Genomic DNA, 56,005 nt, shown 5'->3' with positions numbered 1-56,005 from the left:
CCCGCTTTGCTCTCTTCCCTTATCCCAGCACCAGATTTCTGAGCCAGCGGCGCTGGCGAATGCGACGCTGCACCAGCAACACCTTGCTGAGCTCTTCCAGCAACACCACCGCCACCACCCAGGAGAGGGGCCAGCCGAGCAGGTTGACCGCCCCCCAGGCGAGTGGCAGGCCGATGCACCACATGCCGACGATGTCGATGAAGATGCTGTAGTTCACATCCCCGCCCGAGCGCAGCACCCCTATGATGCCCACCATGTTGAACACCTTGAGCAGCATGCCCAGACACATGATGGCGAGCACCTGGCCGGCCTCCGTCATCAGCTCACCCGGCAGGTTGCCGACCCACTGCAGCAGGTGGGTCTGCAGCAGCCAGACCGCAATCCCCACCAGCAGGGCACCGATGGGGGCGAGCAGCAGAAAGAGCTGGGAGTGCTGCCAGGCAACCTCGTACTCTTCCGCCCCGAGCCGGTGGCCGAGCAGGGTGGAACAGGCCACCGCCAGTCCGAAGAAGAGGGAAATGAGGATGCTCTCCAGCGTGCCGAGGGTGGTCATGATGGCCAGCGAGTCGGTGCCAAGGTGGGCGTAAAGAAAACCGTAGAGCAGCATGCCGAAGGCCCAGAGCCCGTCGTGGAACAAGAGCGGCAGGGCGATCAGGGTGAAGCGCACCACCTCCTTGCGCTTGAAGGCGGCCAGCCAGTCATCTTTTCGCGGGATCAGGCGCGCCTCGTAGCGTCTCACGTAGAGCAGCAGCAGGGTCGTTTGCAGCAGCCGTGAAAGGGTGGTGCCCCAGGCCGAGCCGGCCACCCCCATCGCCTCGAAGCCGAAATGGCCGAAGATGAGGGCGTAGTTGAGGATGACGTTGGCAACGATGGCGATGATGCCGATGCGGGTGGGGGCGGCGGCATTGCCGACCGAACGCAGCGCCGACTCCAGCGGTACCACCACGGCGGTGCAGAGGATGGTGGCGCCGGTGATCATCAGAAACTGATCGGCCAGCTCGCGCAGCGCGGGCTCCTGGCTGGCAAAGCCGAGCACACTGCCCGGTGAGAGCACGTAGACGAGGGCAAACGGCAGGCTCACCAGCAGGGCCCCCACCAGCGCCAGCGCCAGCGAGCGGCGCACCCCGGCCATCTCGCCACGACCGTAATACTGTGCCGCCAACACCGAGACCCCGCCCGAGAGTCCCGCTATCACCAGCAGATTGAAGAAGAAGACCCGGTTACCCAAGCCGACCGCCGCCACAGCCGTGGTGCCAAGCTGGCTCACCATCATGATGTCGATGAGGCCGAGCAGGGAGAACATCATGGATTGCAGCGAGACCGGCAGGGCCAGCCGCCACAATCGGGTCATGAACTCACGATCGGTGGTTTGTTTTAAAATCGCTTGCCAATAATTCATTTATGTTAACCGGGTAGATAAAAAGCAAGGTTCGTCATGGGTATGATAAGGGCAGTGGCGAGCGACTTCACTGTGAGCCTCTCTCGGCTTTCTTGTGTAAAACTATCCTGTTGAGGTGTTATGCCGTTTGTCAGCGAGTGTCTGGAAATTGCCCCGGCCTGTGAGGAGCGGATGCTGGGGCGTGAAGGCTTGCCGCTGCTCGGCGAGGCGGGCATCTTCCTGACCGGGCTCTCGAGCATTCGCGATCACTACCTGATCCGTCGCAACCGGCCGGAGTTTCACATCCTGATGGTGAGCCACGACGAGGGGGGCGCTTTGCTCACCGATGGTGGCGAGCAGCCCATCCCGGCCGGTTCGCTCATCTTCTTGCCGGCGGCAGTGCCCGGTGGTCTCAAGCTGGTGGGGGCGCAGTGGCGCACCAGCTGGATCCTGCTGGATGATGTGCCGCGCTGGCAGCACCTGCACCGGCTCGGCCACCGCATCTGGCAGGGGGAGGAAGGGGAGCAGCTCTATCACCTGCTCAGCCTGATGCAGGGGGAAGGCACTCGTTCACCGCTGCAGCCCCAGTTGCTCAGCCTGCTGCTGGCGCTCCTGGAGCGCACCCTGCAGGGGGAGGTGCGCGGCACGCCTGAGCTCAGGCTGCAGGCGCTGTTTCGGCGGGTGGAGGCGCGCCTCGACGAGCCCTGGAGCGTGGCGTTGCTGGCCGATCAGATGGCCTGCTCGGTGCCCCATCTGCATCGGCTCTGCCAGCAGGCGTTCGGCATGGGGCCCATGGCGAAGGTGACCGAACTCAGGATGAACAAGGCGCGCCAGCTGCTGCTCTACACCAACTGGCCCCTCGGCGAGCTGGCTGGCCGGGTCGGTTACAGCGACGGCGCCAACTTTGCCAACCGCTTTCGCCAGCTCACTGGTCTGACCCCCGGCGCCTTTCGTCGCCTGGGTCGCAAACCTTTTGCAACGGATGTGCAAACTCTTTGAAATTAATGGCGCAAGCCCATAGGATCGGCGGACTCCTTCGTCCAGGTCATCGTTTAGGTACCCGATCCATGTTTGAAGATAATAATCAGAAACGTCCCCTCTACATCCCCTATGCCGGTCCGGCCCTGCTGGAGACCCCGCTGCTCAACAAGGGCAGCGCCTTCACCAGCGAAGAGCGCAGCAACTTCAACCTCGAAGGTTTGCTGCCCCAGAATATCGAGACCATCGAAGAGCAGGCCGAGCGGGCCTACCGTCAGTTCATGGCGTTCGGCAACGACATGGACAAGCACATCTACCTGCGCAACATCCAGGACACCAACGAGACGCTGTTCTACCGGCTGCTGACCAACCACCTGACCGAGATGCTGCCGGTCATCTACACCCCGACCGTCGGCAAGGCGTGCGAGGAGTTCTCCAACATCTATCGCCGCGCCCGCGGCCTCTTCATCTCCTATCCGGACAAGGACAGGATCGATGACATGCTGCAAAACGCCACCAAGCAGAACGTCAAGGTGATCGTGGTCACCGACGGTGAGCGGATCCTGGGTCTCGGCGATCAGGGCATCGGCGGCATGGGCATTCCCATCGGCAAGCTGTCGCTCTACACCGCCTGTGGTGGCATCTCGCCTGCCTACTGCCTGCCGGTGGTGCTGGACGTGGGTACCAACAACCAGCAGCTGCTGAATGACCCCTTCTACATGGGCTGGCGCAATCCGCGCATCTCGGGCGAAGAGTATGCCGAGTTCGTCGACGCCTTCATCCAGGCGGTCAAGCGCCGCTGGCCCGACATCCTGCTGCAGTTCGAGGACTTCGCCCAGAACAACGCCATGCCGCTGCTCAACCGCTACAAGAACGAGCTCTGCTGCTTCAACGACGACATTCAGGGTACCGCCGCCGTGACGCTGGGCAGCCTCATCGCCGCCTGCAAGGCCTCCGGCGCCAAGCTCTCCGAGAAGCGGGTCGCCTTCCTCGGCGCGGGCAGCGCCGGTTGCGGTATCGCCGAGCAGATCGTGGCGCAGATGAAAGCCGAGGGGCTGACCGATGCCCAGGCCCGCAGCCGGGTCTTCATGGTGGACCGGTTTGGCCTCATCACCGACAAGATCCCCAACCAGCTCGACTTCCAGCGCCGCCTCTCCCAGCCGGTGGAGCGCATCGCCGATTGGCCGGTGGGGGACAACATCTCCCTGCTGGAGGTGATGGAACACGGTCGCCCGGACATCCTGATCGGGGTCTCCGGCCAGCCGGGGCTGTTCACCGAAGAGGTGGTCAAGACCATGCACAAGCACTGTGCCCGCCCCATCATCTTCCCGCTCTCCAACCCCACCTCCCGGGTCGAGGCGACACCGGCAGACCTCATCCGCTGGACCGACGGCCAGGCGCTGGTGGCCACCGGCAGCCCGTTTGCACCGGTGGAGTACAAGGGCAAGCGCTACGTCATCGCCCAGTGCAACAACTCCTTCATCTTCCCGGGGATCGGCCTTGGCGTGATCGCCGCCGGCGCCACCCGGGTGACCGACGCCATGCTGATGTCGGCCAGCCGTGCGCTGGCGGAGTGCTCACCGCTGGTGAAGGGGGAGGAGGGCTCCTTGCTGCCGGATCTGGCGGACATTCATCAGGTTTCCCGCTACATCGCCAAGATGGTGGCCAAGACTGCCATGCTGCAGGGCAAGGCGGTGCAGACCCCGGACGAGGTGATCGATCAATCCATCGAGGCCAACTTCTGGCGCCCCGAGTATCGTCGCTATCGCCGTACCTCCTTCTGATTTCGGCGGGAAGGCACAAAGCAAAAGGGATGCCTCGGCATCCCTTTTTTGTGCATCGCGTTGTGGGTGGGCTTGCTCACCACCTGTTGTTATCTGCACCTCTTCACACGTCTGGCGCTGTGCTCTCTTCGTAGCTGGAATTACTGCTCGGCCGGGGCAGCGGCTGCCTCGGGGGCACCCTGAGTGCCGGTGACCCTGACTTCTACCCGGCGATCCGGTGCCAGGCAGTCGATGAGGGCGGCCCTGGCCTTGATGGCATCACACTGGCTGCCGGTAACCGGGTTGCTCTCGCCATTGCCCTGGATGCTCACCTTGTCGGCGGGCAGCCCCTTGCCGATCAGGAAGTTGGCGACCGTGCTGGCGCGGGCCTCCGACAGCGCCTGGTTGTTGGCATCCGACCCGATGCGGTCGGTGTAGCCCATCACCACGGCGTTGCCATCCTTGGGCTTGACGTCGGCTATCTGCTGATAGAGCGACTCCAGCGCCTGCATCCCCTCCGGTTTCAGCTCCGCCTTGCCGAACGCAAACAGCACGTCCGAACTCAGGTTGAAGGTCTGATCCACCGGTTCGGGAGCGGGTGGTGGCGGGGGAACGACCATGGGGGCTGGGGCCGGCTCGACTGGTTTGCTGCGGTTGGGGTGGATCACCAGCTCCAGGGTGGCGGTGCTGATGTCGCTGACCCAGCGCTGGGTGCCGCTGCCCACCTTGTCATTGTCGGGATCGTCGCCGACCCGGACCATGTAGCGGTAGCGGGCCTGGATGTCGACCCAGTCGTGCAGCTTGGCGGTGAGGCCGAGGCCGGCCAGCGGCGCCAGGTTGTTGTCGCCGCCGTTGATGGACTTGACGTGGTAGACATAACCGCCGCCCTCGGCGAAAACCGAGAAGATATTCCCCAGTGGCAACCGACCAATCACCGACAGGGTGGCGCCCTGGCTGCTGAAGTCGTTGCCCTGTACGTCCCAGTCTCCGGTGGACAGGTAGCCGAGCTCAGCCCCCAGATTCTCGGTGAAGTTGTAGCCGCCGAACAGGGAGAGCGCGGTGGCGTCCTTGCTCGCATCCTTGCCAAAGTCACCCAGATCGTGAGCGATGGCCCAGCCACCTCCCACCCCGGCGTACCAGTCGTTGTCCGGCGCCGCCTGTGCGCCCGTGGCTGCCAGTGCCAATGCAATCCAAACAGGTTTTACTCTTATGTTCATCGCGTATCCTCGTCGATGTCTGGTGTAGTAGGGCGCAAGCCCTGTTGTGTACAACCACCACTATTTATAGGCGATGCAGGGTTTTTAACCACTTAGGTGGTATCGAGGATGGCAATGAGCGGGATCTGCGGGTCAGCCGAGGTACTCAGGGTGAGCGCCAGGCAATAAAAAAGGAGGCCAGATGGCCTCCTTTTCGGTCACCAAGGTGACTTACTGGGTGACTTGCTGTACGCCGGTGACGCGCACTTCTACGCGACGATCCGGGGCCAGGCAGGCGATCAGCTGGGCCTTGGCCTTGATGCCGTTGCACTGGGTGCCGGTGACCGGGTTGGCTTCGCCACGACCTTCGATGGCTACCTTGCCGGCAGGCAGACCCTTGCCGACCAGGAAGTCGGCCACGGTGCGAGCACGGGCTTCAGACAGCTTCAGGTTGTAGGCGTCGGAGCCGATGCGGTCGGTGTAACCAACGACCACGGCGCTGCCATCTTTCGGCTGTACGTCGACGATCTGTTGATACAGGGTGTTCAGGGCGGCAACGCCTTCCGGTTTCAGGGTGGATTTGCCGAAGGCAAACAGCACGTCTGAGCTCAGGGCGAAGTTCTTGTCGACCACGACTGGCTCAGGAACCGGCTCGGGAGCCGGTGCCGCTACCGGTGCCACGTAAGTGGAGCGGTTCGGGTGCATCACCAGTTCCAGGGTGGCCACGCTCATGTTGGTTTCCCAGGTCTTCTGCTCGTCACCCAGGTTCCACATGTAGCGGTAACGGGCTTGCAGATCGATCAGGTCAGAGAGCTTGGCGGTGACGCCCAGACCGGCCAGCGGCGCGGTGCCGTTGTCGCTGCTGCCGTTGCCGTTGACGTGGTTGAAGTAGGCGCCGCCTTCTGCAAACACGGAGAAGATGTCGCCGAGCGGCAGACGAGCCAGACCGGACAGGGTTGCGCCCTGGGTCTTGAAGTCAACGCCATCGACGCCACCCTTGCCGGCGTAGAGATAACCCAGCTCGGCGCCGAAGTTATCGTTGAAGTTGTAGCCGCCAAACAGGGAGAGCGCGGTGGCATCCTTGTCGGCATCTTTGCCAAAGTCGTTCAGGTCGTGGCCATAAGCCCAACCAGCACCGATACCTGTGTACCAGTCGTTGGCAGCCTGAGCGGTGGAAGTCCCCATGGCCGCGATGGCCAGAGCAATCAGGGCGGGTGCCATTTTCATTTTCATCGTTTTATCCTCGTTGAGTTTGCCGTGCTAGGGCGTACTGCGCACTCTTCAGTTATACCGGTCACAAGTGACAATTCAGCTGCGACCGCCATGGTGAACCACGGTTGGCCTGAATGAAAAAAGAGATGGTTCCTGGATACTCACGAAGCCTTGGCTCCATGGACAACTAACCGGGCCGGAAGCACTTTTAATAGTTCATCCAATGCCTTACAAGCGGGGTTACTGTATTCTTTTGACTCGCGTTGATCAAGTTTCTGTACAGATATCCAGCGCTGGCGCGGCTCTGCACGGGGTGCTAGAAAACTGGCGGAGGGAAACGATTTGACAGAAAGTGACGCGCGTTGCTGTGTTTTTGGTCAGCTGGCGGCGATGAGACAAACAAAAGGGGATGCCGTGGCATCCCCTTTTCGCATCATCTGAACGGAGTCAGATTACTTCTGAACTTCTTGTACGCCGGATACGCGAACTTCAACGCGACGGTCCGGAGCCAGGCAGGAGATCAGCTGAGCTTTGGCTTTCACGCCGTTGCACTTGGTGCCGGTAACCGGGTTGGCTTCGCCACGACCTTCAACAGCAACCTTGCTGGCGGCCATGCCTTTGCTGACCAGGAAGTTGGCAACAGTGCGAGCGCGGGCTTCGGACAGCTTCTGGTTGTAAGCGTCGGAACCGATGCGGTCGGTGTAACCAACGACAACAGCGTTGCCATCTTTCGGCTGGAATTCAACGATTTGCTGGTACAGACCGTTCAGGGCAGCAACGCCTTCCGGCTTCAGGCTGTCTTTGCCAAAGGCAAACAGCACGTCGGAGTTCAGGGCGAAGTTCTTCTCGACAACCTGCGGAGCCGGAGCCGGAGCTTCTTCAACAACCGGGGCCGGAGCCGGGGCTACGTAGGAAGTGCGGAACGGGTGGTATACGGCTTCCAGGGTCGCAACGCTCTGGTTGGACTTGTAGCGTACGTCGTCCGGGGCATCGCCTGCGTGCAGGTCAGCCACGTCCCACATGTAGCGGTAACGAGCTTGCAGATCCAGCGCGTCGTTAACCTTGTAGGTCACGCCCAGGCCGGCCAGCGGGGATACTTTGGTGTCGCTGGTGCCCAGACCGTCGGTGTGAGCCCAGTAGGCGCCGCCTTCAGCGAAGGCAGAGAAGTCGCCGCCCAGCGGCAGACGAGCGATACCGGACAGGGTGGCACCCTGGTTCTCGTAACGCAGACCGTCGGTGTTGCCGCGGCCAGCGTACTGGTAGCCGAACTCGGTACCGAAGTTTTCGGTGAAGTTGTAACCGACGAAGGCGTTGGCAGCAGCAGCGTCTTCAGTACCAGCGTAACCGCCACCACCGATCTTGTTCAGACCGTTGAAGTGGGCAGCACCGGCACCGGCACCGAAGTAGATGTCGTCAGCGGCGTGAGCTGCAGTTGCACCCATGGCAGCCATGGCGATGGCGATCAGGGAAGGAGCCATTTTCATCATAAAAAAATCCTCGTTGAGATGGCACGTTGTTCACGTGCTTCGCACTTTTTAATTTATGTAAGCTGCAGGCTCTGCCGAACAACAGCGTTGAGTCTGGCAGGGATCCCGGATCCATCCGGGAGGCACACATTCCTGGTGCACAAGCGAGCGGGTGGCAGCGTAAGCAATGCCTTCAACCCTTCACGAACAGCCGATGTCATTCCGATGACGTGGCGCACTCTATGCCGATTTCAAAACATGATCAAGCTCACACATAATCCATATGGCAAATTGTGTCGTGTGGATAACTGGCTGTTTATCCAAATTAATTAGTGATCCAAATAGGCTCGGTGCAGTCTCTTCTCGAGTTTCATATAGGCCTGAACCCAGTCAGATTGCGCCATGGCGGGAAATTCCCTCGCCTGGAACACGGCCAGGTAATCGGCCTCGGTTGCTTCGCACAGTAAGGGTGTAAAACTGCACAAAAAATGACGGGCCAGGTAGGGATCGAGTGGCCAGATGTTGAGGATGGCCCGTGCCACAGGCTGTACCGCAGCTGAACAGCAGAAATGCAGGTGACCTGCTTCGAGCCAGTCGGCCATCTCGGCCAGCCCGTTGGCGGGGACCAGGCCGCCATCGCCCGGCTCTTTGGCCAGCGCCAGATGCTGGCCATTACCAAGCAGCAGGGTTCCATCTTCCTGCATGATGCCGTCGTGACTGCGCAATGGCAGCCCGGTTGCGGGCCGCTCAAGAAACAGGCTGCTCTTGTCATCGAGCGCAGCCAAAACTGCTGCCGCCTGATCGTGCAGCGCGGCGGGCAACCAGAAAGCCTCGGCACGAGTCTGCTGGCCTTGCTGCAGTTGACGAGCGAGTTCTGCGGGGGTGGTGACAGGGTGTAAACAGGAGATTATGCCGGGAAGCGCCATGAGTTCTTACTCTTAAGGGATAGCCGGCGAATTATACGAGTTATTCCTGTGGCAACAATAAAGGTTTCTTTTCGAGACTGTTTACCTGAGGCGGTTGAGCGATTACCATCCCCGATGTTTGCAAGGGTTGTCGTCGAAAGACGCTGATTAAAGATAGAGGCTCGACCATAACGAGTCCGTTCAAAACTGATACACTTGACTACGAGTCGTCGCGAAAAATAAAGGTGGAGTCAATCCGCCGTACGGAGTATGGAACACATGAATTCAAATATCGTAACTGTTGGCAAGAAGATCCGTCAGATCCGTGAAGCGGTCGGCCTGAGCCGTCCCAAGTTTGCAGATCTGCTGGGCGTTCCCCCGACCACCCTGAAGAACTACGAACTGGGTTATCGTGAAGTTGGTGGCGCCTTCCTGGTGGCACTGGCTCATCACCCGGAACTGCACAAGTTCACCCTCTGGCTGCTGGCTGACAAAAAAGTCGCCGAAATCGGTCAGATCGGCCCGGACGATATTGCCAAGGCTTGATTTGATTGAGCTTTGACAAAAATGCCGCCATCGAGGCGGCATTTTTTTATCCATCAAATAACCCACGAAATTAATTAAATTTGGCTAATTGTGCTCTCACCAAGGCTTTTCACGAAAATACCTTGGCAAGCCGGATTAATCCTCAGAAAATTCTGACCGCTAAAATTAGCGGTATCCCTCGCATGATGCGCACAGTGAGACAAGCATGAGTCAAATCACCCCCAAGGCCAGAGATGGCTTTACCAGCAAATTCGGCGTCCTTGCCGCCACCCTGGGCTCAGCCGTCGGGCTGGGAAATATCTGGAAGTTTCCCTACCTGACGGGCGAAAACGGCGGCGCCGGTTTCCTGCTGGTCTATGTCATCGCGACGCTGCTGGTCGGTCTGCCGGTGATGATCTCCGAGATCATGCTGGGGCGCAAAGGCAAGTCCGATGCCGTCACCACCCTCAGCAAGCTGGCCCCCAAGGGGCAGCCCTGGTGGTTGATTGCGGCCATGGGTGTATTGGCTGCCTTCCTTATCATGTCTTTCTATTCCGAAGTGGCAGCCTGGGTCTTTGCCTACATCTTCAAGGCCGTTGACGGCTCCATCCTGTCGACCGATCCCAAGGTGACCGGGGCGGCCTTCGGGGCGCTGATAAGCGACCCGTTGCAGAGCCTGCTCTGGCAGTGGCTGGTGCTGGCCCTGATGGGCGGCATCCTGCTGATGGGGGTTTCCAAGGGGATCGAGGCGGTCACCAAGAAGCTGATGCCGGTGCTCTTCATCCTGCTGCTCATTATCGGCATCCGCAGTCTGACTTTGCCGGGGGCGAGCCAGGGGCTGCATTTTCTGTTCTCACCGGATTTTTCCAAGATAACGGCCGGGGTGGTGCTGACCGCCATGGGGCTGGCCTTCTTCAAGCTCTCCATCGGCATGGGTTGCATGATGACCTATGGCAGCTACTTTCGGGATGATCAGAACATCCCGCTGACCACCTTCCGGGTGATGTGCGCCGACCTGTTCGTCTCCATGCTGGCCGGCATCGCCATCTTCCCGGCGGTATTCGCCTTCGGTTTTGAACCCACCGCCGGTCCCTCTTTGCTGTTCATCACCATTCCGGCGGTCTTTGCCAGCATTCCGTTCGGCCACCTGTTCATGGTGCTGTTCTTCGTGCTTTCCGCCATCGCCGCCACCGGCGCCATGCTCTCGATTCTGGAAGTGCCGGTCTCGGTGGTGTCAGAGCGATTTCGCATGAGCCGCCCCAAGGCGACCCTGCTGAACTTGCTGGTGCTGGGGGCGGTGGGGTCGACCTGCGCGCTCTCCAACAGCTCGCTGGCGGACGTTCATATCGCCGGCAAGACTTTCTTCGACTTGTTCGATTTCGTCTCCTCCAACGTATTGATGCCCCTTGGCGGCATCTTCCTCTGCCTGTTCGTGGGCTGGGTGTGGGGCTTCGAGCGGATGAAGGAGGCGCTGACCAACGGCGGCGAGCTGGAGCTGACGATCCTCAAGCCGCTGTTCTTCATCATCCGTTACGTGTCGCCGCTGCTGATCCTGATCGTGATGCTCAAAGGGTTGGGGCTGTTCTAGCCAGCAGTGCTGGGGTCACAGTTCCCACAGCAAAAGAGCGCCGCAAGGCGCTCTTTTTGTTGGTAATGACGATCCGGTGAACCGTACTAGAGCACACCGAGGCGGCCGAGCTCATCCTTGAGCTGGTCGAGGTTGCGCTCGACGCAGGCCTCGCCCTCGTTGATGGCGTCGCTGGCGCGGTGGAAATCCATGATGGAGAAGCTGCCAAGGCGCGGGCAGAGCTGGATCTCGGGCGGGTCGCCGGCCATCCGGGCGCGGGTGATACGCTCCTGCATGATGTTGATGGAGCCGGTCATCACGCTCCACATGCCCGGCGTGTTGGGGCTGTCGCCCCGGTTGAACCACTGGCTGAAGCGGTTGCCGCCGCTCGGTTCATCCGGCTCGTCGGTCCAGGGCTGGTGCATGTCGGCGTTGAGGTTGACGGCGATCACCACCTCGGCCCCCATGGCGCGGGCCAGCGAGATGGGCACCGGATTGACCACGGCGCCGTCCACCAGCCAGCGATCCTCGACCCGGGTCGGGGTCAGGATGCCGGGCATGCCGCAGGAGGCGCGCACGCACTGGCGCAGCGGCCCCTGCTGCAGCCAGATCTCGCGGCCGGTGTCGAGCTCGGTGGCGACGCAGGCAAAGGGCAGCGGCAGCGTTTCGATGGCGGGATCACCGAGGTGGTTGGCGGCGATGCCGAACACCTTCTCGCCACGAAACAGGCCGCCGGAGAGGGCCGGGTCGAGCAGGCTGACCACCTGCAAGCGGCTGAAGCCGCGTACCCAGCTCTCCAATTTATCCAGTTCACCGGCGGCATAGGCGGCGCCGACAAAGCTGCCGATGGAGCATCCCGCCACCAGATCTGGTTTGACGCCGAGCCGCTCCAGCGCCCGTATGATGCCGATGTGCGCCCATCCACGGGCCGCGCCGCTGCCAAGAGCCAGTCCCACACGGGGTTTTCGTGCCACTTTGTCTCTCCAGGAGTGAGTGAGAAAGCCAGCTTACCCGCAGTTGCCGGCGCCGTCATCCTGCCAGCGTTCGCTGCGATTGCGACCGTTGGCCTTGGCCTGGTAAAGCGCCACGTCGGCCCGCCGAATGGCCTCCTGCAGCTGGGTATCGGTGGTGCTGTGGTGGTAACCCAGACTGACGGTCACCGCCAGGGCCGGTGCCAGCTCCTGCCAGGGGTGGCGGGCGATGCGCAGACGCAGCTGTTCGGCCAGCTGGTCGAGTGGTTCGCCCCCTTTGGCCGCCAGCAGCAGAAACTCCTCGCCGCCCCAGCGGATCAGGGCGTCTTCCCGGCGCAGATGCTGCTGGCACAGGCGCACCAGCTGGATCAGCACCTGATCGCCCACCTCGTGACCAAAGCGGTCGTTGACCTGCTTGAAGTGATCGCAGTCGAACATGATCACCCCGAGGCTGCCCCCGCGCTGCTGATGGCGGCGCTCGAACTCGTCGAAGTAGTGGCGGTTGAAGGCGCCGGTCAGGGCATCGTGGCGAGAGAGATAGTCCAGCTGTCGGTTCAGGCGGCGGGACTTGAGATTGGCAAGCACGGCCCAGGCCATGAAGAACAGGGCGATCAGGGTCGGGGCGGACTGGCAGAGCAGGGCCCACAGCAGGGAGGACAGGGGGATGCGGTGGAGCAGGGTGAGCTCGGTGTCAGGAATGGCGTACTGGAACTGAAATGCCCCCTGCTGCCAGCGGTAGCCATCCCGAGCCGTTGACGGCTTTGGGACGAAGTCGACCTCCTGATTGCTGCTGGCGAGGATCTGCTGATGCTGGTTGACCAGAAACAGGGTACCGATACCTGGAGTGGATTCGCGCAGCAGCTGCTCCAGCCGGGAGAGCAGCACGTCGATGCTGATGACGCCCACCAGCACCTGATCCTTTACGATGGGCTGGGACAGGGTGATCATCTGCCCCGCGCCGGCAAAGTCCTCGTAGGGGCGCGAGACGGTGGCGTGCAGGCTCTTCTCCTTCTGTTTCAGGGCATCCTGCCAGTAGGACTTGAGATAGATGTTGCGCCGAAAGTGAAACTGGCTGGCGGGAACCCAGGGGTAGAGATAGACGAAGTCATCGACCCCGGTGAAGTAGAGCCAGCCGACCTTGTCTCCCAGCAGCTTGCTGGCGGTGGAGAGCAGGGGGGAGAGGCTCAGCGCCAGGTGCAGCCTGGCGGCACGTGGGCTGCCGGGGGCCGGCAGCGGCCCCAGCCCGGTCAGGTTGCCGCTCAGGCCTTTGGGCAGGTTGGCGGGCACCCGATCCAGCGCAAAACCCTGGTCACCATTCTCCCGCAGGGCGCCGTAGAGCTGCTGGGTGAGGGCGGCTTGCGGGTTGCTGCGCAGCCGCTCTTCTGCCTGACCGCGCATCGCCTCGAGAAAGGTTTCCATCTGCTGAAACTGGGATTTCAGACGGGAGGCGGTGCTGAGGGTGTCGCTCTGATAATGGTCGGTGACCTGGGTCAGGGTCAGCTTGAGAGTGATGGCCAGCAGCAGGGCGACGAAGGCGCAGAGCAGCCATTGCAGGCGATAGGTAACAAAATGAGATCTGGGTGCAGGCATAGGTGCTGGGCGGGATCCGGACAGGTTCGGTGCATCAGTGTAGGGCAGAATCCTTGCGAACGTCTCCGCCTGCAACGATTTTGGTGATATTCCGCCGCTCCTGTTACGTTTTGTCACATTTATACATAGTCACGGCATAGTCAGGGGGTAACATGGTGACCATCATTGATGAAGTGCCCTCTTTTCTCTTAATTTCATGGATTGCTTGATGAAAATGCGTATATGGCTGGTGCTTGCCTGCCTCTCTCTGCTGATTTCCGCCGGCTGGTATTACCGCCACTCCGCCCCTGCCGGCAAACCCCAGCCACGTCAGGTCAACATCAGGGCGCAGACGGTCAGCCAGAGCTTGGCCGAGCCCTCCATCAAGCTGGTGAGCAAGCTGGCCGCCAACCGCTCCGTGGTGATAAGCCCGGAGGTAACCGGCCGCATCGTCAAGATTGCGGTGCGCTCCGGCCAGCAGGTCAAGCAGGGGGACGTGCTGATCGCCCTCGACGCCGGCAAGCAGCAGGCGGAGCTGGCCGAGCAGAGTGCCAGCGTGCGCGACGAGAGCCGCAAGCTGCGGGACATGCGCCGGCTGGTGGCGCGCGGCGCCATCACCACCTCCGAGCTGGAAGGGCAGGAGGCCACGGTCGCCCAGGCCCAGGCCCGCGCCGATGCCGCCAAGTACGAGCTCTCCTTGCGCACCCTGCTGGCGCCGTTCGACGGTTCGGTCAGCCTCATCGACCTGAGCGAAGGGGCCCTGGTCAACAGCGGCGATACCCTGCTCCACCTGGACGAGCTGGCCAAGCTGCGGCTCGATCTGGCGGTGCCCGAGCGCTACCTCTCGCTGCTGCGCCCCGGCATGGCGGTGACGGCGACCAGTTCGGCCTGGCCGGATCAATCTTTCCGCGGCGTGCTTGAGACGCTGGACAGCCGCGTCTCCAACGATACCCAGAACATCAAGGCGCGGGTGATCATCCCCAATCCCGACGGCCAGCTGCGCCCCGGCATGCTGCTCAACGTCGAACTCTCATTGCCGCCACAGAAGATGACCCTGATCCCCGCCCAGTCGGTGGAGTATGCCGGCGAGCAGCGCTTCGTCTATCGTCTCGAACCCAATGGCAAGGTCAAGCGGGTGCCGGTGGTGCTGGGGGACACCCATGGCGAAGAGGTATGGGTGACCGAGGGGCTCAAGGTGGGCGATCGCATCGTGGTCGAGGGGCTGGTCAACCTGCGTGACGGCGTCAGCGTGCACGATCTGGCGGAGGTCAAAGGCTGATGTGGCTCTCCGATATTTCCGTGCGCCGCCCGCTGGTGGCGATGGTGCTGAGCGCGCTGCTCACCGTGTTCGGTCTGGTGGCGTTTTCCAAGCTGACGGTGCGGGAGATGCCGGACGTGCAGACGCCGTCCGTCTCCATCACCACCATGTATGAGGGGGCCGCCCCCGCCGTCATGGAGAGCCAGGTCACCAAGCCCATCGAGGATCAGCTCTCCGGCATCAGCGGCATCAAGAACATCAACTCGGTGACCCGCAAGGGACGCTCGGTCATCACGGTGGAGTTCAAACTCGGCTGGAACATGGTGGAGGGGATCTCCGATGTGCGCGATGCCATCTCCCGCGCCCGCCCCAAGCTGCCGGACGAGGTGGATGAACCCCTGGTCACCAAGGACAACGGCAACGGCGACGTGGCGGTCTGGCTCAACTTCAGCAGCACCCAGATGGACCGCACCGCCATGACCGACTATGCCAACCGGGTGTTGGTGGATCCCCTGAGCCTGGTGGACGGGGTGAGCGAGGTGTCGCTCTCCGGCGATCTGACCCAGGTGATGTACGTACGGCTGCGCCCAGCCGACATGGCGGCGCGCGGCGTCACGGTGGCGGATGTGCAGGACGCCCTCAAGCGCGAGAACATCGAGCTGCCGGGCGGCGAGATCCGCAACAACAGCATGACCATGGCGGTGCAGATTGCCCGGCTCTATCACACCGCCGCCGATTTCCAGGCACTGCAGGTGCGCACTGCCACCAACGGCCAGAGCATCTATCTGGCCGACATCGCCGATGTGGAGGTGGGGGCCAAGAACGAAGACAGCGCCTACCAGCGCAACGGCCGCGAGAGCTTGGGGATAGGCATCGTCGCCCAGTCCACCGCCAACCCGCTGGCGGTGGCGCAGGGGGTCGAGAAGAAGATGGCCGAGATGCAGCGCTTCCTGCCGGAGGGGGCAACGCTGGAGGTTGACTACGACTCCACCATCTTCATCAAGCAGGCCATCGACGAGGTGTACGAAACGCTCGCCATCTGCGCCGTGCTGGTGGTGGCCGTGCTCTACCTGTTCTTGGGACAGGGACGCACCACTCTCATTCCGGCCATCACGGTGCCGGTCTCCCTTATCTCCGCCTTTATCGGTGCCTGGTATCTGGGCTTTTCCATCAACCTCATCACCTTGCTGGCGCTCATTCTCGCCATCGGTCTGGTAGTGGATGACGCCATCGTGGTGGTGGAGAACATTCACCACCATCTGCAGCGCGGCGAACCGCCCCTGCTGGCCGCCTGGCACGGCACCCGCGAGGTGGGCTTTGCGGTGATCGCCACCACCGCCGTGCTGGTGATGGTGTTCGTGCCCATCGCCTTCATGGATGGCATGGTGGGCCGGCTCTTTACCGAGTTTGCCATCCTGCTGTCGCTGGCGGTGCTCTTCTCGTCGCTGATCGCGCTCACCCTGACCCCGGCCATGGGCTCCTGGCTGATGCGCTCGGTGGATCGGCCCAACCGGCTGACGGCGGCGCTCGATCGCGGCCTCGGTTGGGTGGAGACCCACTACCGCCGGCTGCTCGGCTGGATGCTGCACCACTCGCGCTGGACCCCGCTGGTGCTGCTGCTCTGCCTGGGCGGCATCGGCGCCCTGTTTGCCCAGCTGCCCACCAGCCTGACCCCGACCGAGGATCGGGGCGTGCTCTACGTGTTCGTCAAGGGGGCTGAGGGCACCAGCATCGAGCGGATGAAGCGCAACATGCAGCAGGTGGAGGCGGCCATCATGCCGCTGCTCGGCAAGGGGGTGGTGCAGGCCATGAGCTTCAGCACCCCGGCCTTCGGCCGTGGCGGCGATCAGACCGGCATGGCCATCATCCAGCTCACCGACTGGGCCGAGCGGGATGAAACCGCCACCGAGTTCGCCAAGTCCCTGAGCGGGCGGCTGGCCGGTATTCCGGACGTGATGATCCGCACCTTCCAGCCGGGCTTTCGCGGCGGCTCCACCGCGTCGGTGCAGTTCGTACTGCAGGGCTCCGATTACGCCGAGCTCTATCAGCAGGGGCTGGCCCTGAAAGAGGCGGCAGCCCAGAGCGGTCTGATGGAGACGCCGGATCTCGACTATGCCGAGAAGACCCCGGAGCTGCAGGTGACCATAGAGCGGGATCGGGCCAATCAGCTCGGCATCCCGGTCTCCACCGTTGCGAGCTCCCTGCAGGCCCTGCTCGGCGGCATCAGCCAGACCACCTATGTAGACAGAGGGGAGGAGTACGACGTCTACCTGCGCGCCAACCAGCGCGACTTCAACGGCGTCTCCGACTTGAGCCGCATCTACCTCAAGGCGGCCAACGGCGAGATGGTGACCCTCTCGACCCTGGCCACCGTCAAGCAGGTGGCGAGCCCGCAGCGCCTCAACCACTACCAGCGTCAGAAGGCGGTGACCCTGACCGCGGATCTGGCGCCGGGTCACACCCTGGGCGAGGCGCTGGATTACCTGGACGGCTGGGCCAGCGCCAACCTGCCGAGCGGCATGACGGTGGATTATGCCGGCGAGTCCAAGGACTATCGCGACAACCAGGGCGAGATGGTGATGGTGTTCGCTCTGGCCTTGCTGGTGGTCTATCTGGTGCTGGTGGCCCAGTTCGAGAGCATGCTGACCCCGGCGGTGGTGATGGTGACGGTGCCGCTCGGCATCTTCGGCGGTCTGCTCGGCCTCTGGCTGACGGGGCAGGAGATGAGCATCTACAGCCAGATCGGCATGATCATGCTGATCGGCATGGTGACCAAGAACGGCATCCTGATCGTCGAGTTCATCAACCAGTTGCGCCAGCGCGGCGAGGGGTTCGACGAGGCGATCATCGCAGGCTCGGTGCGTCGCTTGCGCCCGATCCTGATGACCTCGCTCACCGCCATCATAGGGGCCGTGCCGCTGATGCTCTCCATGGGAGCGGGCTACGAGAGCCGGATGTCGGTGGGGACCGTGGTTTTCTTCGGCCTCTCCTTGGCGACTCTGGTGACCCTGCTGCTGGTGCCCGCCATCTACCATCTGCTGGCCAAACGGGCCGGCATGACCGGGGCGCGGGATCAACAGGTGGACGAGGCGCTGGCGGCCAGCGAGGCCGCCTCGCAGCAGGACAAACCGGCGGCCTGATGCCTACACCCATATAGGTGAAAAGCACTGCAAGCTGATGGCATCCTCGGGTAAGCGGGTTAATATATAGCCAGTTTAACGTTGAGGTGAGCTATGTTGCCATCAGCCATTTATGAACCGCTGCCCTTTGCCTACATGGGCAGCGGTTTGCTGTTGTTGGGGATTGCCGATCAGCCGGGGCTGTTGCTGGCCGGGTTGGCATTCTATCTGGCCGGTTCGCTGGCCTGGTTTCGACGTGGCGCCTATCGCCGGCCCGACAAGCAGCAGTTGCGAAAGCAGGGCTGGCCGCTGTGGCTCTACGAGAGCAGGCCGTTCGCGCTGATCCTGCTGGGCCTGCTGATGCTGCGCCTGGCCACCCACCCGGTGTTCCTGGCGCCCGCCCTGGTCTGGTGCCTGCTGGGCGGCTATCAGTTGCTGCAGCGCCACTACAACCGCATCGTGCTGGCCCGCGTCCTGGCCTGAGCCGACAATTGACCTGCACTTTTCAGGCGAGCCCCGCTGGCTCGCCTTTTCCGCATCTATCGTAGGGGCAAAAAGCCGTCGCCCCCGCCTTGCTCTGCCGGTATAATGCGCGACCCGAATTGTTCCAGGTGGTCAAAATGCAGCCGGTTACCAACCTCTTCTCCTATCCCCGTTACTGGGCCGAGTGCTACGGCACGGCGCCCTTCCTGCCCATGTCCCGCGCGGAGATGGACAAGCTTGGCTGGGACAGCTGCGACATCGTGCTGGTGACAGGCGACGCCTACGTGGATCACCCGAGCTTCGGCATGGCGGTCATTGGCCGCATGCTCGAATCCCAGGGATTTCGGGTCGGCATCATCGCCCAGCCAGACTGGTCATCGAAAGATGACTTCATGCGCCTTGGCAAGCCCAACCTCTTCTACGGGGTGACGGCGGGCAACATGGACTCCATGATCAACCGCTACACCGCCGACAAGAAGCTGCGCCACGACGACGCCTACACCCCGGGGGATGTGGGCGGCAAGCGGCCGGACCGCGCCACCCTGGTCTATACCCAGCGCTGCAAAGAGGCCTATAAAGAGGTCCCGGTGGTCATCGGCGGTATCGAGGCATCCCTGCGCCGCATCGCCCACTACGACTACTGGTCCGAGACCATCCGTCGCTCCATCCTGATCGATGCCAAGGCCGACATCCTCATCTACGGCAACGCCGAGCGGCCGCTGATCGAGGTGGCTCACCGCATCGCAGGCGGCGAGACCATCGATACCATGCAGGACATTCGCGGCACCGCGGTGATCCGCAAGGAGCCGCTGCCGGGCTGGCGCGGGGTGGATTCGAGCAAGCTCGACCAGATTGGCCGCATCGATCCCATCCCCAACCCCTATATGGAAGGGGCGCCCTGCGCGGACGATGAAGGTACCGCTCCGGCTGCGCAGGAGGCCAAGCCCATCCTGGTGCAACCGCCCAAGCAAAAACCGTGGGAGCAAACCTACGTCAAGCTGCCGGCGTTCGAGCGGGTGAAGGAAGACAAGGTGCTCTACGCCCACGCGTCGCGCATCCTGCACCACGAGACCAACCCGGGTTGCGCCCGCGCCCTCTCTCAGGCCCACGGCGATCGCATCATCTGGGTCAACCCGCCCGCCTTCCCGCTCGAAACCGACGAGATGGACGGGGTGTTCGGCCTGCCTTACCAGCGGGTGCCGCACCCGGCCTATGGCAACGAGAAGATCCCGGCCTACGACATGATCAAGACCTCGGTCAACATCATGCGCGGCTGCTTCGGCGGCTGCTCCTTCTGCTCCATCACCGAGCACGAAGGGCGAATCATCCAGAGCCGCTCGGAAGAGTCGATCTTGAAAGAAATCGAAGAGATCCGCGACAAGGTGCCGGGCTTCACCGGCGTCATCTCGGATCTGGGCGGCCCCACCGCCAACATGTACAAGTTGCGCTGCAAGAGCCCCAAGGCCGAGCAGACTTGTCGGCGCGCCTCCTGCGTCTGGCCGACCATCTGCCCGCACATGGACACCGACCACAGCCCGACCATCAACCTCTATCGCAAGGCGCGTGACCTCAAGGGCATCAAGAAGATCCTGATCGCCTCCGGGGTGCGTTACGACATCGCGGTGGAAGATCCGCGCTACATCAAGGAGCTGGCCAAGTACCACGTCGGCGGCTACCTCAAGATCGCGCCGGAACACACCGAAGAGGGCCCGCTCTCCAAGATGATGAAGCCGGGCATGGGCAGCTACTACAGCTTCAAGGAGCTGTTCGACAAGTACTCCAAAGAGGCGGGCAAGCAGCAGTACCTGATCCCCTACTTCATCTCCGCCCACCCGGGCACCACGGATGAAGACATGGTGAACATGGCGCTCTGGATCAAGTCCAACCGCTTCAAGCTCGATCAGGTGCAAAACTTCTACCCGTCGCCGCTCGCCAATGCCACCACCATGTATTACACCGAGAAAAACCCGCTCAACAAGGTGAGCCGCCAGGGCGGGGACGTGTTCGTAGTGAAAGGGGAGCGTCGCCGTCGCCTGCACAAGGCGCTGCTGCGCTATCACGATCCGGCCGGCTGGCCGATGATCCGCGAAGCCCTGCTGGAGATGGGCAAGGGCCACTTGATCGGTAACGGTCCCGACTGCCTGGTACCGCCGGAAGGCCGTGGCGAAGCCAAGGCCGAGCGCAGTCGCAGCAAGGGCCTGAAACCTGCGTTGACCCGCCACAGTGCCATCACTCACCAGCGCAGCAACGGGTCGGGCAACAAGGCCACCCGCAGCGAGGCCGGTGCAGCCAATGCCTCGGCGGCCAGCCGAAACGGCGGCAAGGCTGGCAATGGCAAACCGGTGGGTTCTCAGCTCCAGAAAGGCTCGGGCAACGGCAAGTCTGCCGCACAGGGTGGTGGGCAGGGTGCCGCTCAGGGTAAGCCGGCTGGCAAATCCGCTCACAAGGGCAAGACCCCGACCCGCGCCGGCTCTGCCAAGCCTGGCGCTAAACCTGCCATTCAAGGCGGCAAGCCCGCGGCAAAAGGGAATGGTGCCAAGCGACCGGCGCGGTGAGTTTCCTGACTGTAAAGCGATAGAAATAAAAAGGCGACCATCTGGTCGCCTTTTTATTTCTTTACAGATAGTGAAAGGGAGGCCAGTTTACCGTAACGACTCACAGTATGAGTCGGTGAAGCAGATGCAAACAGACTTGGACAGCTACCTTGGGCACTACAACACTCTGCGGATACATGTGGGCAAGATTATGGAGGAAGAGATATCTTACAGGATGTTTAAAAAGGGTCTGAAATTGATACCGAAGGAAGTGTGCTCTTAAATAAAGGGTGTAAACAAGACACCGGTTTGAGACCGGTGTCAGATGAAAATTGTATCTGTACAGCCAATATAATTAGTGCACACATATTAATAATAAAAAACAAATATTTTGAGCTAAGGTCATATGATGAAATGTCAAGCTGCTCTATAGCTTTCAGTGACAGTACTGTTTTCCAGCATGTTCCTGAAAGTTGTCATAAGCCCTAAAACCTCATCTGCCATTTCGGAGAAATCATCCAACCCGATTTCAATCTCTTGCCCATGGGCAATATGATTCCTTCTGCTTACTAACTTCTGGTCTATTAGTTTCTCTTTTGATTCAAATAAAGCATAGTCGAACCCTAAACACCAAAGTATTTCTTTGAGTACTGTGGTTGAAAGATTTGACTGTGTATCCACAACGTTTTTTACTGGTATACGTGCCCGGCTGTTCTGATTAAATAGAATGTATTTCGTCACTTCATCAAAAGCTGAATATTTTTTCGAATCATGCGCACTATCTATTCTTCCTTTTACAATCAATGTAACAAAGTTGCTCCTTAATTCACTAATACAATGTCTCTGCGAAGAGACATATTCAAGAAAATACGTTCCCGTTTTTTTTACAAACCCCTCCCAGTGTGCATACATCAGTGACACCCCCGCACGACAAAGCACTTTTTTTTGTAGCGCAGAGGCTTTATCTGTTTGAATGAGATTTTTCATCTCGTTTATTTCCCTCAACCTCCAAATGTAATCACCAGCTATTTTATCAATAAGTTCCTCTTTGGTTCTTATCATTTTTTAAATACCTCCCTCCCTAATGGAATAAGGTGAGGGAGACGTCTTGTAGCTGTCATTCCAGAGCCAGACCAATCGGTAAACTCTTTATTTTCCCAAAGACTTGATACTCTACGCTCGATATCATCATCATAGCTATCATTTGAAATGTTATAGGCGAGACCATATGATACAACTTCGTATTGAGAGACAAGAAAACCACCTGAGAATTTTTGTTTGTTTATATTAAATCGTTTGAAGGCATTGTCAGCACAAGTGTCTGAAAGAATAGTAAATGTTTGCCGGAACAATCTACCCCATAGTGCAGTATCAAAATCTTTATCTGTGCATATATCTCGCATTTTCTCTGTAATAAATACACCAACATCACCCATGGACTCCAAGTCTCTAGGATCGATCAAAGAAAATATAACAAACCTTAAAACCAATTCAATGTTATAGGCTTCATTGATTGTTCTGTCACTCAGCGCAGTGCACTCTACAAATTTATCGAAGCTTGCTAACTCTACCAACCAGAAATAAAACTCTTTATTTAGCATTACCAAAATGCAATTTCTTACTTCTTGCGCACTAAGTCTTGATCCTCCCGTGTTTAGACGTTGGAATAAGTCATATTTTGCAGTCTCATCACTCTCTTTGAGTATTATGCTCACATTGAGTTTTGAACGTTTAATTGTAAGCCTCAGGTTTTGCCCAATAGAATTTGGATCTTCATCACCTATATGCTCTTCTCCTTCCCATTTTTTACCCTCCAAGCTTGGCAAGTATTTTGTACCGGATAAGACTAATGGAGGAATCTTCTTACCATCCTCATCTTTCAACTGACCAATAAATTGATAAATAGTAGAAAGTCTCTGTAAGCCATCTACTACATCCCAAACACCATCAGTTCTTTGGCTTACAAATATTGGAGGGACAGGGATTCCCAATAGGATGGATTCGATAAGGTTTGTTTTTTGAGCTTCAGACCATCTATATATTCTTTGAAACTCCGGATGAATATCCACCTCTCCATTCTCATATAATGATAACCATTCACCAATAGATATAGAGTAACCATCTGTACGAATTTCTTTTCTTCTTTCATTTACTTCATCAATTAATGACATATATGCGCACCTTAGATTTTATACATAAATTTGACTGGCTCACCATGTGGTATATTACACAAGTAATAATTACAAATAAATGTAATTTTATTTTTAAATGTATAGGCATATGACATCACCCACATTTTCAATTAAAACTGGGGTCACTGGGAAATCGGACGAGAAATCTGGGACGCCCACTTCTCTGGGTGAGACATAACACCACCAAATATCACGCTACCGCCCGTGGATTACAGCTTCCAATATGCTCCATTGACCAGCGAGGGCAGCAACCCATCGCAGTTCAACAGGTTCTGGATGGCTATGGTAAGCCAAACGAAACTGTCTGAGCGAGCCTTAAAATGCTGTAACCATCAGAATCTCATCGTTTTTTGAACTGGATCAGCAAATGGATTTGGAAGGGCATATGTGGCTATTTTCATCCCCCAAAAAGATGGCTGTCCCTATCGGGGGAGGCTTTGTTATCTTGCCGGGGATGTTTTGGCAGGAGCGATCCGTGCCCCTTTATCTCACTCCAACAGGAGCAATCAGATGGCAATAAAAGCGCGATCCCGCAGGGAGAAGGTGGGCAGCGGCCTTGGGCTGCTGCTCGGGATCATCGGCTTCAATCTGCTGGTGCCTGTTTTCTTTGAAAAGCAGGCGGGTTTTGATGGCGGCCAGATGCTCTGGGCCGCCGTGACGGCGCTGGTCTGCTCCGAGCTGGGGGCAAGGATAGGCAAGTGGCTGGATCGCCGGGAGCAATCTTGACTGTATTTCGCTAGTCACCCGGCAAACTGCTGCCACCTGGCCAGGGGGCAGCAAAGCGTTCCGCTTTATCGCCCCTTATTGCCACACTTCCTGCCCCTTGGCATTGAGCAGGGTGTGGAACAGATAGTGATCGTCCCGATCGTAATAGACGGTGAGGGTGTGGCGCTGGGTGTAATCCGCCGCCACGCCGGCCACTGTCATGGGTATCAGGATCAGCTCCCCCAGCCCCATGGTCACGGCGCTCGCCGTGGCCTGGCCATTGCCGTCAGCGCGCTTGTGGATCTTGCCGAGCACGGTAAAGCGATCGCAACCCTGCACCTTGTCCTCGGTCAGAAAGGCGGCCTGCTGACAACCCTGGGGCTCGCCCAGCTCGGCGCGAATGGTCGTGCGGGTTTCCCCTGATATCAGGGTGTTGCGAAAGCGCCCCGAGTAGTGATCGATGGCGGCGGCGCAGCCGCTTAGCAGCCCGATCAGCAGTAGCGGTGCGAGCCGCAGACAGGCGTGCTTCATAGGCGGGCCTCGCCATCTGCAAGGGCAGCATGGCCCCGTCGCTCGGGTTCGCTGCGATGCAAAAAGGTGGTCAGGGTATCGCGCGGCGGCGTGATGCCGCACTGCACCAGAATGCGCCCGATCGCCCCCCTGTGATAGCCGCCGTGGGTCACCAGATGCAGCAGCATCTCGGCGCGGCTCATCTGCCCCTTGTCGCCATCCACGAAGTTGAACGAGAGCATGGCCTCGCCATCTGCCTGGCTCAGGCCGGCGACGTAATCCAGATACCAGGCATCCAGCTGGCCGATGGCGCTGCGCAGCATCGCCAGGGTCGGCGTCTCCGGGGTATTGGTGGCGGTAAAGCCGTGCCGTTCCCCCAGCAGATTGGCCTTGAAGATGGCATCAACCACATGGATATGGTTGAAGATGCGCAGAGCCGTGTGATGAGCCTCGCCATATTGCGCGGCATCCAGGGTGGCGAGGGCATCCAGCAGTTCGCCATCGGCCCAGGCCTTGTAGCGAAACAGCGAGAGCAGGGTTGAGGTTGGCATGGCACTCCTTGGCGCGTCTTATGTCCAAAAGCGGGAATCTTAGCCAGATGGAGCCAAAAATGACACTCCCCGAGCATAGGGCGGGGGGGGGCAGCCATCGGCTGTGTCCGGGTCGGCGGGGATGCTACCCTGTCAGCCGTTGCAGGATAAAACGGCGCCCATAACCCGCCGCCACAAGGAGTCCCCATGCGCATTGCCCTCGTAGGTCTTGGTGATATCGCCCAGAAAGCCTATCTGCCGCTGCTTGCCAGTGACGAGCGAGTCACCCCGCTGCTCTGTACCCGCAATCCAGCGGTATTGGCTAAGCTGGCCCGCCAGTACCGGATCGCCGAGTGCTTCACCGAGCTGGGCGACTTGCTGGCAAGCGGCCCGGATGCGGTGATGATCCACGCCGCCACCGCGGTGCACCTTGAGCTGGCCGCCCAGTGCCTGCGCGCCGGCATCCCCACCTTTGTCGACAAGCCGCTGTGCGACACTCTTGCCGGGGTAGAGGAGCTTGCCAATCTGGCGCTGGCGCAGAACCGTCCGCTGTTTGTCGGCTTCAATCGCCGCTATCTGCCCGCCATGAGCGCGGCCCGGGCGCTGCCGCTTGCAGATAATCAGCCGCTTACCGAGCTCAACTGGCAAAAACACCGCCACGCCCTGCCAGGGGCGCCGCGCTCGTTTCTGTTCGACGACTTTATCCATGTGCTCGACAGCCTCTGCTACTACGGCGGCGTGCCAGATGGGGAGGTCCATGCGGTACTGCGGCGCTGTGCCCGTCAACCTGAGCTGCTGGCCGGGGTGAGCGTGGCCTGGCAGAGCGGGCAGGTGGCGGTGAGCGGCAGCATGAACCGCAGCGCCGGCCTCACCGAGGAGCGCATCGATGCCTATGGCGACAACCTCTCCCTGCATATCGAAAACTGCACCCGGGGCACTCTGGCCCGCGATAAAACCGTGCAGACCCTGGCGCCGGACGACTGGCAGCCGGTGCTTACCCAACGGGGCTTTGCCGCCATGCTGGCCCACTGGTATCAGCAGATTGAGGCGGGGCGGGCGGACGGGGCGCTGATTGAGAGTTACCTGCACGGCCACCGGCTGGCAGAGCAACTGGTCACCCTGGCGGGGGAGTGAGGGTGAGCGCCGCGCCGGTTTGCCCAAGTCATCGGCGGGCTGCGGGCGAAAAAATCGCCGGACCACTGTATGAGATGGCGCATCCCTGCGCAGTTGATTGGCGGGGGCGCTGCCGCGCAAGCCAAGCGGGCGCTTGTTTGCTATCTTGGCGGCCATGAACTGCCAGCAGAGCGACAGAGTGTGATGAACCAGGTATTGAAACGGGGTGGCCGGCTGGCTGCCCTTGCCAAATGGGAGCGGATCCCCGCCATGATGGCCAGGGTGGCCCGTCCATGAGCATCATTTTGGGGATAGACCCGGGTTCGCGCATCACAGGTTACGGGGTCATTCGCATCGTGGCGGGCAAGGCGGAGTACCTGGGCTCGGGCTGCATCCGCACCGACTTGGGCGAGCTGCCGTCGCGCCTCAAGCAGGTCTATGACGGGGTGAGCGAGATCATCACCCAGTTCAAGCCGGACGAGTTCGCCATCGAGCGGGTCTTTATGGCGCGCAATGCCGATTCGGCTTTGAAGCTGGGTCAGGCTCGCGGCAGCGCCATCGTGGCGGCGGTCAATGCCCTGCTGCCGGTGAGCGAATACTCGGCCACCCAAATCAAGCAGGCGGTAGTGGGCACCGGCGGCGCCGCCAAGGAGCAGGTGCAGCATATGGTGACTCACCTGCTCAAGCTCTCGGCCACCCCTCAGGCGGATGCGGCGGATGCCCTCGGGGTGGCGCTCTGCCACTTCCATACCCGCCAGATCCTGATCAAGATGGCCGGGCGCAGCACGGGAGCGGTACGCGGTCGTTACCGCTGAGCTGAGATTGCCGGCCTGATACCGGCAATCTCAGGCAAGCGGCCATGTGCCGGCTAGTTGCCCCTCTGGCAGCGGCGGCTGTCGGCAAAAGCCTCAACAGAGTCACAAGCTGTCGCACTGCCTTCCCACCGCATACTGCAGCTCGTCCGGGCGCTAACGACAATCCTCTCAGTTAATCAATGGCTTGTGACGCAAGTCACGTTTTTTTTGCCTTCATCGCTTCCCTTCGCTTGCCCGATCGGGACTCCCATAATGTGCGCCGGCCGCGTGGTGCGGCCCGGTGAGCCGCAGGCTCCCGTTTCATCCATCATTGGGAGAGTTGAGAAGTGAAACCTTTTGCAGCTGAATTCATGGGCACCTTCTGGCTGGTGCTGGGGGGCTGCGGCAGCGCCGTGCTGGCCGCCGCCTTTCCGAACGTCGGCATCGGCCTGCTCGGCGTGGCGCTGGCGTTCGGTCTGACCGTGCTGACCATGGCTTACGCCATCGGCCATATCTCGGGCTGTCACCTGAACCCGGCCGTGACCATTGGTCTCTGGGCCGGCGGTCGTTTCCCGGCCTCCGGCGTGCTGCCCTACATGGTCGCTCAGGTATTGGGCGGGATTGCGGCAGCGGCGGTGCTCTATGTGATTGCCAGCGGTCAAGCCGGTTTCGATCTGGCGGCGGGCTTTGCCTCCAACGGCTATGGCGAGCACTCCCCGGGCGGCTACAGCATGCTGGCGGCGCTGGTGTGTGAAGTGGTGATGACAGCTTTCTTCCTGTTCGTCATCATGGGCGCCACCGACAGCCGGGCCCCGGCCGGTTTTGCCCCCATCGCCATCGGCCTGTGCCTGACCCTCATTCACCTCATCAGCATTCCGGTGACCAACACCTCGGTCAACCCGGCGCGCAGCACGGGTGTGGCCTTCTTCGTAGGGGATTGGGCTCTGGGCCAGCTGTGGCTGTTCTGGGTTGCGCCCATCGTCGGTGCCATTCTGGGTGCATTGGCCTATCGCGCGATCGCGACCAAAGCCTGATCCGTCAGGGCAACAAAGTGTGGTATCGACACGCCCCCGGGCGTGTTTTTTTGTTTCTGGCGGGCACGAAAACGGGCCGCAAGGGCCCGCAGGGTAACTTGGTCGCCGGCAAGAGGGGAGAGGCTTACAACCCCTTGGCGCTCAGCATGTCTTTGTAGCGCTGGCGCAGCAGCTGCACCCGCTCCACATAGGCACGAGTCTCAGCATAAGGGGGAATACCCCCATGCTTTTGCACCGCGCCGGCACCGGCGTTGTAGGCCGCGGTGGCCAGCGCCACGTTGCCACCATACTGCTTGAGCAGCCCCGCCAGGTATTTCACCCCGCCGAAGATGTTCTGCTCCGCCAGCAGGGCGTTGCCCACCCCCAGCTCCCGCGCCGTGGCCGGCATCAACTGGGTCAGCCCCATGGCCCCCTTGCGGGACACAGCCAGCGGGTTGAAGGCGGACTCGGCGTGGATCAGCGCCCGGATAAGGGCCGGCTCCACCTGATAGGCCTTGGCCGCCGCCTGGATGGTGCTGGCGTAGTCATAGAGAAACAGCCCCGTGGTGTGCCAGTTGACCTTGGAGTCGGGGTCGCAGGCGTAGCAGTCGTTGAACAGCAGCAGCTCGTAGTGACCCTGCTCCGGCATCATGTCGGAGTAGCGCACCACGCCGTTTTTCTGCACCGACTTGTAGACCTGGATCTGGCGGGTGCCGGGCGGCAGCGGAGGGCTGGCCGGCTCGGGGGGCGGCAGCACGCCCGGGGTGTGCAGGGTGACGGGGGGCGCCGCTGGGGGCGGTGCCGGCGGCTCGGCGGTGAGGATCACCACTTCGGCCGGGGCGGGTGCCTGGCTCCAACCGGGCGGGGAAAACAGCGGGATCAATCCCATCAACATCCATGCTTTCAACGGCTTGCTCCTTCAGCCTCGTTAGCCTTGTTGAGTAAAGCATCACGGCGCGGGCAGAACAAGCCCGCCCTGACCGACCCGTGCACTCGGCCGAGAAAATAGCGGTGACAGACCAAATAAAGAGGCCGCCCAGTGGCGGCCTCGCGCGGCAGTGGCCGGTTTACTCCTGCAGCCAGAGGCGGGCGCTGCGGGCGGGAATGGCGACCCGGACCCACTGGCTCTGCACGTTGACCACGGCGTTTTGGTCGAGCACGTCCCGGTAGTTGCGATACCAGTTCATCTCGAACTTGGCGGTATCGAGCCAGTACTCCTGCTCGTAGTCGCACTTGTTGATGCCGACCAGCCCCTGCTTGCCGCGCTTGAACAGCACGAAGCAGTCGCCGCTGCCGACCAGCTGCATGGGCTGGCCCTGCACCGCGTTGTGGAAGCGGATCATCCCCTTGAGGTCGCTGCGCAGGTAGTAATCTTGCCAGCGCAGCCCGTCCTTGGCCTGGGTCTCGCCGTGATCCGAATAGACCAGCGGCGAGCCACCGTCGCGGCCGAGCAGGTAGGCATAGGCCAGCTTCTCGTCGGTCGGGTTCAGGATCTGGTAGCGAAAGCCGTCGTTGGTAGGAATGTCGTGGGTGATGGCGAAGGTGACCGCCCGGCTGCCCGGCAGCGCCTGGCCGTAGGCCCCCGGATCTGCCAGCTGGTTCATGCTGCCGCCATAGCCGAGCGCCCCGCGCAGGGAGGCAAACAGCGGGAAGTCATAGGCGCCCTGACCGCTGCTGTCGAGATAGGGCTTGAGGAAGCGCTCGTAATCGTTGCTGCCGGCGCCGCCGGTGGTGATCACCTCGCCGAACACGTGCATCCCCTGCTTTATCTCGGGGGTGAACACGGCGTTGATCTGGTAATCGCTCATGTGCTTGACCGCATCGACCCGAAAGCCCTTGATCCCCATCCCCTTGAGCGCCTTGAGGTAGGCCTGCTGCTGGCTCACCACCCAGTTGTTGGGGTCAAGATCCGGCAACCCCTTGTCGCCCGCGCCGCCGCACAGCCGCCAGTACTGCACGTTGCCCGGATCGTTCCAGTCGCTGATGCACCCTTCCGGGTGGAAGTCCTGGCCGGCGAGCAAGTTCTGGCCCAGATCGCCAAACAGCTTCTGCCGCTCGAAGTAGCCGGGGTTGGCGGCGTAGCTTTGCAGCAGCTCGCTGCCGGGGTAGTTGAGATCGCTGCGCTTCCAGCTCTCGTTGGCCATGTGGTTGAGCACCACGTCCGCATAGACGGCGATGCCCCGTGCCTGCATGGCGGCGATCAGCTGTTCGAGATCCTGCTTGTTGCCAAGGGGGGTGTCGATGAGGCGCAGATCCTGCGGTTGGTAGCGTGCCCACCACTCGTTGCCCGATGACTTGAGGGGCGGCGAGATAAGCACCTGTTTGTAGCCGGCAGACTTGATGAGATCGGCCTTGGCGGTGACTTCACTGTATTTCCAGTTGAAGGCGTGCAGTATGACGTCGGCATGTGCCAAAGGAGCGATCAGCATGCCTGCGATCGCCCAGATTCCCGCTGTGTGTTTCATTATTGTCAGTCCTTGTTTTGGGTGCCCAGATGGGCACCCAGAGCCTCACACCGGCCTGTCTTGCCAGCAATCGCCGGGCGGCGATTTTGTGAGCACTTTCAAAGCGGACTGTGCGGATCTGTGACGGCTTGCAAAAAACCGCGCAGGCCGCGTCATTACTGACTTTTCCATCACTTCACCGGGCTGCTTTCGGCTCAGTCAATCCCGTTGTTGTAGAGCGGCTGCCAGGCGCAGTAGCGCTGGCCATTGCGCTGGTTGTAGAGCCAGAAGCGGTTGCAGTTGTCGTCGTAGTTGCTGGCGCCGACGTTGACGGCATAGCTGCTCAGCCGCTGCCCCTGCAGGGACTGGAACACCCCGTTGTAGAGCAGGGAGAAGTGCAGGTGCGGGCCGGTGGAGGAGCCGCCCTCGCACAGCGCCTCGTTGCGGTTGCTGGCATAGGTACCGATGGGGGTGTCGGCGGCCACGTAGTCGCCGCTGCGCACCGAGATCCCGCTCATGTGGTAGTAGTTGGTGGCCCAGCCGTTGGGGGCGGTGACGCGCACCTGGCAGCGGGAGAAGACGGTGACGGTGCCGCTGTTGGCGGCGGTGACCGTGTAGGTGGCGCCACCCCAGCCCGGCCAGTCGTAGGAGACATCGATGGAGGAGTAGGGATAGCCGGAGCCGGTATGGGAGTGGGCGCCATTGGCCTTCCAGCTGTAGCCCTGGCGCCAGGGCAGCTGGAACTGACCGCCGGCCAGCGGCTCGGCGGGCGCGATTGCGCCGCCCCTGGGGGAGGTCATGGCATCCTGGCCGAACAGGGTCAGCCACTGCTCACCGAGTTGGCGCTGCACCGACGTGCTCAGCATGCTGGCGAGAGCGGCCTGGTGCGCGGCCTGCGGTGCCAGGGCGGGGGCGCTGCGTTGCATAAGCCTTTGCTGGGCACGGGCCTGATAGAAGCGCTCGGAGAGCTGGCGCGCCATCAGCTCCAGCTGGTTGTCAAAGCCCCTGGCCTTGACCTGCCTGGCGAACGGCGCCGCCATGGCCTGCTCGGAGGGAGCCGAGATGAGCTGGCTGCTCGCCTCCATCAGGGCCAGCAGCAGCTGGGGGTTGAGGCTGGTGATGCCGCTCCAGTGCAGGATCACCTCCTCCTTGGGCAGCAGGTGGGGCGCCTGCTGCAGCAAAAAGTCGTGCAGATCGAAGGCCATGGCCGCCGCGCCGAACACGAAGTGGGCTTCATCCAGGGGGAGGGCCGGGGTCTGACTGGCGGCAAGCTGCTGCGCCGTGAAGTGATAGGGGGCAAGCGGGGCATGGATGTCGCCAGCCCAGCCGGCGGCGGGAAGCAGGGCCAGCATCAGCAGGGAGGGGATCGGTCTGGACATGATAACTCCTTGGCAAAGTGGTGAGGTGTCGGTGTGGGGATGGACCCACGCGGGCAACAACAGCACGAGGCTATGCCAAGGCTTCACCATAAGGGTAAATGCCAAAGTTGCTATTCAAATGGGGCTTTTCATACAGGGGGAGAGCTGCATTTTTTTGTTAACAAATGTTGACGAAAAGGGTTTGTAGAGCCAAATCAGTGAGTTGCGGGCCATGAAATGGCGGGCTGCCGTAAAGGGCGGGGAAGAGGCGCAAACAGTGTCTGCCACTGGCTTGCCGTGATAGGATCGCCACTGGCCAGACCGGCTGACGGCATGTTAAAAATTATGCAACCCGGTGTGGTTATTGGCTTTTTTGTTATTAAAAGCCGTGATATCGTCAATCTGGTCGGATCTCTGCGACCGACATCAATGTATGAGGACCGGGCCGAATGGCCATGGATGGAACGGGTGTGATAGGCAAGCGGGCGATGGAACTCACGTTCGAAGAGTACTGTGATGCAGACCTTTCCCTGATCAGGGATTACTACGAAACCACTTTCTCCCACTATGTGCCGGATCTGGCCGAGCGGATCTTCGTGGTACGCGACGCCCACTGGTTGGTGGGGGCCGTGCGCCTGCGCGACGAACAGGATTACTACCACCTGTGCGGTTTTCGTCTGCTGCCCCACTACCAGTCGCTGGGACTGGGCTCGCGCCTGTTGCAGCACGCCTGCAACGATCTGCAGGACAAACCTGTGGTGTGTCAGGCCTTGCCGTTTGAAAAGCCGTTCTACCTCAAGGCTGGCTTCGCCGACCTGCCCCTGCATGAACTGGAGGGGCCGCTCTTCTCGCTGTATGACCAGCAGCGCGAACAGGGTTACCAGATCGAGCTGCTGGTGCGCCAGGCCAAGGCCCCGGTCTACAACTGACGACTCACTGGGGCTTGGTCAACAGGTGGATCTTGCCCGGTGACAGCTCCAGCCCCAACAGATTCTCCTTCAGCCATGCCTGGTTCGGATCCTTGTCGTTGAGTCGATAGACCGGCTGGGTCTCCAGCCGCTTCTCCATGCTCTGCAGCAGCATGCCGAGCATGAAGCCGAACTTCTGCTGCGCCGCCTCCGGCTCCAGCTTGTATTCAATCAACTTCATGTTGTCGAGGAACAGCGCGCTCTGCGCCTTGTCGTAACGCGGTCTCGCCTCATAGGTCATGTTCAGCCGCGCGTCGTACTCGGTCTGATCCGGCAGGGCGATCTTGAGCTTGCCCTTGCCATAGACCCGGGCGGTGTCCGGGCTCTGGCGCCCGATCTGGACATCGCTCTGTTCTAGTTGCACATGAGCCTTGATAATGCCGGGCAGCTCCAGCTGTTTGTTCACTTGCACCTGGGATTGCAGGTACTGGTTTATCTGTTGCTCATTGATGTCATATGAGCCTTGACCTAGCATGGCCAGACTGAGCAGCATAGATTGCAGGATCATGCTAACGACCTGATAGAATGGGTGTGTTTTACAGCATACCATCCTGGCTTCGCAGGATCTGCCCACCGCATTTCACTCGTCTGTAAAAGGAGTTCTCGTGATCAACGGTCTGGAGCACGACATCCAACTGCTGTTTTCCCAGTTCCTCGGCTGGTTGCTGCTGCTGTTTCACACCGTGATCGTGGCGGGGGTCTCCTTTCGGGTGGTGATGAAACGGCGCCCCATCGGGGTCTCACTGGCTTGGCTGGCCCTCATCTATGCCATCCCGTTTGCCGGGGTCGGCTTCTACGTGCTGTTCGGCGAGATCCGCCTCGGCCGGCGCCGCGCCGAGCGGGCGCAGGCCATGTACCGCCCTTACGCCATCTGGATCCGCCAGCTGGCCCGGCTCTTCCCCCAGCACTGCTGTGAGGTGGGGGAGAAGGCCCAGCCGCTGCACGATCTGATCCAGGGCCGGCTGGCCATGCCCATGCTCTCCGGCAACCGGATGACGCTGCTGAGCAAGCCGGAAGCCATCCTGCGCGAGATAGTGCGCGACATCCGCCAATCCTCCCAGTCCTGCTACCTGGAGTTCTACATCTGGCATCCGGGCGGCGACACCGACGAGGTGTGTGAAGCCTTGATGGAAGTGGCGGCGCGCGGCGTGGATTGTCGCTTGCTGCTCGATTCCATGGGCAGCAAGACCTTCTTCCGCTCGTCCTGGCCGAAAAAGCTGCGCAAGGCCGGGGTCAAGCTGGTGGAGGTGCTGCCGGTCGGGGCCTGGCGCATCCCGTTCCAGCGCCAGGACCTGCGCATGCACCGCAAGCTGGTTGTGATCGACGACCGGGTCGGTTACACCGGCTCCATGAACATGGTGGATCCCCGCTTCTTCAAGCAGAACGCCGGGGTCGGCCAGTGGGTCGACATCATGATCCGGGTGCAGGGGCCCATGGTGCCGCTGATGTGGTCCATCTTCGTCTGGGACTGGGAGATGGAGACCGGCGAGCGGCTGCTCGACAGCCTGCAGCACGAGCCGGAGGCCTGGCCCCAGAGCAACTACCGGGCCCAGCTCATTCCGTCCGGCCCCTTCGTCGGCGGCGACTGCATCCAGCAGAGCCTGTTGCTGGCCATCTATCAGGCCCGCCACCATCTGGTGCTGACCACGCCTTACTTCGTGCCGGACGATCCGCTGGCGGCGGCGCTCTCCTCGGCGGCGGCCCGCGGCGTGCAGGTGCAGCTGGTGCTGCCGGCGCGCAACGACTCCCTGATGGCCAATTACGCCTGCAACGCCTTCATGGAGGAGCTGCTGGAGGCGGGGGTGGAGGTCTATCGCTACGACGCCGGCCTGCTGCACACCAAGAGCGTGCTGGTGGATGACGACTTCGCCCTGGTGGGTACGGTCAACCTGGACCGGCGCAGCCTCTGGCTCAACTTCGAGGTGACCCTGCTCATCGACAACCCGGTGTTCGTCGCCGAGATGACCCAGCTGGTGCAGGGCTACATGATAGAGGCGACCCCCATGTCGCTGGCCAAGTGGCGGGCACGTCCCTGGTACAAGAAGGTGATGGAGAACATGTTCTACCTGTTCAGCCCCTTGTTGTGACATCACTTAATTGCGGCAGGCGCCGAATTGCGCTTGCCTAGCCCCAAGCTGGCCCCGTAGAGTGCGGCAATCACTCCCTGGAGAAACAGAAGAAGATGAAGAAGCGAGTAGCGCTGGCCGTCACGGCGGCCTTGGTGGTGGGTGGGCTGGGTGCCTGCTGGTACACGGGCAACACGTTCGATCGCATCATGGCCGAGCAGATCGCCAAGGTGAAGCAGGAGAGCGGCGTCGAACTGAGCTGGCAGCCGAGCTCGAGCAATCTGTTCGCTCGCGATGGCGTGCTGAAGGTAGTGGTCACCCCGCAGACCCTGGCCAGCCTGGATGGTCAGCTGGAGGGGAGTGAACCGGTCGAGGCGCAGTTCATCGTCAACAGCCGCATCCTGCCGCTCTACATCAAGAGCCACATGCTGCTCGACACCAGGCAGGGTTCGCTGGCGCCGGTATTCAACGCCTTCAAGATGGAGCAGTGGCAGTTCGGCATCGAGTCGGTCAGCAGCCTGTGGACCGCCAGCAACAGCAGCCGCTTCTGGGCCAACGAGTTCAAGATCAAGCAGGGGCTCGACGAGTTCAACTTCCTGCCGATGAAGGGCGACTATCACGGCGATCTGGAAGGCAATGGTCACGTCACCTTCCACTGGCAGGGCATGACGGTGCACGAAGAGCAGAACAAGATGGACATGGTGCTGGCCGAGCTCAAGGGCAGTGCCGACATGGCCGAGATCAGCGGGATCTGGCTCTCTCCCCGCAGCGACATGACCCTCTCCGCGCTGTCGGTACAGTTGCCGGACAGCGTCAAGGTCTCCCTGCAGGGGCTGACCACCGAAACCCAGCTGGCGGGGGATGATGCCCAGACCCTCTCCAGCAGCTACCAGATGAAGGTGGACACCCTCAATCTGGAGAACGAGACCGACAACCTGGCGCTGACCCAGAGCAAGCTAGCCCTCAATCTGAAGGGGCTGGATCTGGAAGGGTATCAGGCGCTGCAGGCCTCCAGCGGCCAGGGCGTGGAAGAGGAGGCGATCCAGCAGGCGCTGGACAAGATGCTCAAGCGTGGCGCCACACTTGAGCTGGTGGACTTGAGCTCCCACCTCAATGGCGAGCCGGTGGCCATGAGGGGCGACATCAAGCTGGCGGCCACCTCGCTGGAGCAGCTGTTCAACAGCGAAGAGGGCATGCACGCTCTCTCCGGCCTGCTGCACGCCAACCTGAGTGGCAAGCTGGGCAAGGCGGTGCCGCAGCTGGCGCCCATGCTGGATCAGTTTGCCGCCATGGGTTACCTCAAGGCGGACAAGGAGCAGCTGACGGCCGAGCTCAAGCTCGACAAGGGTGCCATGACCGTCAACGGTCTGCCGCTCTGATCGACGTTGCTCTAGTGCACATAAAACAAAGGCTCCTGCGGGAGCCTTTGTTGTTTTCAGTGGCCGGGATTACTTGAATACCACCGTCTTGTTGCCGTAGACGAACACCCGCTCGTTCAGCACCAGCTCCAGTGCCCGGCTCAGCACCGATTTCTCCACGTCGCGGCCGGCCTTGGCCATGTCGTCGGCGCTGAAAGTGTGATCGACGTGGATCACGTCCTGCTCGACGATGGGGCCCTCATCCAGATCGTCGGTGACGAAGTGGGCGGTGGCGCCGATCAGCTTGACCCCGCGATCGAAGGCCTGGCGATAGGGGCGGGCACCGATGAAGGCGGGCAGGAAGGAGTGGTGGATGTTGATGATCTTGCGCGGATAGGCCTCGACGAAACTCGGGGTCAGCACCCGCATGTACTTGGCCAGCACCACGTAGTCGGGCTGGTAGCCGTCGATGATGGCGCGCACCTGCTCTTCGTGCTCGGTACGGCTCAGATCCTCGTGGCTGACGGTGTGGAACGGGATGTCGAACTTGCCGGTCAACTCGGCGAGGGTGTCGTAGTTGCCGATCACCGCGACTATGTCCATGTCCAGCGCACCGGCATAGTTCTTCATCAGGATGTCGCCGAGGCAGTGGGTCTCCTTGGTCACCAGGATGACGATGCGCTTCTTGCCGGCCTTGACCAGGCGGCGCTGGGCACCGGCGGGCAGGGCATCATCGAGGTCGGCCAGCAGGGTCTCGTCGTTGAAGCGTCCCTCCAGCTCGGTGCGCATGAAGAAGCGGCCGTTTTCGTGATCCACGAACTCGTCGTTCTTGTTGATGTTGAGCTGGTGCTTGTAGCAGATGTTGGTGATCTTGGCGATGAGGCCCTTGGCGTCCGGGCAGTCCGTCAGCAGTATTTTCTTTTCCATCTCTGTCATGATTCCGTTTGTGTTGTTGGCGCCTGAGTCTGCGCAGGCAGCGCGTTTTTTCAGGCACTATGCCACAAACAAAATCAGAAAAGACAGTGCGCCGTGCGCCCTGATGCAATGCGGCCACAAGCGGTGCGCTATTCATCTTTGATGGGTTTTGGGCTGGTATCCGGCGTTTTTTTTCTTTACGCTGTCTGCGCTTATTCTCAGGGCGGGGTGAAATTCCCCACCGGCGGTATCCCGATGTGACTCGGGGAGCCCGCGAGCGCCCGACCCGGTATTGCACCGGGACGGGGTCAGCAGATCCGGTGAGATGCCGGAGCCGACGGTCATAGTCCGGATGAAAGAGGATAAGACAGATATTGCAGGCAAGCCCCATGGGCCGGCCGCTGCATACCTATCTCTGTCTGCCTTTCCATGCCCTGATTCTGGTCCTTGTCTTGTTTAGGAGTCTTACCATGAATCAGTCTCTTCTCAGTGAATTTGGTGATCCCATTGCCCGTGTCGAAGCGGCGCTGGCAGCTCTGCGTGCCGGCCGCGGCGTGCTGGTGGCCGACGATGAAGATCGGGAGAACGAAGGGGATCTCATCTTCGCCGCCGAATCCATGACCAACGAACAGATGGCGATGATGATCCGCGAGTGTTCCGGCATCGTCTGCCTCTGCCTGAACGACGAGCGGGTACGCCAGCTCGAACTGCCGATGATGGTGGAGGCCAACTCCAGCCATTATCAGACCGCCTTCACCGTGACCATCGAAGCGGCGCAAGGGGTGACCACCGGCGTGTCGGCAGCCGATCGCATCACCACCATCCGGGCCGCCATCGCCGACGGTGCCAGACCGTCCGACCTGCACCGCCCGGGTCACGTTTTCCCGCTGCGGGCCCGCACCGGCGGGGTGTTGACCCGTCGCGGCCACACCGAAGCCACTGTGGATCTGATGCAGCTGGCAGGACTCAAACCGTTCGGTGTGTTGTGCGAACTGACCAAGGAAGATGGCTCCATGGCACGGCTGCCGGATCTGGTGGCATTCGGTCGTCAGCATCAGATGCCGGTGCTGACCATCGAGGATCTGGTGCAATATCGTCAATTGCTGTCAGAACGTTCAGCCTGAGCCTCATACGAAATTGTAATAAGCCCAAAATTTGGTTACGCTTTGTGCGAACCTCATCCAGAGACCCTCATTTTTGGCTTAACTTTGCACAAAAAGTGTACGTTTAAAAAAAAATGAGGGTTTTAATGCATTTATCTGTGATGGGGCCTATCCAAACTATGATTTTTTTGTGCCATAATCACGCCGCTTGCTAAACGTCTGGCGAGTTAAAGGGAGCTTTTAAAATGAAAAAAATGTTGTTGGTAGGTGTTGTTGGTCTGTCCGCTCTGCTGGGCGGTTGTGCAAACACCAGCGAACTGGAAACTTCCGTTCAGAATCTGTCTAACAAAGTTGACCAACTGGCTCAAGATGTTAGCGCTGTTCGTGCTGATCAATCCAAGATCGCTGCTGATGTTGCAGAAGCCAAGCAAGAAGCTATGCGTGCTAACCAGCGCATCGACAACATGGCTACTTCCTACAAGAAGTAATCCATGCGAAAAAAATGGCGCAGTTATGCGCCATTTTTTTTGCCTGAAATTCGTCAAATTCCCGCGTTTTCCCCGCTGATACCTGCCTGACAAGGCAATGCCGATCACTCGGCATCACCCCGTTTTTCATTCCCGCATCGATCAGTAGAGCAGGCTGTAGAGCTTGCGACGGTAGCTCTGCGCCGCCGGGTTGTTGCCCATGGTGGTCAGGATGTCGAGATAGGTCTTCTTGGCATCACCGAAGGCGAGATCCCGCTTGAGGATGGTAAACAGCAGCGTGAGCGCCTCTTCCTGCCGGCCTGCCTGGCTGTATTGCACCGCCAGCTCCTGGGCCAGGGCAAAGTTGTCCGGCTCCTGCTGGTGACGGGCTTCCAGCGCCCGCAGTTCCGGGCTGTCGGCGGCCTGTTGGGCCAGTGCCAGTCGGGATGTCAGGGTCTGGTAGTGATCGTCCTGGGCGATCATCGGGATCTTGCCCAGCCGATCCTGCGCTTCATCCAGCAGATTGAGATCGAGCGCCGCCTGAATGAGCCACAGGCTGATGTCGTGGCGCTCCGGTGCCAGCTGATGGGCCTTGCCGAGATGGGCATAGGCAAGGTCCGCCTGACCATTTGCCAGCGCCTGCTGTCCCTGTTCGAACAGCAGCTCCTCCTCCTTGGGGGCGAAGGCGGCAAAGTAGTGGCGCAGGGTGGCTTCGTCCTGCGGGCCTTCCAGAATGGCCTGCTCGTCAGGGCGGCCCTGATGGAACAGCACCAGCGCCGGCAGGGCGCGCAGGCCGAGCTGGCCTGCCAGCGGCTGCAGCTGCGGATCGTTCATGTCCACCCTGGCCAGGGTCACCTGAGGATTGGCCGGGCCGACTAGCGCTTCCACCTGCGGGGTCATGGCCTGACACTCCGGCATCTGGGGGGCGTGGAAATAGATGACGATCGGCTTTTTCATGGAAGCATCGATCAGGGCGCTTTGGAAATTCTGGGGATTGATGTCGACGATCATGAGGCTGACTCTTGGAAAATGGTGTGAGTTAACATGGGGTTGATGGGCACAGAATTCAAGCTGCCGTCGAGCAGCCAGCCGTTGACGGCGAGGGTCGGTGCCGCCAGGCTGAGCCAGCCCCGGCCGATGGGCCAATCCTGTACTTGGTAATCCTGTTCATCGAGTTGGTTGTCGAGCTGCCACGCTTCCTCTGGCACGAAGCGCACCTTGTCGAGGCCGGCGGCGATGCCGGCGCCGTGGGCCTTCAATACCGCCTCCTTGCGCGACCAGAGCCGATAGAAGGCCGGCTCTTGCTCCGCTTCAGGCAGGGCGAGCAGCCACTCATATTCACTCTGCGCATAAAAACGGCGGGCCAGTGGTAGAATCTGGCGGCGCCGCTGACCCATCTCTATATCCACTCCGAGCGGGCTGGCGGCACAGAGGGCGATCGCCAGCCAGTCACCGCTGTGGCTGAGGTTGAACTGCCAGCGCCCGTCGCTCAGCGCCGGCTTGCCATGCGGGTTGCTGCAAAACTGCAGCGCATCGGGCCGGCACTGCAGGCGCTCGGCCAGCAGCCGTCGCAGCAAGCCACGGCTGAGCAGGTACTCCTGGCGGCGTGCCGGCTGACCGATGGCCTGCCATGTCTGCCGTTCTTCGGGGGAGAGCAGAGTTTGCAGCAGGCTCAGCTGGTCGGCGTCCGTGTTTGCCGGTTTTAACAAATAGAGATCCACAGAGATCATAATTTTTCACTTAAAAAGCATGCTGAAACAGCGATAAAAGTCAGTTTGATCCGGCCTGGGTGGCCCCTTTCGAGATTGTATATTGTTTGGCCACGATCACATTAATCAGGAAAAATAATGCATTTCCTTGCAAAAATGTGATGTCGATAGGGATTTTCGCTTGCCTCGATAGAATTCTTGGATATAGTCGGGTGCTGTTGCCTTATAAATTGCCCGTTCGGGCCGTATTTTAACAAGTTTTACTATTTTGCGGGGATAAAGGATTGCGCCACCTGATGCTACTGCTGGTCGCGCTCGGAATGGTGGGTTGTGCCTCGGCACCCCAGCCCGAGGTCGCGAGCAAGATCGAAGTTTCCATGATGGAACCCGTTATTGAACCGGAAGCTTCGCAAACCCCAGATGTAAACGAAATCCTGACAGTATACAAAGAGTGGCGCGGTGTTCCTTACCGCATGGGTGGCAGCAGCCAGCGCGGCATCGATTGTTCCGCCTTCGCCCGTGAAGTGTTCCGCAACGCCGTCGGCATCGAACTTCCCCGTGATACCCGCTCCCAAGTCCATGAAGGCACCCGCGTTTCCAAGCAGGATCTGGTCGAAGGTGACCTGGTCTTCTTCAAGATCAATCGCCGTCTCAATCATGTCGGCATCTATGTGGGCAATGGTGAATTCATTCACGCCTCCACCCGCGCCGGGGTAACGCGCTCCAAGCTCGACAGCTCCTACTGGCGCAGCAAATTCTGGCAGGCACGCCGGATCGACATCTGAGTCAGGCTGGACAAACGGCTCGCAGTACGGACTGTTTTTCCAACCTCACTTGAACCGGGCTCGACAGCCCGGTTTTTTATGGCCGTCATTTAGACTTTCCGGGGCCAAGTCACTATAGTGTGGGCCCGTTTTCCTCGGCAGGCCCAGCATGAAGACTCATTCCGACCGCAAATCCGGATTGCATCCACGCAATCGCCATCAGGCTCCCTATGATTTCGATGCGCTCTGCCAGCGCACCCCCGAGCTGCAACCCTTCGTGTTCGTCAACGAGCACGGCACCCAGACCCTGGACTTTGCCGATCCGGCCGCCGTCAAGGCGCTGAACAAGGCGTTGCTGGCGCTGCACTATGGCATTGCGCATTGGGATCTACCGGCCGGTTATCTCTGCCCGCCCATTCCGGGGCGGGTGGATTATCTGCATCGGATGGCCGACCTGCTGGCCGAGAGTGCCGGCAAGGTGCCGACCGGCAAGGGCGTCCGGGTGCTGGATATCGGGGTCGGTGCTAACTGCATTTATCCACTGCTGGGGGCCCGCGAATATGGCTGGCGCTTCGTCGGCTCCGACATCGATCCGGTGTCGGTCAAGGCCGCTACCTTGCTGGCCAAGAGCAACGGGCTGGGCAGCCAGATCGAATGCCGCCTGCAGGGCAAGGCCGGCGACATCTTTCAGGGGATTGTGGCGCCACTCGAGCGTTTTGCGCTGACCCTCTGCAATCCTCCCTTTCATGCTTCACTGGCAGAGGCGAGCAAGGGTACGGAGCGCAAGCTGCGCAACCTGGGCAAGGCGGCGACGGCCAAGCCGGTGCTCAATTTCGGCGGCCAGAAGGCCGAGCTCTGGTGCGAAGGGGGGGAGGCGGCCTTTCTGGCGAGCATGATCACTCAGAGCAAGGCATTCGCCAGCCAGTGCCTCTGGTTCAGCTCGCTGGTGTCAAAAAAAGAGAACCTGCCGGCGGCCAAGCAGGGGCTGAGCCGGGTCGGGGCCCGTCAGGTGCGGGTGCTCGAGATGGCCCAGGGCAACAAGATCAGCCGGGTCCTGGCTTGGTCTTTCCAAGACGAGGCGGCCAGCAAACAGTGGTGGTTGCCAATGGCGCACGATAACGCCTGAACCGGCTGAAGCGGGACGACGACAAGGGGCATGCCGATGGTATGCCCCTGTTTTTTGGGGAGCGTCAGTGGCCAGTTTGGGTCGATGCCCGGCACCCATGACAATCGTTTTTCCCCTTGTGGTACCTGGGTTGGCGCCTGCATGTTAGTGAACACTTTCATCCTCGGTACAGTTGTACGCTGAGATTTTTTTGCACTTGCAGTTGAAACTTTCATAAAATAGGACTGGTTAGACCTCTTTACAGGCTTTGAATCGAATAGGGATCGGTACATGAAAGTTGTCGATTTTCTGAAGCGCAAGCGCGAAATACTGGCGCAACACCCCTTTGAGCTCAAGGATTGGCTCTCTCCGGCGATCCGCGACTACTGGCGTGAGTTTCAGCAAAAGGCACACCTCCACCCTCTGCTGGGCCGGGTGCTGGATTTGCAGAGCGACAGCCAGTCCACGCAGCAACAGCAGGGCGCGGCGCAAGTCGTCAACGGCCAGCCCGTGCCGCTGGATACCCCTGCCGTCGAACTCAGCGGCGAGGCAGCAGCCTTGTTTTCCACCTTGCAGGAGCGCATCGGCGAAGAGACTCATGTCGGCGAGTGGTTGCTGGTCAGCCAGCAGATGATCAACGAGTTTGCCACCGTGACTGGCGACAACCAGTGGATCCACACCGATCCGGAGCGCGCAGCGGCCGAGTCACCGTTCAAGACCACCATTGCCCATGGCTTCCTGACCCTGGCGTTGTTGCCGCGGTTGACGGGCAGCATCAACGAGGCCGCCCCCGAGTTTCCGACCGCCCGCATGGTGGTGAACTTCGGCCTGGATCAGGTACGTTTCCCGTACCCCATCAAGGTGGACAGCAACATCCGCGCCCGCACCAAGCTGGCTCGGGTTACCCCGATCAAGGGCGGGCTGGAGCTGCTCAAGGAGATCAAGGTCGAGATCGAAGGCATTCGTCGCCCAGGCTGCGTCATTGAATCGGTCACCCGGATCTACTTCTGACGGGGTGACGGTGTCACCCGCTGGCACGAACCGTATTGAAAAAAACAGGCTCACCTCGGTGAGCCTGTTTTGTTTATGGCGGTTTGTTGCACTTGCCTATGTTGCCTCTATGTAGGCGCCACTCACACATCCATGGCTTGCCCCGAGGGCTAGAAGCTGGCCCCCAGGCTTATCAGGTGGCGCCACTCTTTGTCTGATAAGGGGGTCTGAACACCTTGATAGTCCAATCTGGCATCTTCCCAATCGAGCTCGCTCGACCAGGAGAGGCGCAGGTGGTCGTTGAAGTAGTAGCGCATCCCCAGGCTGCCTTTTACGGCCTGCGCCCGGGTGATGTAGGGCGAGGGCTGGTCCAGATAGCGCTTGTAGGTGCCCTTGCTGAACAGCTCCAGTTGCTCCGACCAAAGTGCAATGGGTTGCCGGTAGTCCCAACCAAGGCCCATCAGGGGATAGCTAATGATCCTGTCATTGAAAATATCGGGGATGATGAAGTTGTCCCAATAACCCGGCCTGACGTAGGAACGCTCCAGTCCGGCCTGGCTGATCAGCTCAAGCCGTCGCCGCTTGTCGTTCCAGAACCGGTAACCAGGTCCGGCCACATAACCTACATCCATGTATTCGGGGCTCAGCATCTGATATTCAAAGTCGATGGCGGAGCGCAGAAACCAGCGCTGATCGAAGAAGAAGTCCAGCATGGGCTTGAGCCGGTACTCATGGCTGTTGGTGACGTTGTTGGCAGTCTCGTAGATGTACTCCCCATCCAGCGTATAGCGCCAGTCGAGGTTGGCCACCTCGGTGGAGGCCTTCAGGTTGACATTGTTGGTCTGCTTGTCGCTGTGCTTGAGCTTGACGTTCAGATCGCTGCTGCCGCTCCACAACCAGGCTTTCTGGTCATCCGGCGTCAGGGCCAGCAGGGTAATGCCGGTCTTGACGGTCGGTTTGGGTTTGTCCTGCTTCTCGATGCGCCAGCGCTTGACAGCTTCGCGCTTGACGGTGATGGGGGCGCTGTAAGGGAGCGCGATGCGCACTTGCTGGTCGCCTATCTCCTCTATGGTGCCGGTCAGCCGGTCACCGTTGTCCATCCAGAGGATGTCGGCCGATACCGCCGGGCTCAGCAGCAGGGCCAGCAGACAAAAAATGCGGTAGCTCATGAAGATCCTCGTGAACATGGTTGGCCATCAGCCGCTGACGGGACGGGGGATACCGTTCTTGCTGTTTAGCACGCGGGCGGCCTTGTCACCATCGACTTCCGGTTTGGCGATGAAGGCTTCCACCTCGGGGGAGAGGATCAGCGGGGCGCCCTGCTCCAGCTCCAGTTCGGTGCGAGAGAGCGGTGAGTGCACCTCCAGCCAGTGACGGCCATCAGGCTCGATGGCGGTTTTGACCGGCTGGTTGATGACCCGCACCTGAGTGCCGATGGGAACAATCTTGAACAGGGCCTCGATATCGTCGGGGCGCAACCGAATGCAGCCGGCGCTGACCCGCAGACCGACGCCAAAATCCTTGTTGGTGCCGTGGATGAGGTAGTCCTGCTTGCCATAACCGAGGCGCATGGCGAATTTGCCGAGGGGATTGTCGGGACCGGGTGGCACTACCGCCGGCAGGGTGATCCCTTTTTGCTCGAGCCAGGACTTGCGCACCATGGGGCCGGGCACCCAGGTCGGATTGGGATTCTTGGCGATCACCGTGGTGGTCATCTCCGGCGTCTCTCGCCCTATGTCACCGATCCCGATGGGCAGCACCATCACCTCGTTTTTGCCTTTCGGGAAATAGTAGAGGCGCAGCTCCGGCAGATTGATGACGATACCCTCGCGAGGCACGTCCGGCAGCAGCATCTGGGTCGGCAGGGTCAGCCGGGTGCCCGGCTTGGGCAAATAGGGATCGACCCCTGGATTGGCTTCGAGCAGCGCCAGAAAACCAATCTGGGTGTGCTTGCCGATGAGCTCAAGATGTTCATCTGGCTGGACTATGTAGTCCTCCAGTTCGCCGAGCAGGCGGCTGCCTGCCGGGGGCAGCGGATAGGTGGTGGCGAGGACCGGAGCCGTCAGCAGGCTGGCGGTTAGCGCCAGCAATGAGAGGGTTCGTGCTATGAACATGTACTTCCTGTCTGATTGAGATGAGGGGGCCGCGAGGCGACCGCCTTGAGTAAAAGGGGGAAATTGTCAGTCAAACGGGTGACGATTGCCAGCTTGGCCGGCCAGGGTTACAGCCGGGTCCGGACATGGCAATCCATCATTTTGACCGTTTCTTGCCTGTTTTTAATGCAAGGCAGCATAACCTGCAATGAACAGCATGCTTGGAGAGCGGTGGGAGAGGGGATGAGTGGCGAGTAGCGCCGGCGACACCGGTGTAGGGGGAGTGTCTCGGCGTCGGTACTGCAGCGACAGCAGGTACGACAGCGGAGAGCATCTCGCCACCGGGCGCGTGCTCATCTGCTGGTTTTATGTGCAGTCGTTTGATCTTTAAAGAGATTCAAGTTGATTTCCAGAGGCGGCTCCGGTAACAATGATGCCCCGTGGAGAGATGCCGGAGTGGCCGAACGGGATTGACTCGAAATCAATTGTGGCAGCAATGCCACCCAGGGTTCGAATCCCTGTCTCTCCGCCATCTTCAAGGCCCAAGCTGCCAGACAGCTTGGGCCTTTCTCTATTTGCACGCTTGCCGGCTTGTTACCCGGCAGGGCGTGTCAGGGCTGGCATGCCGGCGCGCCGGTGGCAGGGGCAGAGCGCCACTGCCAGGGTCTTGTCACGGCGTTACATGCTGGAGAAGACATTCATGATCACCCCGCCCGAGATGATCAGCGCCATCGCCAGGATGGCGGGCAGATCCGGTTTTTGCTTGTAGAGGAGCATCGAGCAGATGGTGACCCCGACGATGCCGAAGCCACACCAAAGCGAATAGGCCACCCCGACCGGAATGGTGCTCATGGCGCGGGTGAGGGCGAAGTAGCACAGGCTGTAGGCGCAGACGACCAGTATGGATGGCCCCAGTCTGCTGAAACCGTTGGTCTTCTTGATCATAGAGGTGCCGGTGATTTCAGAGCCGATAGAGAGCGCCAGCCATAAAAATCCGAAATTAAACATGGGTCATTCCTTTTTGTCAGTTGGCGATGTTGTTGTTCATGGGGGGAGTGAGCGGCTCGGCGGAGGCATCGCTGCCCTCTTCGCTGCCCATCTTGGAGAACAGGTTCATGATGACGATGCCGCTGGCGATGACGGCCATGCCGATCATGGCGGCGGTGTCCGGGTGCTGGCCGTAAAACGCCATCCCCAGCGTGGAGACCACCAGGATGCCGGTGCCGGACCAGGTGGCGTAGGCAAGCCCAACGGGAATGTCTTTTACCGCGCGGGAGAGGGAGTAGTAGCAGGTGCAATAGAGCAGCACGAGCAGACCGAGCAGCAGCATCTTGGTGGTTCCTTCACTGCTGCCAAACATCTTGAGGGTGGAGGTGGCCGAGGTTTCGGACACGATCACCAGCAGCATCCATAGCCAACATTTTGTTTTTGAAGACATAAGTTAAACTCCGGGTTTGTTATTTAAGGTAAGGTTGTTTTTCTTTTCTTCTGCTTTTCAAAAAATCGATGGCGGCATCGGTCAGCTGGGCCTCGGCCGTCTGTGCCAGCGCCGGATCCTTTTCAACATCGCTGACCGTGAGATAACGGCGCGCCGTGCCCGCCGGCACCGGGGCCGCGTCGTTCGCCGGTGCCAGCTTCTCCAGCAGCTCATTCATGGTGCACAGCACCAAACCGATCTCGCCCAGACGGCTGAGAGCCGCCTGCATGTGCCCGGCGTATGGCGCGCTCGGTTGCGCCCCCAGCAGCTGGTTCAGTTCGCTGGCGGGATCGCAGTGATAGCGCAGCGCCAGCACCGGCAAGCCGCTCAGCAGGGCATCGTGCAGCCGCCGGGCGACGGGGCTTTGCAGCGAGCCGCTCAGCAGATCCATCGCCAGCGGGTAGTCGAGAAAGGGCAGCACCAGCGCGCGATAGGGGGTGGGCGGCAGGGCCTGTTGCCAGACGCTGGCCGGCACTGTCTCCCCCAGCGGTTGCCACAGTGCGCCATCCTCGATGTCTGCTGCCAGCGCAAGCTGCAGGGGTAGTCCACAGCCGGCCAGACGGTTTCGAATGGTCTGCCGATAGCCCTGGGCCGCGGTCACCATCACCAGCAGGGGCGGCTGCAGGCGTCTGAGCACCTGTTCGACCAGGCGTTCAATCTGTTGGTCGGTCATGGGGATCTCCGTTAGCCGAGCAGCCTGACCTGCGCGCCGTTTTTCAGTCCGGCGGCGTTGGCCTCTTCGGTATCGATGTGAAATTCCAGCGCGAAATCGTCGCGTACCCGCACCACCACCTCATCGAAGGTCAACTGGCGCTCGCCGTCGCTGCGCACACTCACCTTCTGACCGTGGGTCACGTTCAGCTGGCGGGCATCGTGTGGCGAGAGGTGGATATGGCGCCAGGCGCAGATCACCTGGGAGCGCAACTCCACATGGCCGGCGGGGCCGATGAGCAGGGCGCTGCCGGTATTTTCCAGCTGGCCTGACTCACGGACCGGCGCCTTGATGCCGAGGGTGAAGCAGTCGGCGCGGGAGATCTCCAGCTGTGAAACCGGCCGGGTCGGGCCGAGTACCCGCACCCGGGTCAGCGAGCCCTTGGGGCCGACCACGGTGACGCACTCTTCGGCGGCAAACTGGCCCGGCTGGCGCAGCGGTTTGAGCGGCGTCAGGGTGTAGCCCTTGCCGAACAGGGCCTCCACATCCTGTTGTGCCAGGTGAACGTGGCGATTCGAGATGCCGACCGGGATCGCCGGGCTGACCAGGCTCAGACGGGCGGCGATCTTTTGATGCAGCTGGGGATCTATCATGCTTTCTTCCCTTTTCTTGCCGCGGCCTGTCGGTCTTCCGCCTGATCCGCGGCTGGCTGGCTGGCAGGTGGCGTGGCCGGTTCGGTATCGGCACTGCTTTCCGGTGACAGGGCCGGGGCTGTGCCCGTTACGGCCGTCAGTTCGTTCTTGGTGCTGGCCGGTGCGCGCGGCGGGTAGCCCTTGAGGTTGCCGAGCGCCGCTACCACGCTTGGCTCCGGACGGGCAATCACCAGGGAATGGACCTGCTGGTCGATGGTGGCGGCCACCGCGACGCCACGCTCGATGGCGGTGTGGATGGCGCTGATCTCTCCTTCGAAGCAGACACTCACCAGCCCAGAGCCCACCTTGCGATAGCCGATGCAACTGACGCCTGCCGCTTTGCAGGCGGCGTCCACCGCCTGAATGGCGGCGACCCATCCTCGCGTTTCAATTACGCCCAAACTTTTCATCGTCGACTCCTGTTAATGGCGGACCAAGCGAATATCGAAATCAAATTGTGCAAAGAAGCTCTCTAGCCGATCCAATTCGTCCGGCGTGTAAGAGGGGTCCTGAGCAATCGGGTAGGGCATATCCAGCCGCTCATATTTCTTGCGGCCCAGCTGGTGGTACGGCAGCATGTCGATCCGCAGGATATTTCCCCGCTTTGCCAATTTCTGTACATATTCGATGGCGCCGGTAATGGCATCCCATGAATCGTTATATCCACGGATGAGCGGCATGCGCACAATCACCTTGGCGCCGTAATCAACCAACCATTCCAGATTGCGGCGAATACCTTCATTGCCGATACCCAGCATCGCCTTATGCTGTTCGCTGTTGATTTGCTTGATATCGAACAAAAAGGTATCGGTGACGGGCGCCAGCTGCTGGTAATTGGCCAGCGAGGTGGTGCCCTGGGTCTCGATGGCGGTATTGATCATCATCTTCTTGCATTCGCTAAACAGCGCGACGGCAAAGTCGGTCTGCAGGCTCATCTCGCCGCCGCCGATGGTGACGCCACCGCCGGAAGAGATGTAAAAGTCATAGTCCTGCATGATGATCTCCATCAGCTCGCTGACGGTGACATCCTTGCCCATGATGTCCAGCGCATGCTGGGTGCAGACCTCTTCGCATTTGCGGCAGCCGATGCAATCTTTATTGCGATCGACGAAGTGTTTCATGCTGCCGTTCTCCTCGGCCCGGTAATGGACTCCAGCCGGACAGACATTTACGCAGTCACCGCAGTTGATGCATTTGTCGTGCGAAAACATCACCTGAAATTGGCTGCTGAGCCCTTCAGGGTTGGCGCACCAGGGACAGCGAAGGTTGCAGCCCTTGAAAAAAACCAGCGTGCGAATGCCATCGCCGTCATATATCGAATATTTCTGGATATTGAATATGCGGCCGGTTAATTCATTATTTGCGATCACGCTTGCCTCCTCTCCGGATGTGGCAGGCCGCAGTCGCATTATTTGCGACCTGCCATGACGGAGTACTTCCGGTTATTTTGGCGATTAAGAAAGATGGCTTATCAACGCATCGATCAGAACTTCTCAATCACGGTGCGGCTGATGATCTCGTCCTGCACCTCTTTGCACAGCTCGACGAAATAGGCGCTGTAGCCGGCGACGCGCACGATGAGGTCGCGGTACTTCTCCGGCTCCTGCTGCGCCTTTTTCAGCACTTCGTTGTCGACATAGCTGAACTGCATCTGGCCATTGCCGAGGATGGAGGCGGTACGCAGCAGGGTGATGAGGCCATGGCGTCCCTCCTGGGTATCCAGCAGTCCCTTGAGGAACTTGAAGTTATGCACCATGCCGATGTTCATGGTCTCCACGTTCATCTTGCTGACGGACTTGATGATGGCCGTCGGCCCCTGCTTGTCCGCCCCCTGGGTCGGGCTGATGCCGTCTGAGAGCGGCATCCAGGCCAGGCGTCCGTTCGGCGTGGCGTTGGTCAGCTCGCCGATGGGGGTGTTGTTGGAGATGGAGAGGGTGCCGTGGCTCAGGGTGGAGTAGAGCATCTTGTACTTGCGGCACTCTCGCTCGGTCCACTCGGTGATATCCAGCGCGTACTGGTCGACGTAGTTGTCGTCGTTGCCGTACTTGGGTGCATTGAGGCAGTCGCGGCGCAGCGCTTCGAACCCTTCGAAGTTGGCCAGCAGCGCATCGCGAATTTGTTCGAGTGTGTATCTCTGCTCCTCGAACACCAGCTTGCGGATTGCCGCCATGGAGTCGACATAGGTCGCCAGCCCCGAGAAGATGAGGCCAGGACCGTGGTTGACCACGGCGCCACCGGCGGCAACGTCCTTGCCCTTCTCCATGCAGCCTTCCACTAGCAGTGACATCAGCGGCTTCGGCGCCACGTCGCGGTGCACGCGCTGGCTGATCACGGTGCCGACTGCTGACATGCGAACGATGTGGGCAATCTGCTGTTTCACTGCCGCATCGAACTGCTCGAAGGTGCGCAGCTCGCGCAGGTCGCCGGTATCCAGCCCCTGATGGCTGTCGAACAGCACCATGCGTCCCCGGTTGAGCACGAACTCGATGGCGATGGGCCACTGGGTGTAACCGGTGGAGGTCCACTGATAGATGCGCCCCGATTTTTGCGGCTCGACGCAGCCCATCAGGCAGTAGTCGCGGGCGTCTTCAAAGTCGAAGCCCTTGCGCAGCATCATCTTGATGTGGGAGTCGTCGAAGTGGCAGGCCGGGAAGCCCATCCCCGCCTTCACGACGTCGACGATCTTCTCCATGTATTTCTGCGGTGACTGGTTGTGAATGCGGCAGGCCAGCGACGGCTGGTAGACCTTCACGAACCGCACGGCATCCATGATGAGGTAGGTCAGATCGTTGCAGGCATCGCCGCCGCTGCGCTTCTGGCCACCCACGGTCAGGTTGATGAAGGGCTGATAGCCGGCGAAGTATTTCGCCCCCAGCTCGCTCGACATCCACATCAGCTCAGCGCACTTGATGATGAAGGCCTGCATCAGCTCGAGCGCGCTTTCGTGGGTCAGGCGGCCCTCGCGAATATCCGCTTCGAACATGGGGTAGCAGTACTGGTCGACCCGACCGAGTGACAGACCGGTCTGGTTCTCTTCGATCTCGAACAGCGACTCCACGGTCCAGATGCTCTGCAGCGCTTCTTGCAGGGTCTTGGGCGGGTTGGCCGGCACATTCTCGTTCACCTCGGCGATGGTCAGCAGCTCGGTGCGGCGCTGGGCATCCTGCTCTTTGGCCGCCAGTTCGCGGGCATGGGCCGCGATGCGGCGGGCGTAGTTGACCACCCCGTCACAAGTTTCGATCGCTGCCTTGTAGTAGTAGATGCGATCGATGTCGTCCGGGTTCTCCATGCTCAGCTGGTCGAGATGGGCCTGGGCGTCTGCCTTGATGCCGTTCATCCCCTTGGTGAACAGCAGCACGTCGTAGCCCGGGCAAGTGTCGCCGCCCCCGTTGATCTGGTGGTAGGAGAGGTCGCTGACGAAGGTCTCGCCGCTGAAGGCCCAGACGCCAGCTTCCCGGTATTGCGCTTCGCAAATCTCGTCCAGTGAGCGGCCTTCCCAGAACGGCACTATCTCTTCGCGGATAGTTTTCTTGTCCGCCTCGCTGATTTCAAAGGGATCTTGCGGACGGGTGCTCATGGTATCGAGCTCGTCGCGTACCCAGCGCCAGGCAATGTCCGGCGAGAAGGCGCCGGCGCGCGGCTTGCCGCACGGGTGGCCGACGATCAGCTCGTCGTTCTGGATAAGGATGGGGGCGGTTTCACAGGCGTGACGGAACGCCTTGGCCCGCAGCAAGATGGTCGGCATGCCAGGGTTGGCCTTGACGACCTCGGTAAAGGCCAGCGCCCGGTAGATGGAGACGCTGGGGCGCACGGTCAGATAGTGGTTGCGCAGGCGCTGCAGGCGCGGCGTTAGCCCCTCCATCACCGGCGTATCGGCACAGGCGGCAAACGGGGCGGCAGAGACGTGCTGCACTCCGCGAAAGAGGCGTACCGGCAGCTTGAGGGCGCTCAGGTTTTGCTGGGCGCAGAGGAACATCTCGGAGAGCGGGTTGATGCTCGCCTGCTCCAGGCTGGCGCCGTGCAGCAGGGCATCAAACATGGGGTAGCCGTCGATGGCGCAGGTGGCGCGCACTTCGCTCAGCTCTGCCAGCTTGAACCACAGGCACTCGACGATTTCATACGCCTGTTGCTCGGTCAGCGCGCCGTTGGCGATGTCGCGCTGGAAGTAGGGCAGCAGCGCCTTGTCGGCCCCTTCCGGGTTGACCGCATAGCTGCCGTTGTCGAGTTGAAGCGCCAGCTGGAACAGGTAGAACGACTGGCAGGCCTCTTTGAAGTTGCGCGCTGGATGGGCCGGTACATGGTGCAAAATGGCGGCGCTGTCGCGCAGTTCGGCTTGGCGGAACGGGTTGGTTTCGGCGGCGGCCAGGGTTTCGGCACTGTTGGCCAGGTTTTGCGCCAGTGCCATCAGGGCATCGCAGGCGTGGATGGCGGCGCGGCAGCCGTTGACTTCGTCCATGCCGCTGCGGCTGACGGCGCTGCCCAGCGCGCGGGTTTTCTCTTCCAGCTGCTGCTTGATGGCCAGCACGCCCTTCTCCACCACCAGCTTGTAGTCGGGGGAGTCGATGGCGCTGTTCAGATTCAGGAACTGGAAGGTGGACGGGCGCTGCCCGGCACTTTCGTCGTGGAAAATGGCGCCGTGCGGGGTGCGGGTCTGATTGCCGACAATCAGCTCGTCGGCACTGATGGTCAGTGGCAGCTGGCGCATCAGCTCGTAAAAGCGGCGTGCCGGTTTGACGGCGGCAGGAATGCCCGCGATGTCGCCATCCAGCCCGCTCAGCATAGTGGCGTGTTCAGTGCACAGGGTGCTGGTGTGCGCCAGTAAACGTTCAGCCAGCACGTTGACGCGCGGCGTTAAGCTGTAGTGTGCCATGAGGTAGGTTCTCCAGTTCTTGTTCTTAGTGGCCGGCGGCGAGAGTGCCGCACCATGCCTTGCGATAGAGTTCGGTCAATGCCCGGGCATCCGGTGCGCGCGGGTTGGTCGGGGTGCAGTTGTCGCGCAGCGCCTGGCTGACCATCTCCGCCAGCCGCTGGTCGAAATCGGCAGTGAGGAGGCCGGTATCGCCAATGCCGGCGGGCATCTTCATCTCGTCTTTGAGCGCCTGGATGGCCACCAGCAGGCTGTTGACCCCCTCGCGCGGCGTCTGGGCGGGCAGGTCCAGCAGGTGGGCCAGGCGGGCATACTTGTGGGCGGCCTGGGTATCACACAGCCCGTCATGATCGGCGTTCCATGCCACGACCTGCGCCATCAGGAGCGCGTTGGCACGCCCGTGCGGGACGCGGAACACGCCGCCGAGGGCATGGGCCAGGCTGTGGGTGATGCCGAGCGAGGCGTTGGTGAAGGCCATGCCCGCCATGCAGGAGGCGTTGTGCATCTTCTCCCGCGCCAGCAGATCGTGACCGTCGCGCCAGCAGGCGGGCAGGTAGCGAAAGACCTGCTGCACCACCTTCTCCGCCAATGCGTCGGAAAAGTCGCTGGCCGCCCGGGAGACATAGGCCTCCAGCGCATGGCACAGCACATCCATCCCGGTGTCGGCGGTGATGGCGGGCGGTACCGATGCCACCAGCGAGGGATCGAGAATGGCGATATCCGGCAGCAATGACGGGTCGACCAGCACCAGCTTCTCGCTGCGGGCCTTGACCACCGAGAAGCTGGTCACTTCCGAACCGGTGCCGCTGGTGGTCGGGATGGCCACGAAACAGGGGCGCTTGCGCCCCAGGTTCGGGCGGGTTTGCGCCAGGGCGAACATGACCGCTTTGGCTGCATCAATCACCGAACCGCCGCCGAGCGCTATCACCAGATCCGGATAGCAGCTGTCCATGAGCTTCATGCCGCGCACGACCGTGGTGATGTCCGGATCGGCCACTACATCGTCCCAGCACTGGAACGTGATGCCGCGCTGGCGCAGGATCTGCGTCACCCGGTCGGCCAGGCCAACTTTCACCATCATCTGATCGGTGACCAGCAGCGCCTGGCGGGCGGGCACTTCAGCCAGGGCGGACAGGGCGTCCTGACCGAAGCGGATCCGGGGTTTCAGCAAAAATTCACTCATTGGGTCATTCACTCCTCAAGCGTCCCGAAACACCTTCTCGACAATGGCGACCACCGACATGGCCTTGTAGCGGTCTCTGTTGAGTGCGAGGTACTCCTCGGCCAGTACGACGTCGTGCATGCCTGCGCCGACGCTGTCGACGGCGACCCAGGAGCGGTCCTTCATCGGTTGCTGCTGATCGTCCAGCTGGGTGATCAGCAGCAGATTGCTGCCACGCAGCTCATCGCATTTCTGCGTGGCGACGACATGTCCGGTTACCTTTGCGAGAATCATGGTTTTTATCGCCTTATCTCAATGGGTTACTTGCCAAGGCGCTCAAGCACCTGACGGATGACCCGCTCCACGTTCTGCTCGCTGATCTCGCCGCCGACCTCGGCGCTGGCGCCGGCAAAGCGGTCGTCGGCGCTGTGGCAGGCCGGCGCCGGGGCACTGAAGCGGGCATCGTCGAGGATGCTGCAGGGCTGGGGCGCGGCTGGAGCGGCGCTGGTTGGCTGCATCGCAACCGGCTGGATGGGGGCGCGCAGCTCTTCGATGGTGCGCACGCCGTAACCCACTTTGCGGATGTTGAGCAGGTTCATCGGGCCGACGTTGTCGGAGCTGGAGCCGCCGCCGACGGCGCCGCAGCCGAGGGTCAGTGCCGGCGTGAGGTTGGTGGTGGCACCGATGCCGCCGAGGGCGGCGGGGGTGTTGATCAGGATCCGGTTGACCGGTTTTTCGAGGCTGAACTGGCGGATCACGTCCTGGTTGCGGGTATGGATCACCAGGGTGTGGCCCAGCCCTTCGTTGGTCAGCAGCTCGACCACCCGATGACAGGCGGCGCGCCACTCCTCTTCCACGTAGAGGCCGAGCACCGGGCAGAGCTTTTCACGGGAGTAGGGGTTGCTGTGGGAGACGGTGGTCTGCTCGGCCACCAGCACGCGGGTGCTGGGGGGGACGCTGAAACCAGCCAGCTGGCTGAGATGGAGCGCCGTCTTGCCCACCACTTTCGGGTTGATGGTGCCGTTCGGGCGCAGCAGCAGGGCAGCCATCCTGGCGGCTTCGTCTTCGTTCATGAAGTAGGCGCCCTGGGCCGCCAGCTCGCGATGAGCCTCGTCGTAGATGCAGCGTTCGACGATGATCGACTGCTCGGAGGCGCAGATCACGCCGTTGTCGAAGGTCTTGCTGGTGATGATGTCCTTCACCGCCTGGTGAATGTCGGCGCTGCGCTCGATAAAGGCCGGGCCGTTGCCCGGGCCGCCGCTGATGGTCGGGGTGCCGGAGGCATAGGCCGCGCGCACCATGCCTTCGCCACCGGTTGCCAGGATCAGCGACACGTCCTTGCTGTGCATCAGCTCGGAGGTGGCCTCCAGGGTCAGCTGGGTGACGCCGTCCACGATGCCTGCCGGGGCACCGGCGGCTTCGGCGGCGCGCTTGACGATTTCGATGGCTTTCCAGCTGCACTGGCGTGCGCCCGGGTGCGGCGAGAAGATGATGGCATTGCCCGCCTTGAGGGCGATCAGGGTCTTGTAGAAGATGGTGGAGGTCGGGTTGGTGGAGGGTACCAGCGCGCAGATCACGCCCAGCGGCACGCCCACGTCCATCACTTTTTTCGCCTGATCGTCATGAATGATCCCGACGGTCTTCATCTCTTTGATGGCATCGTAAACGTGCAGCGAAGCGAACCGGTTTTTCAGCACCTTGTCTTGCCAGTTGCCAAAACCGGTCTCTTCTGCGGCCATTTTCGCCAGCGTTTCGGCATGGCGCGCGGCTTCTTCGGCCACGTTCTTCACGATGGCGTCGATTTTCTGCTGCGAAAAGGTGGCCATAATCACCTGCGCCTGTTTGGCGTTGCGCACCAGTTCTCTCGCGTTCTGGCGGGAGAGCAAATCGGTATCGAGTTCAATCATGAATCTATCCTTCATCAGACTAAAAAAGTGCGGGCGGGGCGTGCCCTCTCAGGTCATGCCTTGTGCTGCGCCGCGATTTTTTCGATGTCGTTGTGCGGGCGTGCGATGACGCGAGAGGTGACCACTT

52 protein-coding genes, 1 tRNA gene, 1 pseudogene and 1 riboswitch (1 of these 55 running past the window's edge) are annotated in these 56,005 nt (G+C 60.8%); of the genes and pseudogenes, 23 read left to right on the top strand and 31 right to left on the bottom strand.

The genetic code is table 11. The features are described 5' to 3' along the window. Window positions 1–19: 19 nt before the first annotated feature. The gene (locus PG900_RS07845; RefSeq protein ID WP_270799374.1) at window positions 20–1,399 is read right to left on the bottom strand and encodes an MATE family efflux transporter; all 1,380 of its coding nucleotides are present in this window, start codon (window positions 1,397–1,399) and stop codon (window positions 20–22) included. Window positions 1,400–1,519: 120 nt separating this feature from the next. Between PG900_RS07845 and PG900_RS07840 the strand changes: the two genes are divergently transcribed. Both PG900_RS07840 and PG900_RS07835 read left to right on the top strand, forming a co-directional pair. Continuing rightward, on the top strand, window positions 1,520–2,377 hold the full coding sequence (locus tag PG900_RS07840) for a helix-turn-helix transcriptional regulator (RefSeq protein ID WP_270799372.1): 858 nt from the start codon (window positions 1,520–1,522) through the stop codon (window positions 2,375–2,377). Window positions 2,378–2,445: 68 nt separating this feature from the next. After that, the gene (locus tag PG900_RS07835) at window positions 2,446–4,140 is read left to right on the top strand and encodes an NAD-dependent malic enzyme (RefSeq protein ID WP_011705191.1); all 1,695 of its coding nucleotides are present in this window, start codon (window positions 2,446–2,448) and stop codon (window positions 4,138–4,140) included. 140 nt (window positions 4,141–4,280) lie between these two features. Here PG900_RS07835 and PG900_RS07830 read toward each other — a convergent pair whose 3' ends face one another. The 4 genes from PG900_RS07830 to PG900_RS07815 all read right to left on the bottom strand — a co-directional run bounded on the left by PG900_RS07830 (window position 4,281) and on the right by PG900_RS07815 (window position 8,919). Then, window positions 4,281–5,336: an OmpA family protein gene (locus tag PG900_RS07830; protein ID WP_270799370.1), complete on the bottom strand. Its 1,056-nt coding sequence runs from the start codon at window positions 5,334–5,336 to the stop codon at window positions 4,281–4,283. Window positions 5,337–5,546: 210 nt separating this feature from the next. Continuing rightward, a complete protein-coding gene (gene ompA, locus PG900_RS07825) occupies window positions 5,547–6,548 on the bottom strand; it encodes a porin OmpA (protein ID WP_016349943.1) in 1,002 nt (333 codons plus the stop codon). Window positions 6,549–6,979: 431 nt separating this feature from the next. After that, entirely contained in the window at window positions 6,980–8,014 is a 1,035-nt protein-coding gene (locus PG900_RS07820; protein WP_011705194.1) for an OmpA family protein, read from the bottom strand. Between the two features lie 308 nt (window positions 8,015–8,322). After that, complete coding sequence (locus tag PG900_RS07815; RefSeq protein ID WP_270831225.1) at window positions 8,323–8,919, bottom strand: hypothetical protein; 597 nt, start codon at window positions 8,917–8,919, stop codon at window positions 8,323–8,325. A gap of 258 nt (window positions 8,920–9,177) precedes the next feature. Here PG900_RS07815 and PG900_RS07810 point away from each other — a divergent pair, with 258 nt between their 5' ends. After that, window positions 9,178–9,444 (top strand): helix-turn-helix domain-containing protein, encoded by a 267-nt coding sequence (locus tag PG900_RS07810; protein WP_005298604.1) that lies wholly within the window; start codon window positions 9,178–9,180, stop codon window positions 9,442–9,444. A gap of 205 nt (window positions 9,445–9,649) precedes the next feature. Then, window positions 9,650–11,011 carry a sodium-dependent transporter gene (locus tag PG900_RS07805; protein WP_201886625.1) on the top strand — a complete coding sequence of 454 codons (1,362 nt, stop codon included), beginning with the start codon at window positions 9,650–9,652 and terminating at the stop codon, window positions 11,009–11,011. Between the two features lie 86 nt (window positions 11,012–11,097). Here the strand turns inward: PG900_RS07805 and PG900_RS07800 are convergent, their stop codons facing one another. Both PG900_RS07800 and PG900_RS07795 read right to left on the bottom strand, forming a co-directional pair. Next, entirely contained in the window at window positions 11,098–11,964 is an 867-nt protein-coding gene (locus PG900_RS07800) for a patatin-like phospholipase family protein (RefSeq protein ID WP_011705198.1), read from the bottom strand. Window positions 11,965–11,997: 33 nt separating this feature from the next. Beyond that, window positions 11,998–13,551: a sensor domain-containing diguanylate cyclase gene (locus tag PG900_RS07795; protein WP_270831223.1), complete on the bottom strand. Its 1,554-nt coding sequence runs from the start codon at window positions 13,549–13,551 to the stop codon at window positions 11,998–12,000. 208 nt (window positions 13,552–13,759) lie between these two features. Between PG900_RS07795 and PG900_RS07790 the strand changes: the two genes are divergently transcribed. The 5 genes and pseudogenes from PG900_RS07790 to PG900_RS07770 form a co-directional block, all read left to right on the top strand. Further along, window positions 13,760–14,809: an efflux RND transporter periplasmic adaptor subunit gene (locus PG900_RS07790; RefSeq protein ID WP_024944721.1), complete on the top strand. Its 1,050-nt coding sequence runs from the start codon at window positions 13,760–13,762 to the stop codon at window positions 14,807–14,809. Further along, complete coding sequence (locus tag PG900_RS07785) at window positions 14,809–17,928, top strand: efflux RND transporter permease subunit (protein ID WP_270831222.1); 3,120 nt, start codon at window positions 14,809–14,811, stop codon at window positions 17,926–17,928. Before PG900_RS07790 ends, PG900_RS07785 begins: the two co-directional genes overlap by 1 nt. 93 nt (window positions 17,929–18,021) lie before the next feature. Further along, a complete protein-coding gene (locus PG900_RS07780; RefSeq protein WP_011705202.1) occupies window positions 18,022–18,390 on the top strand; it encodes a hypothetical protein in 369 nt (122 codons plus the stop codon). A 137-nt stretch (window positions 18,391–18,527) separates the two neighbouring features. Continuing rightward, window positions 18,528–20,945, top strand: a complete 2,418-nt coding sequence (locus tag PG900_RS07775) for a YgiQ family radical SAM protein (RefSeq protein WP_270831221.1) — start codon at window positions 18,528–18,530, stop codon at window positions 20,943–20,945. 70 nt (window positions 20,946–21,015) lie between these two features. Further along, a pseudogene (locus tag PG900_RS07770) lies at window positions 21,016–21,207 on the top strand (IS481 family transposase); the annotation flags it as partial. Between the two features lie 134 nt (window positions 21,208–21,341). On the opposite strand, the gene PG900_RS07765 reads toward PG900_RS07770, so the two are convergent. Beyond that, a complete protein-coding gene (locus PG900_RS07765) occupies window positions 21,342–21,986 on the bottom strand; it encodes an MAE_28990/MAE_18760 family HEPN-like nuclease (protein WP_270831220.1) in 645 nt (214 codons plus the stop codon). After that, window positions 21,983–23,095 (bottom strand): DUF262 domain-containing protein, encoded by a 1,113-nt coding sequence (locus tag PG900_RS07760; protein ID WP_270831219.1) that lies wholly within the window; start codon window positions 23,093–23,095, stop codon window positions 21,983–21,985. Before PG900_RS07760 ends, PG900_RS07765 begins: the two co-directional genes overlap by 4 nt. A gap of 531 nt (window positions 23,096–23,626) precedes the next feature. Here PG900_RS07760 and PG900_RS07755 point away from each other — a divergent pair. After that, window positions 23,627–23,842 carry a hypothetical protein gene (locus tag PG900_RS07755; protein WP_270831217.1) on the top strand — a complete coding sequence of 72 codons (216 nt, stop codon included), beginning with the start codon at window positions 23,627–23,629 and terminating at the stop codon, window positions 23,840–23,842. Window positions 23,843–23,917: 75 nt separating this feature from the next. Here the strand turns inward: PG900_RS07755 and PG900_RS07750 are convergent, their stop codons facing one another. Beyond that, on the bottom strand, window positions 23,918–24,352 hold the full coding sequence (locus PG900_RS07750) for a hypothetical protein (RefSeq protein WP_270831216.1): 435 nt from the start codon (window positions 24,350–24,352) through the stop codon (window positions 23,918–23,920). Next, window positions 24,349–24,882 carry a DinB family protein gene (locus PG900_RS07745; RefSeq protein WP_270831214.1) on the bottom strand — a complete coding sequence of 178 codons (534 nt, stop codon included), beginning with the start codon at window positions 24,880–24,882 and terminating at the stop codon, window positions 24,349–24,351. Before PG900_RS07745 ends, PG900_RS07750 begins: the two co-directional genes overlap by 4 nt. 186 nt (window positions 24,883–25,068) lie before the next feature. Here PG900_RS07745 and PG900_RS07740 point away from each other — a divergent pair, with 186 nt between their 5' ends. The 4 genes from PG900_RS07740 to aqpZ all read left to right on the top strand — a co-directional run bounded on the left by PG900_RS07740 (window position 25,069) and on the right by aqpZ (window position 27,802). Then, complete coding sequence (locus PG900_RS07740) at window positions 25,069–25,995, top strand: Gfo/Idh/MocA family protein (RefSeq protein ID WP_270799343.1); 927 nt, start codon at window positions 25,069–25,071, stop codon at window positions 25,993–25,995. Between the two features lie 69 nt (window positions 25,996–26,064). Then, window positions 26,065–26,271, top strand: a complete 207-nt coding sequence (locus PG900_RS07735; protein ID WP_270831213.1) for a hypothetical protein — start codon at window positions 26,065–26,067, stop codon at window positions 26,269–26,271. Next, window positions 26,268–26,789: a crossover junction endodeoxyribonuclease RuvC gene (gene ruvC, locus PG900_RS07730; RefSeq protein WP_017766544.1), complete on the top strand. Its 522-nt coding sequence runs from the start codon at window positions 26,268–26,270 to the stop codon at window positions 26,787–26,789. Before PG900_RS07735 ends, ruvC begins: the two co-directional genes overlap by 4 nt. Before the next feature lie 326 nt (window positions 26,790–27,115). Next, window positions 27,116–27,802 carry an aquaporin Z gene (gene aqpZ, locus PG900_RS07725; protein ID WP_017766545.1) on the top strand — a complete coding sequence of 229 codons (687 nt, stop codon included), beginning with the start codon at window positions 27,116–27,118 and terminating at the stop codon, window positions 27,800–27,802. Between the two features lie 124 nt (window positions 27,803–27,926). Here the strand turns inward: aqpZ and PG900_RS07720 are convergent, their stop codons facing one another. The 3 genes from PG900_RS07720 to PG900_RS07710 form a co-directional block, all read right to left on the bottom strand. Continuing rightward, the gene (locus PG900_RS07720; protein WP_270831317.1) at window positions 27,927–28,676 is read right to left on the bottom strand and encodes a lytic transglycosylase domain-containing protein; all 750 of its coding nucleotides are present in this window, start codon (window positions 28,674–28,676) and stop codon (window positions 27,927–27,929) included. Between the two features lie 172 nt (window positions 28,677–28,848). After that, on the bottom strand, window positions 28,849–30,246 hold the full coding sequence (locus PG900_RS07715) for an alpha-amylase family protein (RefSeq protein ID WP_270831211.1): 1,398 nt from the start codon (window positions 30,244–30,246) through the stop codon (window positions 28,849–28,851). 194 nt (window positions 30,247–30,440) lie between these two features. Next, window positions 30,441–31,604, bottom strand: a complete 1,164-nt coding sequence (locus tag PG900_RS07710; protein ID WP_270831210.1) for a M23 family metallopeptidase — start codon at window positions 31,602–31,604, stop codon at window positions 30,441–30,443. 428 nt (window positions 31,605–32,032) lie between these two features. Between PG900_RS07710 and PG900_RS07705 the strand changes: the two genes are divergently transcribed. Next, the gene (locus PG900_RS07705) at window positions 32,033–32,512 is read left to right on the top strand and encodes a GNAT family N-acetyltransferase (RefSeq protein ID WP_011705218.1); all 480 of its coding nucleotides are present in this window, start codon (window positions 32,033–32,035) and stop codon (window positions 32,510–32,512) included. A gap of 4 nt (window positions 32,513–32,516) precedes the next feature. On the opposite strand, the gene PG900_RS07700 is transcribed toward PG900_RS07705, so the two are convergent. Next, window positions 32,517–33,059 carry a DUF1439 domain-containing protein gene (locus tag PG900_RS07700; protein WP_026080151.1) on the bottom strand — a complete coding sequence of 181 codons (543 nt, stop codon included), beginning with the start codon at window positions 33,057–33,059 and terminating at the stop codon, window positions 32,517–32,519. 97 nt (window positions 33,060–33,156) lie between these two features. On the opposite strand from PG900_RS07700, the gene cls reads away from it, so the two are divergent. Next, the gene (gene cls / locus PG900_RS07695; protein ID WP_011705220.1) at window positions 33,157–34,638 is read left to right on the top strand and encodes a cardiolipin synthase; all 1,482 of its coding nucleotides are present in this window, start codon (window positions 33,157–33,159) and stop codon (window positions 34,636–34,638) included. 95 nt (window positions 34,639–34,733) lie between these two features. Next, window positions 34,734–35,996, top strand: a complete 1,263-nt coding sequence (locus tag PG900_RS07690) for a DUF945 family protein (protein ID WP_270831209.1) — start codon at window positions 34,734–34,736, stop codon at window positions 35,994–35,996. Between the two features lie 69 nt (window positions 35,997–36,065). Here the strand turns inward: PG900_RS07690 and purU are convergent, their stop codons facing one another. After that, window positions 36,066–36,902 (bottom strand): formyltetrahydrofolate deformylase, encoded by an 837-nt coding sequence (purU, locus tag PG900_RS07685; protein WP_011705222.1) that lies wholly within the window; start codon window positions 36,900–36,902, stop codon window positions 36,066–36,068. A 198-nt stretch (window positions 36,903–37,100) separates the two neighbouring features. After that, window positions 37,101–37,258: riboswitch (FMN riboswitch) on the top strand. 102 nt (window positions 37,259–37,360) lie between these two features. Here purU and ribB point away from each other — a divergent pair. Together ribB and PG900_RS07675 are read left to right on the top strand one after the other, a co-directional pair. Then, the gene (ribB, locus tag PG900_RS07680; protein WP_039215521.1) at window positions 37,361–38,014 is read left to right on the top strand and encodes a 3,4-dihydroxy-2-butanone-4-phosphate synthase; all 654 of its coding nucleotides are present in this window, start codon (window positions 37,361–37,363) and stop codon (window positions 38,012–38,014) included. A gap of 224 nt (window positions 38,015–38,238) precedes the next feature. After that, a complete protein-coding gene (locus PG900_RS07675; RefSeq protein WP_010634682.1) occupies window positions 38,239–38,481 on the top strand; it encodes an Lpp/OprI family alanine-zipper lipoprotein in 243 nt (80 codons plus the stop codon). Window positions 38,482–38,622: 141 nt separating this feature from the next. Here the strand turns inward: PG900_RS07675 and PG900_RS07670 are convergent, their stop codons facing one another. Next, window positions 38,623–39,471, bottom strand: a complete 849-nt coding sequence (locus tag PG900_RS07670) for a tetratricopeptide repeat protein (protein WP_039215517.1) — start codon at window positions 39,469–39,471, stop codon at window positions 38,623–38,625. Beyond that, window positions 39,468–40,190, bottom strand: a complete 723-nt coding sequence (locus PG900_RS07665; RefSeq protein WP_270831208.1) for a 4'-phosphopantetheinyl transferase family protein — start codon at window positions 40,188–40,190, stop codon at window positions 39,468–39,470. Before PG900_RS07665 ends, PG900_RS07670 begins: the two co-directional genes overlap by 4 nt. 275 nt (window positions 40,191–40,465) lie before the next feature. Between PG900_RS07665 and PG900_RS07660 the strand changes: the two genes are divergently transcribed. The 3 genes from PG900_RS07660 to PG900_RS07650 all read left to right on the top strand — a co-directional run bounded on the left by PG900_RS07660 (window position 40,466) and on the right by PG900_RS07650 (window position 43,049). Beyond that, window positions 40,466–40,954: a C40 family peptidase gene (locus PG900_RS07660; RefSeq protein ID WP_005298673.1), complete on the top strand. Its 489-nt coding sequence runs from the start codon at window positions 40,466–40,468 to the stop codon at window positions 40,952–40,954. Window positions 40,955–41,102: 148 nt separating this feature from the next. Continuing rightward, window positions 41,103–42,059, top strand: a complete 957-nt coding sequence (gene rlmF / locus PG900_RS07655) for a 23S rRNA (adenine(1618)-N(6))-methyltransferase RlmF (RefSeq protein WP_270831207.1) — start codon at window positions 41,103–41,105, stop codon at window positions 42,057–42,059. A gap of 270 nt (window positions 42,060–42,329) precedes the next feature. Next, window positions 42,330–43,049: a MaoC family dehydratase gene (locus PG900_RS07650; protein WP_270799326.1), complete on the top strand. Its 720-nt coding sequence runs from the start codon at window positions 42,330–42,332 to the stop codon at window positions 43,047–43,049. 149 nt (window positions 43,050–43,198) lie between these two features. On the opposite strand, the gene PG900_RS07645 is transcribed toward PG900_RS07650, so the two are convergent. Together PG900_RS07645 and PG900_RS07640 are read right to left on the bottom strand one after the other, a co-directional pair. After that, window positions 43,199–44,197, bottom strand: coding sequence for a DUF481 domain-containing protein (locus PG900_RS07645; protein ID WP_270831206.1), 999 nt, complete (start codon window positions 44,195–44,197; stop codon window positions 43,199–43,201). 27 nt (window positions 44,198–44,224) lie between these two features. Next, entirely contained in the window at window positions 44,225–45,142 is a 918-nt protein-coding gene (locus PG900_RS07640) for a L,D-transpeptidase family protein (RefSeq protein ID WP_270799320.1), read from the bottom strand. Window positions 45,143–45,563: 421 nt separating this feature from the next. Between PG900_RS07640 and PG900_RS07635 the strand changes: the two genes are divergently transcribed. Beyond that, a tRNA-Ser gene (locus PG900_RS07635) sits at window positions 45,564–45,653 on the top strand. Window positions 45,654–45,799: 146 nt separating this feature from the next. Here the strand turns inward: PG900_RS07635 and PG900_RS07630 are convergent. The 11 genes from PG900_RS07630 to PG900_RS07580 all read right to left on the bottom strand — a co-directional run. Beyond that, the gene (locus tag PG900_RS07630) at window positions 45,800–46,129 is read right to left on the bottom strand and encodes a DMT family transporter (RefSeq protein ID WP_010634671.1); all 330 of its coding nucleotides are present in this window, start codon (window positions 46,127–46,129) and stop codon (window positions 45,800–45,802) included. Window positions 46,130–46,145: 16 nt separating this feature from the next. After that, a complete protein-coding gene (locus PG900_RS07625) occupies window positions 46,146–46,559 on the bottom strand; it encodes a DMT family transporter (protein ID WP_016350021.1) in 414 nt (137 codons plus the stop codon). A gap of 19 nt (window positions 46,560–46,578) precedes the next feature. Further along, window positions 46,579–47,271 carry a hypothetical protein gene (locus PG900_RS07620; protein WP_270831204.1) on the bottom strand — a complete coding sequence of 231 codons (693 nt, stop codon included), beginning with the start codon at window positions 47,269–47,271 and terminating at the stop codon, window positions 46,579–46,581. Between the two features lie 11 nt (window positions 47,272–47,282). Continuing rightward, window positions 47,283–47,903, bottom strand: a complete 621-nt coding sequence (locus tag PG900_RS07615) for a phosphate propanoyltransferase (RefSeq protein WP_024941072.1) — start codon at window positions 47,901–47,903, stop codon at window positions 47,283–47,285. Further along, entirely contained in the window at window positions 47,900–48,352 is a 453-nt protein-coding gene (locus PG900_RS23055) for a BMC domain-containing protein (protein WP_085735309.1), read from the bottom strand. The genes PG900_RS07615 and PG900_RS23055 overlap by 4 nt, the downstream gene beginning before the upstream one ends. 12 nt (window positions 48,353–48,364) lie before the next feature. Then, window positions 48,365–49,312, bottom strand: coding sequence for a choline TMA-lyase-activating enzyme (cutD, locus tag PG900_RS07605; RefSeq protein ID WP_025202015.1), 948 nt, complete (start codon window positions 49,310–49,312; stop codon window positions 48,365–48,367). Window positions 49,313–49,425: 113 nt separating this feature from the next. Continuing rightward, window positions 49,426–52,812: a choline trimethylamine-lyase gene (cutC, locus tag PG900_RS07600; RefSeq protein WP_270831203.1), complete on the bottom strand. Its 3,387-nt coding sequence runs from the start codon at window positions 52,810–52,812 to the stop codon at window positions 49,426–49,428. A 25-nt stretch (window positions 52,813–52,837) separates the two neighbouring features. Then, window positions 52,838–53,992 carry a 1-propanol dehydrogenase PduQ gene (locus PG900_RS07595; RefSeq protein WP_270831202.1) on the bottom strand — a complete coding sequence of 385 codons (1,155 nt, stop codon included), beginning with the start codon at window positions 53,990–53,992 and terminating at the stop codon, window positions 52,838–52,840. Window positions 53,993–54,007: 15 nt separating this feature from the next. Beyond that, a complete protein-coding gene (locus tag PG900_RS07590) occupies window positions 54,008–54,265 on the bottom strand; it encodes a EutN/CcmL family microcompartment protein (protein WP_010634663.1) in 258 nt (85 codons plus the stop codon). Window positions 54,266–54,291: 26 nt separating this feature from the next. After that, entirely contained in the window at window positions 54,292–55,878 is a 1,587-nt protein-coding gene (locus PG900_RS07585) for an acetaldehyde dehydrogenase (acetylating) (protein WP_270831201.1), read from the bottom strand. Window positions 55,879–55,931: 53 nt separating this feature from the next. Beyond that, a protein-coding gene (locus PG900_RS07580) for a BMC domain-containing protein (protein ID WP_017408466.1) crosses the window boundary here: on the bottom strand, window positions 55,932–56,005 show its 3' end. Its footprint extends 208 nt past the window's final position; 74 of the gene's 282 nt are visible here — the last part of the coding sequence; its start codon lies off the right edge, out of view; the stop codon is at window positions 55,932–55,934.

Origin of the sequence: Aeromonas sp. QDB03 (assembly GCF_027707985.1) — a bacterium.
In the GTDB taxonomy this organism is placed as follows: Bacteria; Pseudomonadota; Gammaproteobacteria; order Enterobacterales; family Aeromonadaceae; genus Aeromonas; species Aeromonas hydrophila.
The sequence above is the reverse complement of the archived record's forward strand: the minus strand, read 5'-3'. Positions and strand labels throughout refer to the sequence as shown.

Excerpts from the sequence above, each read along its gene's own strand:
- PG900_RS07845 (WP_270799374.1), bottom strand. The coding sequence starts at position 1,399 with ATGAATTATTGGCAAGCGATTTTAAAACAAACCACCGATCGTGAGTTC.
- PG900_RS07840 (WP_270799372.1), top strand. The coding sequence starts at position 1,520 with ATGCCGTTTGTCAGCGAGTGTCTGGAAATTGCCCCGGCCTGTGAGGAG.
- PG900_RS07835 (WP_011705191.1), top strand. The coding sequence starts at position 2,446 with ATGTTTGAAGATAATAATCAGAAACGTCCCCTCTACATCCCCTATGCC.
- PG900_RS07830 (WP_270799370.1), bottom strand. The coding sequence starts at position 5,336 with ATGAACATAAGAGTAAAACCTGTTTGGATTGCATTGGCACTGGCAGCC.
- ompA (WP_016349943.1), bottom strand. The coding sequence starts at position 6,548 with ATGAAAATGAAAATGGCACCCGCCCTGATTGCTCTGGCCATCGCGGCC.
- PG900_RS07820 (WP_011705194.1), bottom strand. The coding sequence starts at position 8,014 with ATGATGAAAATGGCTCCTTCCCTGATCGCCATCGCCATGGCTGCCATG.
- PG900_RS07815 (WP_270831225.1), bottom strand. The coding sequence starts at position 8,919 with ATGGCGCTTCCCGGCATAATCTCCTGTTTACACCCTGTCACCACCCCC.
- PG900_RS07810 (WP_005298604.1), top strand. The coding sequence starts at position 9,178 with ATGAATTCAAATATCGTAACTGTTGGCAAGAAGATCCGTCAGATCCGT.
- PG900_RS07805 (WP_201886625.1), top strand. The coding sequence starts at position 9,650 with ATGAGTCAAATCACCCCCAAGGCCAGAGATGGCTTTACCAGCAAATTC.
- PG900_RS07795 (WP_270831223.1), bottom strand. The coding sequence starts at position 13,551 with ATGCCTGCACCCAGATCTCATTTTGTTACCTATCGCCTGCAATGGCTG.
- PG900_RS07790 (WP_024944721.1), top strand. The coding sequence starts at position 13,760 with ATGAAAATGCGTATATGGCTGGTGCTTGCCTGCCTCTCTCTGCTGATT.
- PG900_RS07785 (WP_270831222.1), top strand. The coding sequence starts at position 14,809 with ATGTGGCTCTCCGATATTTCCGTGCGCCGCCCGCTGGTGGCGATGGTG.
- PG900_RS07780 (WP_011705202.1), top strand. The coding sequence starts at position 18,022 with ATGTTGCCATCAGCCATTTATGAACCGCTGCCCTTTGCCTACATGGGC.
- PG900_RS07775 (WP_270831221.1), top strand. The coding sequence starts at position 18,528 with ATGCAGCCGGTTACCAACCTCTTCTCCTATCCCCGTTACTGGGCCGAG.
- PG900_RS07765 (WP_270831220.1), bottom strand. The coding sequence starts at position 21,986 with ATGATAAGAACCAAAGAGGAACTTATTGATAAAATAGCTGGTGATTAC.
- PG900_RS07760 (WP_270831219.1), bottom strand. The coding sequence starts at position 23,095 with ATGTCATTAATTGATGAAGTAAATGAAAGAAGAAAAGAAATTCGTACA.
- PG900_RS07755 (WP_270831217.1), top strand. The coding sequence starts at position 23,627 with ATGGCAATAAAAGCGCGATCCCGCAGGGAGAAGGTGGGCAGCGGCCTT.
- PG900_RS07750 (WP_270831216.1), bottom strand. The coding sequence starts at position 24,352 with ATGAAGCACGCCTGTCTGCGGCTCGCACCGCTACTGCTGATCGGGCTG.
- PG900_RS07745 (WP_270831214.1), bottom strand. The coding sequence starts at position 24,882 with ATGCCAACCTCAACCCTGCTCTCGCTGTTTCGCTACAAGGCCTGGGCC.
- PG900_RS07740 (WP_270799343.1), top strand. The coding sequence starts at position 25,069 with ATGCGCATTGCCCTCGTAGGTCTTGGTGATATCGCCCAGAAAGCCTAT.
- PG900_RS07735 (WP_270831213.1), top strand. The coding sequence starts at position 26,065 with ATGAGATGGCGCATCCCTGCGCAGTTGATTGGCGGGGGCGCTGCCGCG.
- ruvC (WP_017766544.1), top strand. The coding sequence starts at position 26,268 with ATGAGCATCATTTTGGGGATAGACCCGGGTTCGCGCATCACAGGTTAC.
- PG900_RS07720 (WP_270831317.1), bottom strand. The coding sequence starts at position 28,676 with ATGTTGATGGGATTGATCCCGCTGTTTTCCCCGCCCGGTTGGAGCCAG.
- PG900_RS07715 (WP_270831211.1), bottom strand. The coding sequence starts at position 30,246 with ATGAAACACACAGCGGGAATCTGGGCGATCGCAGGCATGCTGATCGCT.
- PG900_RS07710 (WP_270831210.1), bottom strand. The coding sequence starts at position 31,604 with ATGTCCAGACCGATCCCCTCCCTGCTGATGCTGGCCCTGCTTCCCGCC.
- PG900_RS07705 (WP_011705218.1), top strand. The coding sequence starts at position 32,033 with ATGGCCATGGATGGAACGGGTGTGATAGGCAAGCGGGCGATGGAACTC.
- PG900_RS07700 (WP_026080151.1), bottom strand. The coding sequence starts at position 33,059 with ATGATCCTGCAATCTATGCTGCTCAGTCTGGCCATGCTAGGTCAAGGC.
- PG900_RS07690 (WP_270831209.1), top strand. The coding sequence starts at position 34,734 with ATGAAGAAGCGAGTAGCGCTGGCCGTCACGGCGGCCTTGGTGGTGGGT.
- purU (WP_011705222.1), bottom strand. The coding sequence starts at position 36,902 with ATGGAAAAGAAAATACTGCTGACGGACTGCCCGGACGCCAAGGGCCTC.
- ribB (WP_039215521.1), top strand. The coding sequence starts at position 37,361 with ATGAATCAGTCTCTTCTCAGTGAATTTGGTGATCCCATTGCCCGTGTC.
- PG900_RS07675 (WP_010634682.1), top strand. The coding sequence starts at position 38,239 with ATGAAAAAAATGTTGTTGGTAGGTGTTGTTGGTCTGTCCGCTCTGCTG.
- PG900_RS07670 (WP_039215517.1), bottom strand. The coding sequence starts at position 39,471 with ATGATCGTCGACATCAATCCCCAGAATTTCCAAAGCGCCCTGATCGAT.
- PG900_RS07665 (WP_270831208.1), bottom strand. The coding sequence starts at position 40,190 with ATGATCTCTGTGGATCTCTATTTGTTAAAACCGGCAAACACGGACGCC.
- PG900_RS07660 (WP_005298673.1), top strand. The coding sequence starts at position 40,466 with ATGCTACTGCTGGTCGCGCTCGGAATGGTGGGTTGTGCCTCGGCACCC.
- rlmF (WP_270831207.1), top strand. The coding sequence starts at position 41,103 with ATGAAGACTCATTCCGACCGCAAATCCGGATTGCATCCACGCAATCGC.
- PG900_RS07650 (WP_270799326.1), top strand. The coding sequence starts at position 42,330 with ATGAAAGTTGTCGATTTTCTGAAGCGCAAGCGCGAAATACTGGCGCAA.
- PG900_RS07645 (WP_270831206.1), bottom strand. The coding sequence starts at position 44,197 with ATGAGCTACCGCATTTTTTGTCTGCTGGCCCTGCTGCTGAGCCCGGCG.
- PG900_RS07640 (WP_270799320.1), bottom strand. The coding sequence starts at position 45,142 with ATGTTCATAGCACGAACCCTCTCATTGCTGGCGCTAACCGCCAGCCTG.
- PG900_RS07630 (WP_010634671.1), bottom strand. The coding sequence starts at position 46,129 with ATGTTTAATTTCGGATTTTTATGGCTGGCGCTCTCTATCGGCTCTGAA.
- PG900_RS07625 (WP_016350021.1), bottom strand. The coding sequence starts at position 46,559 with ATGTCTTCAAAAACAAAATGTTGGCTATGGATGCTGCTGGTGATCGTG.
- PG900_RS07620 (WP_270831204.1), bottom strand. The coding sequence starts at position 47,271 with ATGACCGACCAACAGATTGAACGCCTGGTCGAACAGGTGCTCAGACGC.
- PG900_RS07615 (WP_024941072.1), bottom strand. The coding sequence starts at position 47,903 with ATGATAGATCCCCAGCTGCATCAAAAGATCGCCGCCCGTCTGAGCCTG.
- PG900_RS23055 (WP_085735309.1), bottom strand. The coding sequence starts at position 48,352 with ATGAAAAGTTTGGGCGTAATTGAAACGCGAGGATGGGTCGCCGCCATT.
- cutC (WP_270831203.1), bottom strand. The coding sequence starts at position 52,812 with ATGGCACACTACAGCTTAACGCCGCGCGTCAACGTGCTGGCTGAACGT.
- PG900_RS07595 (WP_270831202.1), bottom strand. The coding sequence starts at position 53,992 with ATGAGTGAATTTTTGCTGAAACCCCGGATCCGCTTCGGTCAGGACGCC.
- PG900_RS07590 (WP_010634663.1), bottom strand. The coding sequence starts at position 54,265 with ATGATTCTCGCAAAGGTAACCGGACATGTCGTCGCCACGCAGAAATGC.
- PG900_RS07585 (WP_270831201.1), bottom strand. The coding sequence starts at position 55,878 with ATGATTGAACTCGATACCGATTTGCTCTCCCGCCAGAACGCGAGAGAA.